The following is a 47,934-nucleotide window of genomic DNA, read 5'->3' as shown; positions in this document are numbered from 1 at the left end:
CTCTGCCCACGACTGTGGGCAGAGCACGACCGCGCTCAGGTGAACCGCTCCTGCAGGTGGACCGACACCTCCTGGCCCGCCGCGTCCTTGCCGATCGCCCGGCACAGCGCCTTGCGCAGCGGCAGCCAGTGCGGCCCCTCACCCGACGGCATGCAGGTGGCGGTGAACGGGTGGCCGTCGATCGTGCCGCCCACCTTGACCGCCTTGCGGGTGCCGAACAGCTCGGCCGAGCCGGGGACGGTGACGTAGGTGGGGAAGGCGCCGTCCTTCTCGATCGGCGCGGTGAACGTGGTCGCGAGGTCCTGGGGAGCCATGCCGGTCCAGACCTCCCCGGCACCCCGGACTCATCGGCGGGCCGACGATCGGGCCCGTGCCGCCTCGGCTCGTCGATGCCGCGGACGACCTGCGCCAGGCCGGCGGTGCCCAGCGGCACGGCGTCGAGCCACCCTGGGACCCGCACCTGCGCGCGGGGACGTGCCGTGCCGCCCGCGACACGGAGTCCACGACTCCCGTCCCACCCGGGAACCCCGTTGCCGCGCGGGCCGCCGCCCTGCGACCGTGGCCGGCACGGGGATCCGCTCCGCCCGACACCGGAGGCCGCCGTGACGCAGATCGACGAGGCCGTGACCGTCTACTACAAGCCGGGGTGCCCCTACAGCACCAAGCTGCGGGCGAAGATGGCCGCCACCCGCCTCCCCCACCGCGCGGTGCGGTTCACCGACGACCCGGAGGGCGCCGCCGCGGTCCGCGCGCACCACCCCGAGGGCTGGGAGGTCTCCCCCACCGTCGTCGTCGGCGGCCGGTACCTGACCAACCCGAGCCTGCGCGAGGTACGCGCGGCGATGTCCGGGCGCTGACGGCGGTCGCGGAGCACCGGGACCGTCCCCGGCCGCCGCTACGCTCCGCGCCACCCCGACCCGGAGGCGCTCGTGATCCGCACCTACCCGCACGGCGTGACCTGCTGGATCGACACCGAGCAGCCCGACCCGGCCGCCGCGGCCGCCTTCTACGGCGCCCTCTTCGGCTGGGAGTTCACCGACGCGGTGCCGCCCGGCGTGCCCGGCTCCTACCTCGTCGCGACGCTGGACGGGCAGGACGTCGCCGCCGTCGCGCCCGGCGACGGCCCACCGGCCTGGAACACCTACGTCGCGGTCGACGACGCCGACGCGACCGCCGCCGCGGTGCCCGGGCTGGGCGGCACGGTGCTCTCCGGCCCCGAGGACGCCGGGCCCGGCGGGCGGACGGCGACCTGCGTGGACCCGCAGGGGGCGGCGTTCCGGCTGTGGCAGCCCCGCCGGCGCCCGGGCGCCCAGCTCACCAACGTGCCGGGCACCTGGAACTTCTCCGACCTGCACACCTCCGACCGCGCGGCTGCGATGGCCTTCTACCGGCCGCTGTTCGGCTGGCGCGACGTCGACATGGCCCAGGACGCCGGCACGATGCTGCAGGTCCCCGGCTACGGCGACCACCTGGCCGCGACCGTCGACCCGGGCATCCACGAGCGGCAGGCGTCCGCGCCGCCCGGCTTCGCCGACGTCATCGGCGGCCTGCTGGTCACCGGCGACGAGCCGCCGCACTGGCACGTCGTGGTCACCGTCGCCGACCGGGACGCCTCCGCGGCCACCGCCGAGCGGCTCGGGGCCACCGTGCTGCGCACCGCCGAGGACACCTGGACCCGCACCGCCCTGCTGCGCGACCCGCAGGGCGCCGAGCTCACGGTCAGCCAGTTCACCCCGCCCGACGGCGACTGGTGAGCCCGCGGCCTCGCCGCGCGCATCGACCGGGACGCCCCCGGCCCGGCATGATCGGCGGGTCCCCCCGCTGACCTCCGAGAGGGGCACCGTGTCCGCACCACCCCGCACACCCACGGCGGTCCCGGCCTCCCGGCCGGCCCCGGGCGCGCTCGACGGCAGGGTCGCCGTCGTCACCGGCGCCAGCAGCGGCATCGGCGCCGCGACGGCGCGCTCGCTGGTGTCCGCCGGCTGCCGCGTCGCGCTCCTGGGCCGCCGCGGCGACCGCCTGCAGGCCGTCGCCGACAGCACCGCCGACCCCGCCCGGACGCTCACCGTCGCCGCCGACGTCTCCGACGGGCTCGACCTCGCCGACGCCCTCGACGCCCTGCACGACCGGTTCGGCCCCGCCGACCTGGTCGTGGCCGGCGCCGGCGTGCTCACCGGCGCGCCGTTCGAGGACGGCGTGCCCGCCGAGTGGATCGAGATGATCGACGTCAACCTCGGCGGCATCCTCCGCACCGCGCAGACCTTCGCCCGCGACCTGCTGGCCACCGCCGAGACCGGCCGCCCGGCCGACCTGTTCCTCATCGGCGCGCTCGCCGGCCAGGTGCGCTTCCCCGGCTACGCCGTCTACTCGGCGGTGGAGGCCGCGGTCGCCCAGCTGGCCCGGGCGCTGCGCGCCGAGTACGGCCGCCGCGGCGTGCGCGTGCACGTCGTCGCGCCCGGCCTCACCGACACCGACCTCGGCTCCGAGATCAGCCACGACGGCACCGCGCGCGGCTGGGCCGAGCACCGCGAGGTCGTCGTCCCGATGGACCCCGACGACGTCGCGCGCACCGTGCTGTTCGGCGCCGGCCTGCCGCCGCGGGTCAACGTCGCCGAGCTGCTCGTGCTGCCGACCCGCCAGGACCCCTACCTGCCCACCCGGCGCGGGACGGGGGTCCGGTGAGGGGCACCCCGCGGGGCGAGCTGGAGCGGCCCTCGGCGCTGGGGCGGGTGCTGCGGCTGGCCGACTCCGACGCCGCGGCGGCCGCCGTGCTGCTGGTCGCGACGCTGGTGGCGCTGGTGTGGGCCAACGTGCCGGGCTCCACCTACGAGGAGACCTGGCACACGCCGTTCGCCGTCAGCCTGGGCGACACGGTCCTCGAGATGGACCTGCGGCACTGGGTCAACGACGCGCTGATGGCGCTGTTCTTCTGCCTGATCAGCCTCGAGGTCAAGCGGGACCTGGTGCTCGGCGAGTTCCGCGACACCCGCCGCATCCGCATCCCGGTCGTCGCCGCGCTGGCCGGCCTGGTCGTGCCCGCCCTGGTCTTCCTCGCGGTGACCGGGCTCAGCGACCAGCCCGGCGAGGCGCGCGCCGCCTGGGGCGTGGTGATCTCCACCGACACCGCGTTCGTGCTCGGCCTGCTGGCGGTCGTCGGCCGGGCGGTGCCGGTCAACCTGCGCGCGTTCGTGCTCGCGCTGTCGGTGGTCGACGACGTCGGCGCGCTGGCCGTCATCGCCGTCGCCTACACCGAGGACCTCACGCTGCTGCCGCTGGCGGTGGCCGCCGTCGGGCTGGTCGCGGTGGTGTGGCTGCGGCGGATGCGGGTGTGGCGCGGCGGGGCGTACCTGCTGGTCGCGGTGCCGGTCTGGCTGGGCGTGCTGGCCTCCGGCGTGCACCCGACGGTGGCCGGCGTCGCGATCGGCCTGCTGCTTCCGGTGTACCCGCCCAGCGCGGACGAGGTCGACGCCGCGGAGGCCGCGGCCCGGGACTACGGGCGGACGCCGACCTCCAGCGGGGCGCACCGCGCGGTGCTGAGCCTGACCCGGTCGGTGTCGATCAACGAGCGCGGGCAGCGGCTGTTCCGGCCGTGGGTCAACCTCGCCGTCGTCCCGGTGTTCGCCCTGGCCAACGCCGGCGTCGTGCTCAGCGCCGAGACCCTGTCCGCCGCCGCGACCTCCGGTCTGACCTGGGCGATCGTGATCGGGCTCGTTGTCGGCAAGGTGGTCGGGGTGACCACCGCGTCGCTGGCCGCCGTCCGGCTCGGGATCGGCCGGCTGCCCTCGGGGTTGTTCCCGCGGCACGTGTTCGCCGCCGGCGTGCTCAGCGGGATCGGTTTCACCATCTCGCTGTTCATCATCGACCTGGCCCTCGACGACGAGGCGCTGGCCGCGCAGGCGCGGATCGGGGTGCTCGGCGCGTCGGTCCTCGCGGCGCTGCTGGCGCTGGCCGCGGTCGCCGTCGTCCGGGCGGTGGACCGGTCCCGGCTGCCCGGCCGGCAGCGGCTGGCCCGGCCGGTGAGCGCCACGCGCGACCACGTCCGCGGCCGGGTCGGCGCGCCGATGGAGCTCGTCGTCTACGCCTCGTTCGTGTTCACCAACGCCGGGCGCACCGCCGAGGTGGTCGACGAGCTGCGGCAGGTCCTCGGCGACGACCTGGTCTTCGTCTACCGCCACCTGCTCACCGACGACCCGGCCTCGGCCCGCGCCGCCGAGGCCGCCGAGGCCGCCGCCGCGCAGTCGCGGTTCTGGCCGATGCACGACGCGCTGGCCGCGCGGGCCGGGCGCCTCGACGACCGGGCGATCCGCCGCTGCGCCGTCGACGCCGGGCTGAACCTCGCCCGGGTCGACGACGCCGTGGCCTCCGGCGCGCACGCCGCGCGCGTCCGCGAGGACGACGACGACGCCCGCGCGATGGCCCTGGACGAGCCGCCGCGGTTCTTCGTCAACGGCCAGCTCTACGACGGCCCGCTCGACGTCGGGCCGATGCGGACCGCGCTGGAGCAGACCGCCGGGCGGTCGCGGGCGCGGGCGGCGGCCCCGGCGGACGCGCCGGCCGAGGACGCGCTCCCGGTGCGCTCGCCGGCGGTGCGCGAGACCGCCGACGCGGAGCCGGTGGCGTGACCGCGCCGGGAGGGGTGCGGCCGGTCGCCGGCCGCCGCGCGGTCGTCATCGGGCTGCCGCTGATCGCCGACGCGGTGGTCGCCGAGCTGACCGCTGCGGGGGCGGTGGTCGAGCAGGTCGGCTCCGCGCGCGACGTGCTCGACGCCGCCGACGGCGTGCGCGAGCGGCTGGGCGGCGTCGACCTGGTGGTGGCCGTGCTGGGCGGCGTCGGCGGCGGCCCGTTCGGGCTGTCGCCGGCCGAGCGGTGGGCGGAGATCATCGAGCAGGGCGCCGGTGACGCGGTGCTGGCCGCGCGCGCGTTCCTCGACGACCTGCTGACCGCGGCGGCCAACGACTCCGCGGCCGACCTGGTGCTGGTCGGGTCGGCGGCGGCGTCGGAGCTCGTGCCCGCGTTCGCCGTGCACGCCGCCACGGCCGCCGGCGCCGCCCAGCTCGCCCGCACGCTGCGGCTGGAGCTGGGCGGCACCCTGGTCCGGGTGCGGCACGTCGCCGTCGGCTGGGTGTCCCCGACCGCCGCGGCCGACGGCGGGAACGCGCTGCTCCCGGAGGACGTCGCGCAGACCGTGCTGTTCACCCTCACCCTGCCGCCGACGACGAACGTCGCCGAGGTGTCGCTGCTGGCCACCCGCAGCGGCTGAGCGATGAGTGCGGGGACCGGCGCCGGTCTCCCCTGCACCCACGGCAGGAGGAGGCGGACGGTGGACGAGCGGTTCAGGGCGACCCTGCGGAAGAGCCCGGCACCTGGCGGGTGGACGTACCCGGTGTGGCCGGAGTCGGTGCGGGTGCTCGGCACGCGCGGGCGGGTGGAGCAGGCCGGCGACGAGGTCGAGGTGCACCTGCTCGAGCGGATCGGGACCCGGTGAGCGGGGTGGCGCCGGGGCGGGTCGCGGCCGCGTCCGCGGCGGCGTTCGTGGCGAGCACGGCCTGGTACACGGCCTTCGGCGAGCGGCTGGCCCGCCTCGACGAGGTCTACGCGCAGCCCGGCCCGTCCCCGGCGGCCGTCGCCCCGGTGGAGCTGGTCCGCAGCGGGGTGGTCGCCGCCGCGGTGTCGGTGCTCGCCGACCGGCTGCCGGCCCGTGGTCCGCGCGCGGCGCTCAGGCTCGGCGCCGGGCTGTGGGCGGCGTTCCCGCTGGTGCTGCTCACCGGGTCGGTCGTCCACGAGCGGGTGCCCTGGCAGCAGGCCGCGATCCACGCCGGCGACTGGCTGGTCAAGCTGCTGCTCGTCTCCGCCGTCGTCGGCCGCGACGGCTGAGCGGTCAGCCGGCGGCGGCCCCCGCCCGGGAGCGGTCCCGCCACTCCCGCGGGCTGACGCCGTACCCCGCCCGGAACCGGCGGGCGAAGTAGGAGGCGTCGGTGAAGCCCCAGCGCCGGGCGACCGCGGCGATCGAGCGGTCGCCCGGCCGGGCCAGCTCGGCCCGGGCGCCCTCCAGCCGCTGCGCGATGACCTCCTGCTCGAGGCTGAATCCGGCCGCGGCGCAGATCCGGTACAGCTGCCGCACCGACACCGCGTGCGCCCGGGCGATGCGCTCGGCGTCCAGGTCCGGCTCGGTCAGGTGCCGGCGCACGTAGCCGCGCACCCGGGCCGGCAGGGTCTCGCCGAGCACGTCGTCGGCACCGCGGGCGCCGTCGGCGGCCGAGGCCAGCAGCGCGCGGGCCAGGTCGACGGTCGCCGACGCCAGCGAGTGCACCAGCGGCTCGGCGGCGAGCAGCGCGACGTCGCGGGTCAGCTGGGTGACGTGTGCGCGCACCAGGCCGTACAGCGGGCTGCGGGCGGCGACCGGCAGGGCCCGCCGGACGGTGTCGATCGGCAGGCCGAGGGAGGCGGCCGGGATGCGCAGCGCCCGGCACACGCCCCGCCCGGACCACGCGTACCGGTAGGCCGAGGACACCTCGCTGAACGACAGCTCGCCGGCGGCCACCAGCCGGCGGTGACCGAACTGCTCCTGGCGGGCGGTGCCGGTCTCCTGCACGGCGAGGGAGAGCACCGGCTCCGGGTCGGCACGCGCGTGGCGGGCGGTGCGCAGCAGGGTCACGTCGCCGGTCAGGTCCAGCCGCAGGACGGAGATCCCCGCCAGGTCCCAGCCGTCGAGCCGGGCCCGGGCCGGCGCCGAGGGGTCGGGGAAGCGGATCCGCGAGGACATCGTGGCCTCGAGCAGGTCGGCCACCCGCGCGGGACGGCGGTCGGCGGCGGCGAGGGCGTCGGTGTCGACGAGGGTGGCCACGGGGCCTCCAGGGTCGGCAGCGGATCGGGGGCGGGTCGGCGGCGTCGCCTCCGGGCCGATCCTGGCCGGGGACGCGAGGCGGCGGAAGGCCGTCGCCCCGGCGAGCCCGGCAGCCTGGGTCCGGTACCGGTCACGCAGGGCACAGCCCGGCCGCGGGAGCGCCCCTAGCGTCCGCGGCGTCCGCGGCCCGGCCGGGTGGCCGCGCCCCTCCCCCGGAGGCCCGCCGTGACCGCTGCCGCCCCCGTCCCCGTCGTCTTCGTGCACGGCCTGTGGCTGCACGCCACCAGCTGGACGCCCTGGGTGGAGCTGTTCGCCGCCCGCGGCTACGACCCGGTCGCGCCGGGCTGGCCGGGCGAGCCGGCGACCCCCGAGGAGGCGCGGGCGCGCCCCGAGGCGGTCGCCGGCCTGGGCATCGCCGACGTCACGCGGCACTACGCCGACGTCGTCGCGCGGCTGCCCGCGGCGCCGGTGGTGGTGGGCCACTCGTTCGGCGGGCTGGTCGCGCAGCAACTGCACGGGATGGGCCTGACCCGCGCCTGCGTGGCGCTGTCCCCCGCCCAGTTCCGCGGCAACCTCGCGCTGCCCCCGGCGCAGCTGCGCACCGCCTGGCCGGTGCTGTCCCGCCCCGGCCTGCGCACGCGCACCTGGGCGCACACGCGCGACAGCTTCGCCCGCGGCTTCGCCAACGGGGTGTCCCGCGCGGAGTCCGACCGGCTGTACGAGGCGTTCGCGATCCCGTCCCCCGCGCGGCCGCTGTTCCAGGCCGCGCTGGCCGCGTTCTCCCCGCGCAGCGAGGCCGCCGTCGTCACCCGCCGCGAGCGCGGGCCGGTGCTGCTCGTGGCCGCCGGGCTGGACCGCACGGTGCCGGCTGCGAGCACCCGCGCGGCGTACCGCATCCAGCGGCGGCACGGCACCGGCGTCACCGAGCTGGTCACCTTTCCCGACCGCGGCCACTCCCTCGGCGCCGACCCCGGGTGGGCGGAGGTGGCCGGCGTCGCCCTGGACTTCCTCGCCCGCCAGGGCGCCGGCGCGCCGTCCACGGAGCCGGTCGAGGGGGTGCACTGAGGTCCGGGCCGCCGCCCGGGCTCCTGTGATCGGCACGGGTGGCGCCGGGACGACCGGGGTAGGGCCGCCCGGACGGCAGCGCCGGGCCACCCGGCCCGGCCCCGAGAAGTGGGGAGGCGACCATGGCACTGCCCGAACGGGACTCAGTTGTCGACTGGGTCGGCAGGACGGTGGTCGACCGGCACGGCGCGGAGATCGGCACGGTGACACACCTGCTCGCCGACGAGGAGACCGGCCGGCCGGAGTGGCTGTACGCGGACATGGCCGGCGCGACGGTCGTCGTCCCGCTGTTCGACGCGACCGGCGAGGGCGACCGGGTGCAGGTGGTTGTCGACCGCGGGCTGGTCGACGGCGCACCGCGCTTCGGCGAGAGCCGCGAGCTGACCACCGAGCAGGAGGCCGCGCTCTACCGCCACTACGGCATCGAGGCGACCACCGAGACCTCCGAGACCCTGCTGCCGGCGCCCGACGCGGAGCCGCCGGCGACCACCGCCGTGGCGGTGTCCGGCGAGGAGGTGGCGCCCCTGCCCACCCCCGACGCCGACGAGGAGCTCCCGCCCCCGCCGCCGGTGGCCCAGCCCGGCGACCGCGACTTCGGCCGCGCCGACCAGCCGCAGGGCCGGTCGCCGGCCGCCCGCGCGGGCGGGGCCGCGGGCGGGCTCGCCGCGCTGCTGGCACTCGGCGGCCTGCTGTTCGCGGTGCTGCGGCGGCGCCGGCAGCCGGCCACGCCGGTGTCCCGCCGCGCGCGGCGCGGCGCGAAGGCCGCCAAGCGCACCGGCCAGAAGGCCGCGAAGCGCACCGGGCGGAAGGCCGCCCGGCAGGCGCGCGCGGTGCCGGCGGCCGGCCGGGCACGGGTGGAGCACCTCGTGGCGGCGGCCGCGCCGGTCGTCGCCGACGCCGCCTCGTCGGTGCGGGAGGCCGCCCGCGGCGGCGCGTCCGCGGCCGGGCCCGCCGTGGCCAACGCCGCGCACCTCGTGAGCGAGGCCGCCCGCGGTGTCGGCGAGGCCGCCCGCGGCGGCGCGTCCGCGGCCGGGCCGGTCCTGGCGACCGCCGCCCAGCGCGTCGGCGAGGTGACCCGGACCGGCGCCGCGGCGGCCGCTCCCCTGCTGGCCACCACGGGCCACGCGCTGCAGACCGGCGCCAGCGCCGGCGCAGAGGCCGCGAAGCAGGCCCTCGACGCCCTCCCGGAGCTCACCTCCACGGTGGTCTCCCGGGCCACCGAGGCCGGCGCCGAGATCGGGCAGGCCGCCCTCCGCGCGGCCGCACGGGTCAGCGGCGCGGTCGAGGCGGTGCCCGAGGAGGTCGCCGAGGTCGGCCACCGCATCCGCAAGCGCGGCCGGCGCGTCGCCCGGCTGACCTCGCTCGGCGCCGGCCTGGGCACCGGCTACGTCGTCGGCGCCCGCTACGGCGACTACGGGCAGCTCCAGCAGGCCGCCGCGCGCGTCACCGGCCGGGCCTGACCGTCGCACGGTGCCCCCGGGTGCAGGCTCCGTCCTGCACCCGGGGGCACCGCCTCGTTGTGCCGCGGATCACATGAGCCCTAGCCTCCGGGGCGGTCCCTGCTCGACTCCCCCGAGGTCAGGTGCACGATGAAGAAGCTCATCAACGACCCCGCCGACGTCGTCTCCGACGCCCTCCGCGGCATGGAGCTGGCACACCCGGACCTGCTCCGGGTCGACCACGAGAACCGGGTGGTGTTCCGCCGCGACGCGCCCGTGCAGGGCAAGGTCGGCATCGTCTCCGGCGGCGGCTCCGGCCACGAACCCATGCACGGTGGCTTCGTCGGCCGCGGCATGCTCGACGCCGCCTGCGCCGGGGAGGTGTTCACCTCGCCGGTGCCCGACCAGATGCAGGCGGCGACCGCAGGCGTCTACAGCGGCGCCGGCGTGCTGCACATCGTGAAGAACTACACCGGCGACGTCATGAACTTCGAGATGGCCGCCGAGCTGGTCGCCGCCGAGAGCGGCATCGAGGTGGCCACCGTCGTCGTCGACGACGACGTCGCCGTCACCGACAGCCTCTACACCGCCGGCCGCCGCGGCGTGGGCACCACGGTGCTGCTGGAGAAGATCGTCGGCGCCGCCGCCGAGGAGGGCCGGCCGCTGATCGAGGTGGCCGACCTGGCCAAGCGGGTCGACGACGCCGGCCGCAGCATGGGCATGGCGCTCACCTCCTGCACCGTGCCCGCCGCCGGGACGCCGACCTTCTCCCTCGGCGACGACGAGATGGAGATCGGCATCGGCATCCACGGCGAGCCCGGCCGGCGCCGCGAGAAGCTGGCCCCGGCCCGCGAGGTGGCCGCGATGCTGGTCGAGCCGATCCTCGGCGACCGCAGGTACACCGACGGCGTCATCTGCTTCGTCAACGGCATGGGCGGCACCCCGCTGATCGAGCTCTACGTCGTCTACGCCGAGGTGGCCGCGATCCTGGAGAAGGCGGGGATCGGGATCGCCCGGTCGCTGGTCGGGCCGTACATGACCAGCCTGGAGATGGCCGGCTGCTCGGTCACCCTCCTGCAGGCCGACGACGAGATGCTGCGGCTGTGGGACGCGCCGGTGGTCACCCCGGGCCTGCGGTGGGGGGCCTGAGCGTGGCGGTGGGCACGGAGGACCTCACCGCCTGGCTGCGCCGGTTCGCGGAGTCCGTGCACGAGCAGCGGGACCGGCTGACCGCGCTCGACGCCGCCATCGGCGACGCCGACCACGGCGCCAACATGGACCGCGGCATGACCGCCGTCGTCGCCACGCTGGACGAGGCCCCGCCGGCCGACGCCGCGGCAATGCTCAAGAAGACCGGCGCCACCCTGGTGAGCAAGGTCGGCGGGGCCAGCGGCCCGCTGTACGGGACGCTGTTCCTGCGGATGGCCGGCGCGGCCGGCGGCGGCGACCTCGACGACGCCGCGTTCGCCCGGGCGCTGCGGGCGGGCCTGGACGGCGTGGTCGCCCGGGGCAAGGCCGAGGCCGGCGACAAGACGATGGTCGACGCGCTGGGCCCGGCCTGCGACGCCCTCGACGCCGCGGTGGAGGCGGGCAAGCCGCTGGCCGACGCGCTCGCCGCGGCGGCGGACGCGGCGGCGCAGGGCCGGGACGCGACCGTGCCGATGGTCGCCCGCAAGGGCCGGGCCAGCTACCTCGGCGAGCGCAGCGCCGGGCACCAGGACCCGGGGGCGACGTCGACGGCGCTGCTGGTCGAGGCCGCCGCGGCGACCCTGGGACGGTCGTGAGCGTCGGCCTCGTCGTCGTCTCGCACAGCCGGGCGCTGGCCGACGCCGCCGTCGAGCTGGCGCGGCAGATGCTGCCCGGGCGGGAGCTGGCGATCGCCGTCGCCGCGGGCACCGAGGACGGCGGGCTCGGCACCGACGCCGCCGCGGTGGCCGACGCGATCGCGGAGGCCGACTCCGGCGACGGCGTCGTCGTGCTCATGGACCTCGGCAGCGCGGTGCTCTCGGCCGAGACCGCGCTGGAGTTCCTCGACGACGACGTCCGGTCGCGGGTGACCCTCTCCCCGGCGCCGCTGGTGGAGGGGCTGGTCGGCGCGGTCGTGCTGGCGTCGACCGGCGCCTCCCGCGAGCAGGTCGCCGCCGAGGCCGAGCGCGGGCTGGCGCCCAAGCAGGCGCACCTGGCGTGACGCCTGGGACACGCGGGACGGCGGCCTTCCCGCGGCGACGTGGTCGGCCGATGAGCCGGGCATGCGCGCCAGCCACGTCGCCACCGCACTCGCCGCCTTCACCGCCGGCCTGACCGCCGCGTCCGCGCTGCACCGCCGCGCCGGCCGCCCGGCCCCGGCTCCCGCCGCCGACACCGCCGTCGGCACCGCCGTCGAGCCGGCCGCGCCGGCCCCCACGCGGGACGCCGTCGTCCTGCCCTTCCCCCGCCCGGCACTGCCCGCCGAGCGGGTCGTCGAGGCGCCCGCCGCCCGGCCGGCCCGCTGCGGCGACACCGGCGGCGTGACGAGGGCCGGCGCGCCGTGCGCCGCCCGCGCCACCAGCGGCGGCCGCTGCCACCACCACCCGCTGGCGGCCTGATCCCGCCGCCTGCGGCTACACCCTGTCGTCGATCACGTTGACGTAGCCCTCCCGGCCGAGCACCCGGTAGCAGAGGTACCCGTTCGCGTTGCGGTCGAGGTCGGCGAAGGCGGCCTCGACGTCCGCCACGACCGCCCTCCGCGGCAGGTCGGGGTTCAGCTCCACCAGCACGGCGACCAGCTCCCGTTCGCCGGCCAGGTCGAGGCCGGCCGAGCAGGTGCCCGGCTGCGGGGGCGCGGCCACGGCCGGACCGGCGAGGGCGGCGACGGCGAGCACGCCGGCGGTGACGACGGCAGCGCGGATGGACGTGCGCACGAGGACCTCCGTGGTGTCGCCCGGATCGTGCGTGTGACCCGGGTCACTCCTCCTGGGAGGCCGGACCGTAACGCCTGACGTGCAGGAACGGAGTGCTCGTCGTCGTCCCCCTGCGGTAGACAGCGCTCGTGGGCCGGGGTGCGGGAGCCGGGGTGCTGGACCGGCGCGCGCTCGGCCGCGCCACGCTCGCCCGGCAGTTGCTGCTGCGGCGGGACGGGCGCGGCGCCCTCGACGCGGTCGGCCACCTGGTCGGCCTGCAGGCGCAGGAGCCGCAGGAGCCGTTCGTCGGGCTGTGGTCGCGGTTGACGGCGTTCCGTCCGGACGGGCTCGACGGTCTGCTGGAGTCGCGCCGCGTCGTCCGCACGCTGCTCATGCGCCGGACGCTGCACCTGGTCACCGCGGGCGACTGCCTGCGCCTGCGGCCGGTGCACCAGGCGATGCTCGTCGCCCGGGCGCGCGGCACGCTGGGGCGCCGGCTGCCCGGCGTGGACCTCGGCGAGCTCGCCGCGGCCGGGGAGCCGCGGTTCGCCGAGGCGCCGCGACTGCTGTCCGAGGTGGGCCGGCTGGTCGGCGACCGCTGGCCGGACGCCACCGCCCGCGACCTCGGCGACGCGCTGTCCAGCCTGGTGCCGCTGGTGCAGGTCCCGCCGCGCGGGCTGTGGCGGCAGCGCGCCCCGGCCCGGAACACCACGGTGCGCGCCTGGCTGGGGCGCGCCCCGGAGGACGGGCCGCCCGACGCCGTCCTCGACGACCTGGTGCTGCGCTACCTGCGCGCGTACGGGCCGGCGGCGACCGCGGACCTGCGGTCCTGGTCCGGGCTGAGCGGCCTGCCCGCGGTGGTCGCCCGGCTCCGGCCGCGGCTGCGGACCTCCCGGGACGAGCGCGGCCGCGAGCTTCTCGACGTCCCCGACGGTGTCCTCCCCGACCGCGACGAGCCCGCGCCGGTGCGCTTCCTGCCCGCGTTCGACAACGCGGTCCTCGGCTACGACGACCGGTCCCGGGTGATCGCCGACGAGCACCGCGGCCTGAGCGTGGCCGGCGCCCGCGTCGTCCTCGTCGACGGCACCGTGGCCGCCACCTGGACGACCCGCGACCGGGACGACGGCGGTGTCGCGGTGACCGTGCAGCCGCTGCGGCGGCTCACCGCGGCCGAGCGGGACGAGGTCGAGGCCGAGGGCGCCGGCCTCGCCGCCTTCCTCGGCGACGGCGTGCCGGGACCGGTCGCGGTGACCGGCTGATCAGGCGGCCGGGTCCCGCAGCTCGCGCTCGAGCCCGTCGAGCACGAGGTCGAGGCCGTAGCCGAACTCCGCCCCGTAGTCGTAGCCGGGCCGCAGTACGTGCTCGGTGGTGAACTCCGCGAGGTGCGGGTAGCTCTCGGCGAACCGGACCATCAGCTCGGCCGCGAGCTCCGCGGTCTCGGCCGGCGTCTGGAACGGCAGCGCGCGCTCCTGCAGCGCGAAGCCGTACACGTAGCTGTCGATGGCCGAGTAGGCGTGCGCGGCCAGCACCACGGGGAAGCCGGCCGCGCGCAGGCAGCCGAGGACGGCGTCGTGGTGGGCGAGCGTCGCGTGCCCGGGCGAGCGCCGGGACTCCAGGAGCCCGACGGCCCACCGGTGCCGCGCCAGCGCCGCCCGCATGGCGTCGGCGCGCTCGCGCATCGCCGTCCGCCAGCCGGCCCCGGTGCCGGGCACCGGCACCTCGGCGAAGACCAGGTCGACCATGCCGTCGAGCAGGTCGTCCTTGCCGCTGACGTGGTGGTACAGCGACATCGCCTCCACCCCGAGGGCCTCCCCGAGCCGCCGCATGGTCAGCGCGCCGACGCCGTGCTCGTCGGCGAGCGCCACGGCGGCCTGCAGCACCCGGTCCCGGCTCAGCGCCTTCCCGTTCGAACGACGTCCCGGCACCTTGACGACCTTACGCCGTAAGGTGCAGCCTTACGGCGTAAGTCACTCCGTCGAGGAGGAGCCATGTCCGGACAGTCCGCCGTCGTCCCGTCCGTCATGACCGCGGTGGCGCAGCAGCGCTACGGGCGCGATCCCGAGGGCCTGCTCGCCGTCGGGGAGGCGGCCGTGCCGCGGCCCGGCGAGGGCGAGGTCCTCGTGCGCGTGCTCGCCTCCAGCGTCGACCGCGGCACCTGGCACCTCATGGCCGGCCTCCCCTACCCCATGCGGGCGGTGTCGGGCCTGCGCCGGCCGAAGGCGCCGAACCCGGGCCTGAACCTGGCCGGGGAGGTCGTCGCCACGGGCAGCGGGGTCGCCGGCCTCGCCCCCGGCGACCGGGTGTACGGGATCGGCCGGGCCACGTTCGCCGAGTACGCCGTGGCGCCCGCCCGGAAGCTCGCGCCGCTGCCGCCCGGCCTCACCCCCGAGCAGGCCGCCACCGTGCCGGTGTCCGGGCTCACCGCCCTGCAGGCGGTGCGCGACCACGGCCGCGTCGAGGCCGGGCAGCGGGTCCTGGTGCTGGGTGCCTCCGGCGGCGTGGGCGGCTTCGCCGTGCAGGTCGCCCGGGCCGCCGGCGCCGAGGTGACCGGGACGGCGAGCACCGCCAAGTGCGACCTCGTCCGCGGGCTGGGCGCGCACACCGTCGTCGACCACACCCGGCAGGACCCGCTGGACGGCGGCGTCCGCTACGACGTCGTCGTCGACACCGGCGGCAACCGCCCGCTCCGGGCGCTGCGCCGCGCGCTCACGCCGCACGGGCGGCTGGTGATCATGGGCGGGGAGAACGGCGGCCGGTGGCTCGGCGGGACGGACCGCCAGCTGCGTGCCCAGGCGCTCTCGCCGTTCGTCGGGCAGCACCTGGGCACGTTCGTCTCCCGGGAGGACGGTGACGGCCTCCGGGCCCTGTCGGCCCTGGTGGAGGCCGGCGCGCTTACCCCCGCCGTCGACCGGGTGTTCCCGCTGGTGGAGACGTCCGCCGCCGTCCGGCACCTCCTGGACGGCGGCGCGCGGGGCAAGGTCGGCATCCGCGTCACCGGCTGACCTCGCAGGCGGCGGCCGCCTCCGCGGCCGGGACCGCGCGCCGACCCCGGGTTGCCGGGGAGCGGGGACTGGGCCAGGGTCGCCTCGCGGTCCGGCCGGAGGAGGGTGCCCGTGGAAGCCGACGTGATCGTCGAGATCCCCAAGGGCTCGCGGAACAGGTACGAGTACGACCACCGGCTCGGCCGCATCCGGCTGCTGCGGATGCTGTTCACCGCCACCGGCTACCCCGGCGACTACGGGTTCGTCCCGGACACCCTCGCCGAGGACGGCGAGCCCATCGACGCCCTGCTGCTGCTCGGCGAGCCGACCTTCCCCGGCTGCCTCGTGCGCGCCCGGGTCATCGCCGTGTTCTGGGTGCACGACGAGCGCGGCCCGGACGCGAAGCTGCTGTGCGTGCCGGCGAGCGACCCGCGGATGGAGCACCTGCAGGAGCTCGAGGACGTCCCCATCCACCAGGTCGCGGAGATCTGGCACTTCTTCGAGATCTACGAGGCGCTGACGCCGGAGAAGTCGGCCGAGACCCGCGGGTGGGAGCGCCGGGCGCAGGCCGTCGCGGCGCTGGAGGACGCGCAGCGGCGGTTCGCCGAGCGGGCCGCCGGTGAGCCGGACGGATGACGGGGGCTTCCGCCGCGACCGCCCGGCCGCCAGGGTGACCGGGTGACCCGGGAGCTGCGGCTGACCACCACCCTCGCCCCGCGTGGCCCGGCGGCCGCCATCGTGCTGACCGACGAGCAGGCCGCCGGCCTGGGCGGGGGCGCCAAGGCGTTCCCCGTCCGGGTCACCGTCGGCGGGGTGACCGTGGAGGGGCGGGTCGCGCGGATGGGCGGCGAGAACCTCATCGGGCTGAGCAAGGAGCGCCGGGCCGCCCTCGGCGTGAGCACCGGCGACACCGTCGACGTCGTCGTCGCCCTCGACCGGGCCGAGCGCACCGTCGAGGTGCCGCCGGACCTGGCCGAGGCGCTGGCCGCGGCGGGCGTGCGGGAGGCCTTCGACCGGCTGTCCCACACGCACCGCAAGGAGCACGCGCGGTCGGTGGCCGACGCGAAGAAGCCCGAGACCCGCGCCCGCCGGGTGAGCGCCGTGGTGGCCGCCGTCTCCGCCTGAGGGCCCCGCACCCTTACGGACGATCTCGTCTCACGAAGGGCGGGCGGTCGCGCGCGCACGGTGACGGGCACACCCGTCCGGATCCGGGCGGTGGTCGGGTGCTCCCCGGACCGGCCCGCGCGCTCCCACACTGGGCGCGCGCCCTGCGTCGGGCACCTGCCGCACCGGCGGCAGTTCCTCAGAGCCGAGGTGCTCCCGATGACGCAACCCACCCCCTGCCCGATCCTCGACCTGAACCTCGGGCCGCTGGACCTGAACCTGCTGGGCCTGCACGTGCACCTCAACGAGGTGGTGCTGGACATCGAGGCCATCCCCGGCCCGGGCAACCTGCTGGGCAACCTGCTGTGCGCGATCGCCGGGCTGCTCGACGGCGTCGACCTCGGCGGCGTCCTGGGCAACCTGCTGCAGGAGCTCATCGACGCGCTCATCCGCCTGCTCGAGGGCATCGGCGGGGGTGGCGGCGGGGGCGGCGGCACCGCGCCGGTCGCGCGGCAGGCGGCGGCGTGACCGGCCCGCAGGACCCCGCGCCCGCGGCGGCCGCCGCGGAGGAGCTGGAGCGGCTCCAGGAGCTGCTCCGGCGGGCCGGCCGGGACCGGGCCGACCCCGGTGAGGTGGCCCGGGCGGTCGGGGCCTACTGGCGCGACCACGGCCCGGCGCTGCGGTCGGCGGCGGCCGCCCTCGGCGACTCCGCGCGCGGGCAGGTGCTGGCCGAGCTGTACCGCATGCGGGACGAGCTCGGCCGGCAGCTGCAGGGCCAGCGGGCGTCGGCGCACCGCCCACCGGAGCCGGGAACCGGGGACGAACCGGGCTGAGGGCGCTCAGAGCGAGAGGACCCGCCCGCGGCGCGGGTCGGCGTCGCCGTCCAGCAGCGCCGCCCACGCCCCGGTGACCGCGTCGGCGCCGGTGCGGTGCTCGACGGTCAGCAGCCCGGGCGCCCGGGTCGCGGCGAACTCCGGCCAGGCGGCACCGATCCGGCGGGCGGACGACGGGTCCAGGGCGGCCGCCGCGTCCGGCGCGGAGAACACCTCCGGCTCGGGCCCGGGCAGACCGCTGCTCGCGAAGGAGGCCCGCGGCCAGTGCGTCGCGCGGACCACGACCGAGGCGCGCAGGACGCCGGCAGTGGCGCGGTGCACCGCGGCGCGCAGGTCCGGGTCGCCGGCGAGGTCGACCAGCACGACGCCGCGGTCCGCCGGCAGGGCGCCGACCTCCTCGTAGGCCAGCACCCGGTCGTACAGGCCGAGCGCCGCCGTGGCCGCGGCGTGCCGGGACGACGTCAGCCCGACCAGCTCCGGCGGGTCCCCGTGCGCCCGGACCGCCGCCGCGGTGCACACGGCGGTGCGGCTGGACGCCGACGTCAGGACCACCACCCCGGCCCCGGCCCGGGCCACGCGGTCGGCGAGCAGCCATCCGGTCTGGAACAGCGGCCGCAGCACCGCCGCGACGTCGTCGTGCCCGGGGAGGAACCCGGCCTCGGGCACGGCGCGGGCGTAGCGGGTGTAGGCCCGGGCGAGGGAGGCGCGGGCGGCCGAGCGGTCGGCCAGGCCGCCCGGGCCCGCGGCCACCTCGAGGGTGACCCGGCTCGACATGGGCCAGAAGCCGAAGAAGCGGTCCCCCGCCGCGACGCCGTCGACACCGGAGGCCGTGACCCGGCCGAAGCCCCAGACCGGGACCCGGCCCCAGCCCTCCGGCGCCGGGAAGTGGTCCCAGTACCGCCAGGAGTCGCCCAGGACGGCGTAGGTGAGGTTGTTCGCGGTCAGCCCGAAGCGCTCGACGGCGAACTGCACCGCGCCCCGCGGCACCTCGGTCCGCGGCGGCTCCCCCGGGTCGCAGCGCACGGTCCGCAGGTCGTCGCGCCGGACGAGGACGTCGACCACGTCGTCCCTCCCCTCTCCGTGCCGGCCGGCGCCGGACTCCTCCGGCGCCGGCCGGGAGCTCTCACGCGCGGCGCGCGGTGAGCAGCAGGTACTCCCAGTCGAGGACGACGCCGTCGGTGCCGCGGTCGTACCGGGCGGCCAGCGCGGCGAGGTCGTGGTCGAGCGCGGCGACCCGCTCGGGGTCGTCGCCGACGTTGCGGTAGGTCGCGATCGTCGGCCCGTAGACCGCCTTCCACGAGTCCCGCCACGCCTCCGGCGACGGGTAGCCGCCGACCGTCACGGTCTGCCGGCGGGCGACGACGTCGGTGACGCGGTCGCCGAGCAGGTCGCGGACGTGCTGCTCGTCGCCCCACAACGGCGGCGGCTGCGCACCGGGCGGCGGCGGGGGCGCGTAGGGCCTCATGGTCCGGAACATCTCGCCGACGAAGCCCTCCGGCGTCCAGCTGACCAGCCCGATCCGCCCGCCGGGGCGGCACACCCGCACCAGCTCGTCGGCGGCCTGCCGGTGGTGCGGCGCGAACATCACGCCGACGCAGGACAGGACGACGTCGAAGCTCGCGTCCGGGTGGGGCAGCGCCTCGGCGTCGCCCTCCTCCCACGTCACCTCGGCGCCCTCGCGCGCGGCGAACGCCCGGCCGGCATCGAACAGCTCCGGCGTGAGGTCCGAGGCCACGACCTCGGCGCCGGCCAGCGCGGCGGGCACGGCGGCGTTGCCGCTGCCGGCCGCGACGTCCAGGACGCGGTCCCCCGGGCCCACGCCGGCCGCGGCGACCAGGACCCGGCCCAGCTCCGGGATGAGGTCCCGGGCCACGGAGGGGTAGTCGCCCAGCGCCCACATCGCCCGGTGCTTCGCCTTCAGCGCGCGGTCGGCGGTCGCGTCGATGGTGTCGGTCATCGGGAGTGCTCCTCGTCGTCGGTGCGGGGGTCCCCGCGGTGTGCCGACGACGCTGGTGCCGGCGGGTTGCAGACCGCGTGCACCGCGGATGCAGAGGTCATGCAGCGGTCATGCACCGGCGGCGACCCGGGCGAGCGCGGTGCGGGCCTGCGCGACCGCCGCCGCCTCGGCGGCGCGGGGGTCGCCGGCGGCCGCACCCTCGGCGGGCGGGCCGAGCGGGGAGGGCTTGCCCGCCGCCACCAGGCAGGCGTGCAGGGCCGCGGCGTCCGCCTCCGCGCCCACCCGCTGCAGCAGCCGGGCCACGTAGCGCAGGTCCAGCCACTGCTGCGTCGAGTCCCCGACCCGGTCCCAGTGGTCGATGACGGCGAGCAGTGCGCGGGCGGCCGCCGCCGGGTCGCCGTGCACCGCCCGGGTCGCGGCCGCCTCCATCAGCGCGATGCCGTGCCACCAGAAGTTGTGCACGGCGGCGGCCAGCGCGCCCGCCTCGTCGAACAGCGCCAGCGCCCGGCCGGGGTCGGACTTCTTGAGCACCAGGCCGAGGGCGTAGCGGCCCATCGACTGCGCCGTCGGGTTGGCGGTGGCCTCGGCGACGTCGAGGCTCTCGCGGGCGGCGGCCAGCCCCTCCTCCGGCCGGCGGCGCACCGCCTGGCACACGGCGACGTAGTACAGCGTCCACACCAGCCGGATCCGGTCGCCGTCGGCCCGGGCCCGCTCCGCCTCGGCCACGTAGTGCGCCAGCGCGGTCCCGGAGTCGCCCTCGTAGAGCGCGACGTCCGCGAGCACGTCGCCCGGGTGGGCGATGCGGGCGGTGCCGGGCAGCGGCGGCCGGCCCCGGGCCAGCTGTGCGGTGGCCCGGGCGTGCGCGAAGTCGCCGCGGTTCCACGCGCCGCGGGCGGCGGCGCCGACGGCGGCCGGGTACAGCGGGTGGCCGGGGTCCACGACGGGCAGCAGCTGCTCGGCCCAGGCGTAGGCCTCGTAGCCGACCCGCAGGTGCACCAGCTCGGGCACGGCCGCGACCAGCCGCACGGCCAGGTCCCACTCCCGGTCGGCGGCGGCGCGGGTGAACGCGGCGCGCAGGTCGTCGTAGACGCCGAGGGCCTCCTCCGCCCACGCCCGCTCGTCCGGTCCCTGCAGCCCCGCACCGGCCCGCTCGGCGTAGTCGACGTGGTGGGCGACGTGCCGCCGGGCCAGCTCCGCGGACTCGCCCGCCGCCTCGGCCTGCGACCGGCCGTAGGCCCGCAGGGTCTCCAGCAGCCCGTAGCGGCTGTGCACGCCGCTGCGCGCCACCACCATGGACCGGTCGACCAGCCGGGTCAGCCGGTCCAGGACGTCGTCCTCGGTGGCGGCGGGCTCGGCGACGGCGTGCACGGCGCGCAGGTCGGCCCCGCCCGCGAACACCGACATGCCGCGGAACAGCCGCTGCTCGTCCTCCGGCAGCAGCCGGTAGGACCACTCGATCGCGGCCACGAGGCTCTGGTGCCGCGGCACCGGCCCGCGCCCGCCGCCGAGCAGCGGCGCGTCCTCCAGCCGGGCGGCCACCTCGCCCGGGCTCATCACCCGCATGCGGGCCGCGGCCAGCTCGATGCCCAGCGGCAGGCCGTCGACGCGGCTGCAGATGGCGGCGACGGCGTCGGCGGCCGCTGGGTCCAGGCGGAAGTCCGGCGTCGCGGCTCGGGCGCGCTGGACGAACAGCGCGGTGGCGTCCGCGAGCGGCAGCGGCGGCACCGGCCACACCTGCTCGCCGTCGACGCCGAGCGGCTCCCGGCTGGTCGCCAGCACCACCACGCGCGGGCAGCGCTGCACGACCTCGGCAACGAGCGCCGCGGCGTGCGGCAGCACGTGCTCGCAGTTGTCGACGACGAGCAGCAGCGACCGCCCGCGCAGGTAGTCGAGCACGGTCTCCTCGACCGACAGCCCCGACCGCTGCCGGATGCGCAGCGCCGCGGCGACGGCGTCCCCGACCGGGCTGCCGTCGGGCAGGGCGGCGAGCTCGCACAGCCACACGCCGTCGTCGAACCGCGTCCGGTCCCGGGCGGCGACCTCCACCGCGAGCCGGGACTTGCCCGTCCCGCCGACGCCGGTCAACGTCACCAGCGGGCCGGCCCGCAGCGCGTCCAGCACCCGGGCGACCTCGGACTCCCGGCCGACGAAACCGCTGGCCCGGCGGGGCAGGTTGCCCGGCGGCGGCCGCGCGGCGAGCGCGGGGTCGTGCACGAGGATCCGCCGGTACAGCTCCCGGGCCGGCGCGGCCGGCTCCACCCCCAGCTCGTCGTCGAGGCGGGTGCGCAGGTCGTGGAAGGCGGCGAGCGCGTCGGCCTGGTGCCCGGTGGCGTAGCGCGCCCGCATCAGCGCCACCGCCGGCCGCTCCCACGTCGGGTGCCGGCGCACCAGCGCCTCCAGCTCGGGCACCGCCTCGGCGGCGCGGCCCAGCTCGACCAGCGCGTCGGCGCGGTCGGCGGCCGCGCCGACGCGCAGCTCGGTCAGCCGGGCGGCCTCCGCGGCGGCGAACTCGTCGTCGGCGAACTCGGCGAGCGCGTCGCCCCGCCACAGGGCCAGCGCGGCGTCGAGGTCGGCCAGCGCCCGGGCGTGATCGCCCGCCGCGGCGGCCGCCCGGGCGGTGCGGACCCGCTGCTCGAACTCGGCCGCGTCCAGCGTCGCGCCGTCGAGGTCGAGGCAGTAGCCGGGCGGGCGGTGCCGGAGCGGGGCGGCGTCGCCGAAGACGCCGCGCAGCCGGGAGACGTAGGCGCGCAGCGCGGTGACCGCGCCGTCGGGCGGCGCGTCGCCCCAGACCGCGGCGAGCAGCCGGTCGGCCGGCACCACCTCGCCGCGGGCGACCAGCAGCGCCGCGAGCAGGGTGCGCGGCTTGTGCCCGCCGACGGCGACCGGCCCCGAGCCGTCCTCGACCTGCAGCGGGCCCAGGACCCGGAAGTGCAGGTGCGTCGCACCGGTCATCGCTGCCTCGCCTGCAAGCGGACTGCAACGGGCGCGGCCGACCCTAGCGGCGGCCCCGGGAGCGCGACCAGACGCGGACCCGCTCCCGGCCTGCACGAGGAGGCAGCACCATGACCGCACCGACCCGGCGGCTCGCCGTCGGCGTGACCCCGATGGAGACCCGCCCCGACGTCGTCCTGCACCTCGCCGACCGCGCCGAGGAACTGGGCTACGAGGCGTTCCTGCTGGCCGAGGGATGGGCGCACGACGCGCCGGTCCTGCTCGCCGCGATCGCCACGCGGACCCGGCGGATCCGCCTCGGCACCGGCGTCCTCAACGTGTGGGGGCGAAGCCCCGCGCACCTGGCGATGCTCGCGTCGTCACTGGACACGCTGTCCGGCGGCCGGTTCGTCCTCGGCCTGGGCGCAGGCTCGCCGCAACTCGCCGAGGGCCTGCACGACGAGCCGTTCACCGCGCCGGTCGCCCGCCTCGGCGCGGTCACCCGGCAGGTGCGGGCGCTGCTGGCCGGCGAGCGGATGACGCCGTCGCGGCCGGGCGGGCAGCGGCCGCTGCGGCTGGCCGTGCCGCCGCGGCCGCACCTCCCGGTGCACCTGGCCGCGCTCGGGCCTGCCGCCGTGCGGCTGGCCGGCGAGGTGGCCGACGCCTGGTACCCGTTCCTGCTCCCCCGGTCCGGTCTCGCGGCGGGCCTCGCCCTGCTGCGGGAGGGCGCGGCGGGCGCGGGGCGTCCGGTGCCGCTGGTCAGCCCCGGCGTCCCGGTGGCGGTGGCCGACGACCCGGCGGTCGCGCGGACGACGGCGTCGTGGTGGCTGACCACCTACCTGACGGCGATGGGCCCGCTCTACCCGCGGACGATGCGCCGCGCCGGGCTCGGCGCCGCCGTCGACGCGGTGCTCGCCGCCGGGCCCGGCGAGGTGCCCGCGGGCGCGGAGGTGCTGGTCGACGAGCTGCTGCTGCACGGCGACGCCGGCACCGCGGCGGCGGCGCTCGACGCCTGGCGCGCGGCCGGCGCCGAGCTGCCCGTCGTCGTCCTGCCGCCGGGGCGGCCGGTGGCCGAGCTGGACGCCGCACTCGAGGCCCTCAGCCCGCAGCGGGTACCGCAGCTCGTGTGAGCGGCCCGCCGGAACGGGTTGGTCCGTCGCCTGCTGGGTAGCGGCGGCGGGAGCGACCGACCAGAGGGAGGACGGACATGGGCAAGCTGTCGTTGGGACTGGGTCTCGGGGTGGGCTTCGTGCTGGGCGCACGGGCCGGACGCGAGCGGTACGAGCAGATCGCGAAGACGGCGCGGGACCTGCTGGGCCGGCCGGAGGTGCAGCAGACGCTGGAGAGGGCCCGCGAGGCCGCGCCCGCCCCGCTGCAGGGGAGCATCGACAAGCTCACCGCGCAGGCGTCCGGGGGCGGCGGCACCGGCGGTGGCACGAGCGGCGGCACCGTCGACGCCGGGACGGTGGCCGCAGGCAGCAACGCCGACGCGGTGGTCCCCCCGACCCCGCCGACGGTCGCCGAGGCGTTCGTCCTCGAGGACGCCGACGTCGAGACGCCGACCACCCCTGCCGCGGACACGCGGACCACCGGCGGGACGGCCGGCCCCGTGCCGGACCCGCTGATCCCGCCCGCCAAGTCGGGCCAGTAGCCGCACGGCTGCTCGCCCCGTCTCCTCCGGGGTGTCACACGCGGGACGCGGCCGGTGTCTCCATGTCGACACACCGCACACCCTGGAGGAGACATGGCGAGCAGCACCCGGGTCCCCGCGACCGAGATCACCGGCCTGTACGGGGCCCTGCTGAAGACGATGAGCCGCCGGATGCTGGGCCAGGTGCCCGAGGGCGCCGGGGTCCTGTGGCACCACCCGGCGGTGCTCAAGGACTCCATGGCCTTCGGCCGCAAGGTCGACTCCTGGAACCGGCTGGACCCGCACCTCGCGACGTTCGCGGCCATGTCCGCGGCCGCCACGGTCGGCTGCGGCTTCTGCCTGGACCTGCACCACTTCCTCGCCCACGACCGCGGGCTCGACGAGGCGAAGGTGCGGGAGGTGCCGCGCTGGCGGGAGTCCGCCGTCTTCACCCCGCTGGAGCGGCGGGTCATGGAGTACGCCGAGGCGATGAGCCGGACGCCGCCGGCCGTGACCGACGAGCTGTCGGCCGCGCTGCTGGACGAGCTGGGACCGGCCGCGCTGGTGGAGCTGACCGCCAGGATCGCCTTCATGAACTCCAGCGCGCGCAGCAACGTGGCCCTCGGCATCCGGTCGCAGGAGTTCTCGGCGTCCTGCGGCCTGCCGCCGCTGGCGGCCCCGTCGGCGGCCGGCGTCGCCACGGCATGACCGAGGACCCGTTCGTCGCCCACCGCGGCCTGCTGTTCACCGTCGCCTACGAGATGCTCGGCTCCGCCGCCGACGCCGACGACGTGGTGCAGGAGACCTGGCTGCGGTGGGCGGAAGGGGACCGGGCGGCGGTGCGCGACCCGCGGGCCTACCTGGTGCGGATCGTCACCCGCCAGGCGCTGAACCGGCTGCGCACCGTGGCCCGCCGCCGCGAGGACTACGTCGGCGAGTGGCTGCCCGAGCCGCTGCTGACCAGCCCGGACGTCGCCGAGGACGTCGAGCTGGCGGAGAGCGTGTCCATCGCGATGCTCACCGTGCTGGAGACGCTGTCGCCGACCGAGCGCGCGGTCCTCGTGCTGCACGAGGTGTTCGACGTGCCCTACGACGAGATCGCCGAGGCGGTGGACAGGTCCGCCGCCGCGGTGCGGCAGATCGCGCACCGGGCGCGGGAGCACGTGGCCGCGCGCCGTCCGCGGACGACGGTCAGCCGCGCCGAGCAGCAGCGCGTCGTCGACCGGTTCCTCGCCGCGCTCACCGCCGGCGACCTGCAGGGCCTGATGGACGTGCTGGCGCCCGACGTCGTCGCGGTCGCCGACGGCGGGGGCCTGGCGCCGGCCGTGCTGCGCCCGATCGCGGGCCGGGAGCGGCTGGCCCGGGCGCTGTCCCGGTTCGCCGACCTGGTGCCCGACGTCGAGATCACCACGCCGCTGGTCAACGGCGCGGTCGCCCTGCGGATCGACCCCGGCGGCGAGTTCGACACGGCGATCACCGTCGTCGTCGAGGACGGGCGGATCAGCCGGATGTACGCGATGCGCAACCCGCACAAGCTCGGCCGCCTGGACGAGCCCGCCGACCTCCGGCGGTGACGGCGGGAGGCAGAAGGTCTCGTCGGGGTGGGTGCGCCGGACCGGGCCGCCGTCGGGCGCGGTGCCAGGATCGCGCCGAGGGCCAGGAGCACGATCGCCGTACCGAGTCGCATCACCGACCACCTCCCCTGCGGCCCCGGGGTGGCCTGCGCACCCGTCACCGGCGGCCGCGCACGACGGCGACCGTCGCCGCCACCGGCGAAGGTCCCACCGCCGGGGACCGCCCGCGACCCGAGGCGGGAGCGGGCCCGCCGGAGCCCGGCGCATCGTCCGCCCGGTGTGAGGCGGCCGCCCGCGCCGGCGGTCAGGCTGCTGCACCGGGCGGGACGATCCCGCCGGGAGGAGGTGGCGCCATGACCGGCGCCTTCCAGACGAGTCGCCCGGAGGCGAACTGGCAGGCCGAGGCGCACGTCGGCGCCTACGGCTACGACGAGCGGCCCACCGGCTGGGCGTCGTGGATTCTCTTCGCCGGGGTCCTGCTGGTGCTGACCGGCCTGTTCGCGGTGATGGAGGGCGTCACCGCGCTCGTCAGCGACGACTTCTACGTGGTGCGGGCCGAGGCGCTGTTCGTCGACGCTGACTACGCCGTCTGGGGCTGGGTGCACCTCGTCCTCGGGGTGGTCGGCATCCTCGTCGGCGCCGGCCTCATGCGGGGCAACCGCGTGGCGCGCGTCCTGGCGGTGGCGTTCGCCGGGCTCAGTGCGCTCGTGCACCTGTTGTTCCTGCCGGCCTACCCGTTCTGGTCGGTGCTGGTGATCGCGTTCGACGTCGTCGTGATCTACGCCGTCACCGTGCACGGGCGGGAGGTCACGGCGAGGCAGTGACGGCGACGGGCCGGACGGTCCGCGAGCGCCCGCAGTGCCGGCCCGTGCTCGCCGGGACGCGACCCGGCGCGGGCGCAGCGGGGACGGGGCCATCCCGAGCACGGCCCCGAGCGCGCCGACGGCCACGAGGAGCCGGCCGACCGGACTCTCCGCCGCGGCCTGCAGGCCACCCGAGGTGGCCCGCACCGTCCCCCTTGGTCGCCCGTGCCGGCCCTCGGCCTGTTCCCGAACGAGATGCCGACGTTGGGCAGCCCCCGGCGCCCCAGACAGAACGGGGCTCCGGGCGTACCGACCAGGAGCGGGTGCTCCCGTCCGGGACAGCGCAACTGCTGGGGAACAGGGGCGGCGTGGCACTCGGCGGTCGGGTCCTGGACTCCGTCGCGACCCCGAAGGGGATCCTGGCCGGCCCGACCGGTCGCGGCTGCCTCGTGGTGGCCGAGGACCGGGGCGTGTCCACCTCCGGTGGCGTGCCCTTCCACGGCAGCGTCGATGCCGATCCGCCCGAGATCCCCATCGGGGCGATCGCCGTGGGGCGCTGGAGCCACCCCGCCGTCACAGCGCCTTGACCGAGGAGACGACAGGAGGCGGCACCACGCTCGTGGTGCCGCCTCCTGCTGTCCCGGCCGGCACACCGGCAGCGGACCGGACGCCCCCCGATCGAGGGATCGGACGCATCCAAGATCAAGAACCACGAGGAACCGGTCGAGGCAGTTCCGCGGAACGAGTCCCAACACCTTCGACAAGGAGTCCTCTCGTGTTGGTTGTCCTGACAGTGGTGGTGCTGGTCGTCCTCGCAGTGGCGGCCTTCGTCGTCGTCCAGGCGAGCCGTTACGGCGGCCTCCGGGCCGCGTTCAGCGGAGACCTGAAGGAACAGCGGCAAGCCTTGGCCGCCGGCCGATCCCGGGTGAACGCGCTGCGCAAGCAGCGCGAGGCCGAGCTCCGCGACGCACGGCGTGGCGACGAGCAGGCCCGGGCGGCCTATGACCAGCGGGTCGCCGACCTGCAGCAGCGGGTGGCGGTGCTCGAGAACCCCGGCCTGGGCAGGAAGCTGACCGGCCTCAAGGACGTGAAGCTCCACGAGCACGCCGTCGAGGTCTCCCGGCACGTCGTACCCCTGTTCGGGGCCCGCGCGCACGTCGAGACCACCCCGGAGAGCGCGATCCTCTACGTCACCGCGGCCGACGGCTCGATGGCCCACCGCGCCTTCGACACGCGGCTGAAGGACGTCGGCGACCCGCGCGTCCGGGAGACCGGCGACCTCGTCCTGGTGGAGCAGAAGCGGCGCCAGGACTTCTCGGCCACGCAGATCCACGGGCTCGCGACCGCGATCAACAACGCCGTCGTGGCCGAGCACCGATTCGTCGAGCAGCTCCCCGCCATGCGGACCGCGGCGGCCGCCGATCTGGAGCAGGCGATCACCGACACCGGCGCCGTCGAGGCCGCAACCCAGCGACTCCGCGAGGTCGAGGCCGGCACGCCGACGGTGACCGAGCTCGCTGCGGCCCAGGAGGAGCTCGACCGACTCGAGGCCATGTGGCAGGGGGCGCTCTCGGAGACCGCGCCGCGGCCGCAGCCGGCCACGTCCTGACGCCCCGTCCGACCGACCGCGTCCACGACATGCTCCCCGTGCCGTGGACGCGGCCGGCCCCGTCAGACGCGCGCGAGGAGCGCGCCGTCCCGGAGGAGCCCCTCGTGCCCACCCCTCATCCGCTCACACCCCGCGGAGCCCTGGTCGCTCTCACGCTCGCCGCGTGCACGTCGGTGAGCGCCTGCGCCGGCCCGTCTGCCGACACGGCCTCGGACGCCGCATCGGCGACCACCACCAGCACCTCGTCCCCCGCGACCGGGTCGCCCACCGCCGCGACGGCCACGCCGAGCCGGGCGGCGTTCCCGGCGGACACGGACTGGAAGGCGCTCAGCTACCCGGCCGCTGGGTGCATGACGCGGGCTGAGTACACCACCGGCGGCCTCGGTCCCGAGGGCTGGGATGCTGCAACGGTGGCGCCCCAGGCCGGTGACCTCACCGGGGACGGCGTCCCGGAGATGCTGGTCGCGCTCACCTGCCCGATGCCCAGCTCCGGGCACCAGGAGCAGGTGGTCGTCTTCACCGCGGGACCGGAGGGGCCCGCGGTCCTGGGCGTGCTGCGCGACGAGGTCTCGTTCGCGGACACCGCGCTGACCACGGGCGACCGGACCGTGACCCTGTCGGGCCCGACGTGGTCCGGGAACGACGCGACCTGCTGCCCCGGGCACTGGGCGACCGTCACCTACCGCTGGACCGGTGAGGGCTTCACCCTGGCCGGTCGCATGGAGGCGACGACGACCCAGCCCTTCGAACGCGGTGGACTGGCCGACGGGGACCACGTCGGAATCCTCACGGGCGTCGGCGAAGGCGAGGTTCTGGTGGACGTCGTCGAGTGGTTCGACGGTGCGACCGCCGAAGCCGCGTGCACCGAGGACGGTCTCGAGCCCTCGCAGACACCGCACTGCCATGATTACCACTACCGGAACCAGAACGACCTCATGCGACTCCTGCCGGTACGCGACGGCGCGGCGATCACCTACGTCGACTGGGCCACCATGCATCCGCAGACGGCCGCTGACCTGGCGTCCGTGGGAGGCAGCGTGGACCAGGACGTCTATCTCGGTGGCGCCTTCTTCCGCTTCACCGTCGAGGCTGGTCACGTGACGCGGATGGAGGAGAGGTTCGTGTCCTGACCCGGCGGCGGTGTCGTGTCCACCGCGGGCACAGGTCCCGGCCCTGTCCGGAACCGGATGGGGCCGGGACGTGCTCGACCCGCTGGATCGTCCGTGTGGGCCGGGCGCAGACCCGCCCACCGGATCGCTGGACAGCGCCAACGGCCTTGGTCACACGTTGAAGCGGAACTCCACGACGTCGCCGTCCTGCATCACGTAGTCCTTGCCCTCGATGCGCACCCAGCCGCGGGAGCGGGCCTCGGTCATGGAGCCGGCCTCCATCAGGTGGTCGTAGGAGACGACCTCCGCCTTGATGAAGCCGCGCTGGAAGTCGGTGTGGATGACGCCGGCGGCCTGCGGGGCGGTGGCGCCGACCGGGATCGTCCAGGCGCGCGCCTCCTTCGGGCCCGCGGTCAGGTAGGTCTGCAGGCCGAGGGTGCGGAAGCCGACCTTGGCCAGCTGGTCCAGGCCCGGCTCGCCCTGCCCGATCGACTCCAGCAGCTCGGCGGCCTCCTCGGCGGGCAGCTCGGCGAGCTCGGCCTCGGTCTTGGCGTCGAGCAGGATCGCCTCGGCCGGCGCGACCAGCGCCCGCAGCTCGGAGATCAGCTCCTCGTTGGCCAGCTCGTCGGCGTCGACGTTGAAGACGTACAGGAACGGCTTGGTCGTCAGCAGCGTCAGCTCGCGCAGCGGCACGGGGTCCACCCCGGCGGCGAACAGCGTCTTCCCGGTGTTGAGCACCTCGACGGCGGACTGCGCCGCCGCCAGCAGCGCCGCCCGCTCCTTGTCCTTGCGCGACTCCTTCTCCAGCCGCGGGACGGCCTTCTCCAGCGTCTGCAGGTCGGCGAGGACGAGCTCGGTGTTGATCGTCTCGATGTCGTCGGCCGGGTCGACCTTGCCCTCGACGTGCACGACGTCGGGGTCGCTGAACACGCGGATGACCTGGCAGATCGCGTCGCTCTCGCGGATGTTGGCGAGGAACTTGTTGCCCAGCCCCTGCCCCTCGCTGGCGCCGCGCACGATGCCGGCGATGTCCACGAACGACACCGTCGCCGGGACGACCTTCTGCGAGTCGAACAGCTCGCCCAGCTTCCCCAGCCGCTCGTCGGGCACGCCGACGACGCCGACGTTCGGCTCGATGGTGGCGAAGGGGTAGTTGGCCGCCAGGACGTCGTTCTTGGTCAGCGCGTTGAACAGCGTCGACTTGCCGACGTTGGGCAGCCCGACGATCCCGATGGTGAGACTCACGGGAGTCCAGCCTACGGGTCCGCCCCGAGCGCGGACGACGAGCGGCGGGTCCCTGCCGGCTCCGGCGGAACACGTGCGACGCTCGTCACACCACCGAGACCAGGAGGTCCCGTGACCCTGACGACGACGTCGCGCCACGCCACCGCCACCGGCCCGCTGCCCGCGCACACCCGCGTGGCGATCGTGGGCAGCGGCTTCTCCGGCATCGGCACCGCCGTCGCCCTGCAACGCGCCGGCGTCGACGACTTCGTCGTCCTCGAGCGCGCCGACAGCCTGGGCGGCACCTGGCGCGACAACGAGTACCCGGGCGCCGCCTGCGACGTCCCCAGCCACCTCTACTCGTTCTCGTTCGCGCCCAAGCAGGACTGGTCGCACGTCTACTCGCGGCAGCCGGAGATCCGCGCCTACCTGGAGGACGTCGCCGCCCGGTACGGCGTCCTGCCGCACCTGCACTGCGGCACCGACGTCGTCTCCGGCCGGTGGGACGACGACGCGCTGGTCTGGCACCTGGAGACCTCGCGCGGCCGCCTCACCGCCGACGTCGTGGTGAGCGGCGCCGGCGGCCTGGTCGAGCCGCACCTGCCCGACGTGCCGGGCATCGGCACGTTCGCCGGCCCGTCGTTCCACTCCGCCCGCTGGGACCACTCGGTCGACCTGGCCGGCAAGCGGGTCGCCGTCGTGGGCACCGGCGCCTCGGCCGCGCAGTTCGTGCCGGAGCTGCAGAAGACGGCCGCGAAGGTGGTCGTGTTCCAGCGGACGCCGCCGTGGGTGGTGCCGCGGCAGGACCGCGCCTACACCGAGCGCGAGCACCGGCGCTGGGCGCGCGTCCCGGCGCTGCTCCGGCTGGCCCGCGGCGGGCAGTACCTGGCGCGGGAGGCCCGGCTCGGCGTGTGGACCGGCGGCGGCCGGCTGCGCGGCTTCGTCACCAGGCAGGCGCTCGCGTTCCTCGAGCAGCAGGTGCCCGACCCGGAGCTGCGCGCCAAGCTCACCCCGGACTACGCCATCGGCTGCAAGCGGGTGATCGTCAGCGACGACTACCTGCGGTCGCTCACCGAGCCGAACGTCGAGGTGGTCGCCTCGCCGGTGGCCGAGGTCCGCCCGCACGCGGTGGTCGACGCCGACGGCACCGAGCACGAGGTCGACGTCGTCGTCTACGGCACCGGCTTCCGCGCCATGGACATCCCGCTCGGGCACCGGCTGGTCGGCCGCGAGGGGCGCACCCTGCGCGAGGAGTGGGACCGCGACGGCGTCCGCGCGCACCGCGGCACCACCGTCGCCGGGTTCCCCAACCTGTTCCTGCTGCTCGGGCCGAACACCGCGCTCGGCCACACGTCCGTCGTCCTGATGATCGAGGCGCAGATCGGCTACGTCGTCGCGGCGCTGGAGCGGATGCGGGAGACCGGCGCCGGCGCGCTGGAGGTGCGCCGCTCCGTGCAGGACGCCTACGACGCCCGGCTGCAGGCCGAGCTCACCGACACCGTGTGGAACGCCGGCGGCTGCCGCTCCTGGTACCGCGACGAGCAGGGCCGGAACTTCACCCTGTGGCCGACGCACACGTACACGTACATGCGGGAGATGCAGCGGTTCGACGCCGACGCGTACGAGCTCCGCGCAGCACCCCGCGTCCCCGTCCCCGCCTGACCCCGTCCCCCGCCTGACCCGGAGCCCCCGACCCCCATGCGCACCTCCACCGCCGCCGCCGGTCTCGCCGTCCTCGCCGCCGGGGCCGTCGTCGCCCGCCGCCGCGCCGCCCGTCCCGCCGGCGCCCCGGCACCCGCCCCCGCGCCGGCTCCCCCGCCGCGCGGACGCGTCCGGACCGTGACCGCCGAGGACGGCGTCGACCTGCACGTCGAGGAGTTCGGCGCCGAGCGGCCGACGGCGACCGTGGTCCTCGCGCACGGCTACGTGCAGTCCTCGCGGCTGTGGGCCGGGCAGGTCCGCGACCTGCTGGAGGCCCGCCCCGACCTGCGGGTGGTCACCTACGACCACCGCGGGCACGGCGCCTCCGGCCCGACGCCGCGGGACCGCGCGACCATCGAGCAGCTCGGCCGCGACCTGGGCCGGGTGCTCGACGAGGTCGCCCCGGACGGGCCGGTCGTGCTCGGCGGCCACTCGATGGGCGGCATGACGCTGATGGCGCTGGCCGAGCAGCGGCCCGAGCTGTTCGGCGACCGCGTCGCCGGCGTCGCGTTCGTGGGCACCAGCTCCGGCGGGCTGGACGCGGTGACCTACGGGCTGCCGGGGCCGGTGGCGAAGGTCGTCAAGCGGGCGCTGCCGGTGCTCAACGAGCGGGCGGTCCGGGCCGAGCAGGCGGGGAAGCCGCGCGCGGTCGGGAAGGCCGACATGTGGCTGGTCTTCAGCGCCGCGGCCGACCCGGCGGACCTGCAGGCGGCGATGGAGGTGCACCGCGCCTGCTCGGCCGAGACGGTGGCCGCCTTCCTGCCCACGTTCTCCGACCACGACCGCGCCGCGGCGCTCGAGGCGCTGGCGGACGTCCCGACGCTGGTCGTCGTCGGCGACGCCGACCGGCTGTGCCCCGTCGAGCACAGCCGGACGCTGGCGGCGGCGCTGCCCACCGCCGAGCTCGCCGTCTACCCGGGCGCGGGGCACATGGTGCAGCTGGAGCGCCGTCCCGAGGTCAGCCGCCGGCTGCTCGCGCTGGTCGACCGGGCCCTCGCCGCGGCCGCCGCGCCCGTGGTCGAGGAGCGGAGCGCCTGAGGAGGGCTCAGCGCGACCGGTCGTAGCCGAAGAAGCCGCGCTTCTTGATCAGCTCGGCCACCTCGGGCGGCACCATCGCCTCCCAGCCGGTGTCCTCGGTCGGGATCCGCCGGAGCACGTCCCGGCTGAGGATCGGCAGGTGGTCGGGCTTGTGGTCCAGGCCGACGAAGCTGCCGCGGCGGTTGAGGTAGTCGAACAGCGGGCGCAGCTGGTCGGCCACCTCGAGGGTGTCGACGGTGACCACCTGGCCGTCGCGCAGCATCGGGTAGACGAACAGCCGCAGGTCGTTCTTGAACAGCCGGCCGAAGCTCTCGAGGATCCCACCGGGCAGCCCGGCGTGCCGGTCCTCGTCGAACAGCTCGAGGAGGCTCGGCAGTCCCATGACCATGCCGATCCGGCCGTCGGTGCGCCAGGCGAGGTAGGCGGCGAGCCGGTGGTGGGCCAGGTAGTCCGAGATCAGCACCGGCAGGCCACAGGCGGCCAGCAGGTCGGCGCGGGCGAGGAAGTCCCGCCGGTCGACGACGTCCCCGCCGGCGCGCAGGTTGGCCATGGTGAGCTCGGCGAGGACGAGCACCTCGCGCTCGGCGACCGCCGGGTCCCGCTCGAACGCGGTGCGGGCCGCCTCGAGCATGTCGAGGTTGACCACCGTCGGCGGGCGGAAGCTGCCCCGCTCGACCAGGATCGCCTTCTTGCGCAGCGCCTCGCTGGGCTGCAGGACCTTCCGGTCGGGGCCGAACATGGCCGCGCCGGAGAGCCCGACCTGCACGAGCTTGAGCGCCATCACCCGGTTGTCGACCATCCGGAACTCGATGCCGCTCATCTCCAGCAGGTCGATCTCGATCCGGCCGGTGGTCAGCCGGTCGAGCAGGCTCTCCACCAGGCGGTCGGGCTCGTGGTGCTGGAAGAAGGCGGCGTGCAGCAGGTTCACGCCGACGATGCCCAGCGCCTCCTGCTGCTGCGGCGCCTCGTCGTCGAGCATCCGCACGTGGACGACGACCTGGCTGGGTTCGTCGCGCGGGTGGGCCTGGAACTTCACGCCCATCCAGCCGTGGCACTCGTTGCCGCCGCGGTAGCTGCGCGCGACGACGGTGTCGGCGAAGGCGAAGAACGACGTGTCGTCGCCCCGCTGGTCGCCGAGCCGGTCGACGTTGAGCTGGAACTCGCGGTCCAGCATCGCCTGCAGGCGGCCCTTGGAGACGTAGCGGTCGGCCTTGCCGTAGACGGCGTCGCTGACCGCCATGTCATAGGCCGACATCGACTTGGCCACCGTGCCCGCCGCACCCCCGGCGCGGAAGAACCACCGGGCGACCTCCTGCCCGGCCCCGATCTCGGCGATCGTGCCGTACCAGCGCAGGTCCAGGTTGATCTGCAGGGCCTTCTGCAGGGTGTCGACACCGGCGTCCATGGGGCACCTCCGGGTGCGGTCCGGGTGCTGGGCGAGCGTAGCCACCTGTGACCCGCGTCACCTCTCTACCGACGCGCGACCTTCCCCGCTCGGGCGATCACGCCGCGGGGACGAGAAGCGGCGGCCGGGTGGCGATCTCCGATCCGTCGGGCCGGTAGGTGCGCCATCGGCCGTCCGGTTGCCGCTCGACGCGGAAGCCGTGGTGGGCCTCGGTGTGGTGGCGTTCGCACAGCAGCGCCGAGTTGTCGAGGCTGGTGTCGCCGCCGTCGATCCAGTGGATGAGGTGGTGGACGTCGCACCACCAGGTCGGCGCCCCGCAGCCGGCGAACACGCAGCCGCCGTCGCGGAGTTCGGCCGCCCGCCGGATGTGGCGGCTCATCAGCCGCTGCTCCCGGCCCAGGTCCAGCGGTGTCCCGGCGGGGCCGAACACCACCCGGGAGATCGTGCCGTCGCAGGCCAGCCAGCGGGCGCGGGCGGCGGAGATGGTGGCGCCGGAGCCCAGCCGCCCGGCGTTCGGGCTGCCGTGCGGGTCGACCAGGTCGTCCAGGTCGACCCGCACGGCGATCTGCGGCCTGTGGCCGCGCAGGATCGGCAGGGTCCCGGTGGCGAGGGCGTTGTCGGCCACCTGCACCAGCGCGTCGCCGAGGCGCTGGGCGCGGGTGCGGTCGTCGCCGGCGGGGCGGTCGGCCTGCACGTGCGCCTCGAGTGCGGTCTGCAGCTTCTCCCCGCCGACCGGGTCCAGGTGGCCGCGGATGCTCAGTGACCCGTCGGCGTGCCTGGCCAGCGTCAGCGACCGGCCCTGGGTGGGGTCCGGTTCCGGCCCGTCGGGATCCAGATCGGTGCAGTAGTGCTGCACCACCTGCACCAGGTCGGCGTGCGGACGCTCGACCGCGACGCCGGTGAGCACCGCATCGATCACGGCCAGGTCCACCCCGACGGCCGCAGCCGCGGCCAGTCGTTCGGGAGTCACGGCGCGGGCGGCCACCGCGACCTGCTCGGCGGACACCAGCCCGGCGTCGTGCGCCTCGGCGAGTGCCGGCAGGTGCTCCAGCGCCCGGCCGTTGCGCACCAGCCGCGACGCCTCCGCCGTGGACAGCCGGCAGTGCCCGCGCAGCCAGGAGGCCATCGACTTGAGTCCGTCCCGCTCGGGCGCCTGCTGGTTCTCCGCATCACGCACGAGGCGGGTCAGCCGGGCGTCGATCCGGTTGCGCTCGGCGACCAGCGCGGCGACGTCGTCGAGGACGTCCCCACTCCCCGAGGCACCCGAACACATGATCGAAGTCTAGCCGATCCGGTGGCCTCTTGCAGCATGAATCCGCAGGTCAGGAGCCTGTCCACAGATCCACGCCGGCTGACACTCGCCCCGAGCGGGATCACAAGCCGGGCCCTTCCCGCCGGTCACGTCCTACTTCTCACACCCGGTCGGGGACCCCGCCTGGACGCGACTCGGCCGCGGACGCCCGGCCGGCCACCCGCCGGAGCCCGGGCGTCAACGCGAGGGACACGGCCAGCGACGCCGCCACGAACACCGCCATCGCGGCCCCCGGCGGGACGGCGTCGCCCAGCGCCCCGGCCAGCACCGCGAACACCCCCTGCCCGGTCATCCGCGTCGCGGACTCGACGCCGAGCACCTGACCGCGCAGGCCGGGCGGCGTCAGCGCGACCAGCCACTCCTGCTGCGCGAGCGACGCGGCGTAGCCGGCCGAGGCGACAGCCACCAGGACGATCGCGACCGGCACGGACGGCCCGAGCGCGAAGGCGAGGAACGGCGCGGCCAGCAGCAGCCGCAGGGCGGTGTTCGACCGCCGCCGGCCCGCCGGGGTCAGGAACCGCCCGACCACCAGGTCGCCGGCCATCATCCCGACGGCGCCGGCGGCCAGCAGCCAGCCGCCCCGCTCCCCCGCGTACGGCACGAACAACGCCTCGCAGCCGACCACCAGCCCGTTCGGGACGCACAGCGCCACGAGCAGCGTGCGCGTGTCCCGCCGCGACAACAGCAGGCGGTTGCCGCGCAGCGTCTCGGCCAGGCCGGCCCGCCCGCGCCGGCGCGGCGGCCGCTCGGCCAGCCCGAACCGGAGCACCGGCACGGCGGCGGCGGACACGGCCGCAGCCAGCACGAACACCTGCGTCGTCGTCAGAGCGGTGAGCAGCAGGCCGCCGGCCGCGAAGCCGACCACCTGGAAGGCGCCGCCCGCCACGTTCATCGTCGACCGGGCCAGCGGGAACGCCCCGGCGGGCACCAGCTCCGAGAGCAGCCCCCAGCGCGCCCCCGACCCGACCGAGACCACGTACGCCGTGGCGACGACGAGCAGCAGCCGCGCCGCGGGGTCGAGTCCGGGGAGCGTCTGCAGGGCCAGCGCCGTGGTGGACAGCACCCCGACCAGTACCAGCGTGCGCCGCGGCGGGCCGGCGTCCGCGGCGGACATGAGCGTCGTCGCGCCGAGCGCCTGCGCGACCGACGGGCCGAACATCGCCACCGCGGTGAGCAGCGCCGAGCCGGTCTGCCGGTGCACCAGCGCGGCCAGGGCCAGCGACGACGTCGTCGCGGCCGTCGTCGCCAGCGCGGCACCGGTCCACAGCGCCCGGAACTCGGCGTGGGCGAACAGCGTCCGGTAGGTGAGCACCCCAGGACCGTGCGGCGCGGACCGCGGCCGTCCCACACTTTCGCCTACGGTCGAAAGGTGGGTGAGTTCATCGTCGACGCCGACGTCATGGCGCGCGCCCGCTTCGGCACCTCGCAGCTCACCGAGACCCTCGCCGGGCTGCGGCTGCTGCTCGCCGAGCAGGTCCCGCCGTGGCACCGGCCCTGGCGCGACGCCCACGCCGCCGCGCTGCGCGAGCGCCTCGACGCCGACCCGGTCGGCGCCGCCCTGCTCCGCGCCGCCTTCGGCGCCACCTGGACCGCCGACTTCCTCACCGTGCCGCCCGCCGCGCCCGACCTCGCGCTGGACGAGGAGCTGGCGTACCTCGAGTCCCTCGACGACGATGCCGTCCGCGCCGACCTGGAGGTGGCCACCGGACCGGTGCCGCCGGAGCTGCAGGGCAGCGGCCTCGCCCGCACCGCCGCCGGCCTGCTGCGCTGGACGTGGGAGCACACGATCCGCGACGACTGGCCGCGGCGGCTGCGGGTGCTGCGCGCCGACGTCGTCGCGCGGACCGCCCGGCTGAGCCGGGAGGGCTGGTCGGGTGCGCTCGACGGCATCGCGCCCGGGGTCCGCTGGCTCCGCGACGGCCGGCTGCAGGTGAACGCGCACCCGTACCCGCCACGCGACGTCCGCGGCCGCGACCTGCTGTTCATCGCCGCGCACAGCCGCGGCAGCTGGGTGAGCTGGCGGCTGCCGGACACCTACGCCGTCGTCTACCCGGTCACCGGCACGCTGGCGACGGGCCCCGCTCCGCTGCCCGAGCCACTGGTCCGCCTGCTCGGCCGCACCCGCGCGCGGGTCCTCACGGCCCTGGACGCGCCGCGGAGCACCAGCGCGCTGGTCGCCGGGACGGGCCTGCCGCTGGGCAGCGTCGGCGGGCACCTGCGGGTGCTGCTCGACGCCGGCCTGCTCGAGCGCCGCCGGTCGGGCCGCGAGGTCCTCTACTGGCGCAGCGACGCCGGCCAGGCCCTCCTCGACGCCGCCGGCTGACCGCTCCAGGGTCGCTGAGCAGTTGCACGGGATCGGCGCTCTCAGGGTTGCGCGAGCTGCCGACTGCTGCACCTTGCCGATCTCGGGTTGCACGTCGGCAAACGCCGCCAGATCGGCACGAACAACTCCTGGCAGAGGCAACTCCCCGGGCGCCGTGAGCCCTCACGGCGTCAGCGGCTCGTCCGCGGTCGGCGGCGTGTCGTCGTGGAGGAGGTGGGAACTCAGGTGCAGCCGGGTCAGAGCGCTGCGCAGCTGTGCTGACGCGCCGTGCACGGTGATCCGCCGGCCACGCCGCATCGCTCGGCGGTAGGCGTCACCGATGGCCCGCAGCGCGGCGTGGTCGGCGACCTCCATCGCGCTCACGTCGAGGGTCAGGATCGGCTGCTCGGTGCCCAGCAGAACCGAGACGGCGTCGCGCAGCAGTGGTGCAGTGCGGCCGTCCAGCCGCCCGGTCGCGGTCACGCGACCGGTCTGCAGGTCCAGGTGCACGTCGAGCGTCGACGAGCCGGCGGGACGCCTCGGCTCCTGCCGTTCGCGTGGTCGGGGGACCGTTGCCGGCCCCCTCGGCAACGCCGGGCCCGGATCCGGCGCGGGCCGCGGAGGTGGCGTCGCCTCCCGGTCCGCCGGTGGCGTCGCTGACGTCACGCTGACCTCCTCGCCCTCCCGGTCGGACGGCCGCGCCGGCCGAGGACGTCCGGCCACATGCTCGGGCTCCCGTGGCGGGGTGCGCCTCACCCGACGCGGAGGACCGCGCTGCGCTCACCTGCGGGATCCCGCGCGATCGAACAGAGGGTCGGTGGCGCTCCGGCCTGGTACACCTGCGGGACGCCGGCCGTTCACGTGGGATCAAGAGGGCGGTTCACGTGGAGATCCAGAGGAAGTACGCCGCGGACGAGTCGTTCGAGCTGCCGCCACTGACCCAACTGGTGACCGGATCCGCGGAAGGCCGCAGCGCGCCGGCCGACCCGGGACCCCCGGTTGCCGAGGGGGAGGCGGAGACCCAGCGGCTGAAGGCGGTCCAGTTCGACACCGCGGACCTCCGTCTGGCGGCGGCGGGGTGGACCCTGCGCCGGCGCACGGGCGGCGACGACGCCGGATGGCATCTCAAGGTCCCGGCGGGGACGGGGGCGCGCCCGGCGGTGCGCCTGCCGCTGGGCCGCGCCACCCAGACCGTGCCCGAAGAGGTGCAGAACACGGTTCGGGCCCACAGCAGGGGCGCCCCGCTGCAGCCGGTCGCCGAGATCGTCACCGACCGGACGGTGCGCCGGCTGGTCGATGCGACCGGCCAGGCGCTGGCGGAGATCGCCGACGACCGCGTCAGCGCGCGCAGGCTGCAGCCGACCGACGGCAGCGGGGACGCGGTCGACGCCGCGACGTCCTGGCGGGAGATCAGGGTGCAACTCGTCGGCGGCGGGACCGAGCTCCTCGACGCCGTCGACACCCACCTGCGGGCACGGGGACTGCGCGACGCCCCGAGCTCCTCGGCGCTCGTGCACGTGCTCGACGGGGACGCGCGCCTCCAGCCGGCCGAGCGGGAGGCGGCGGAGCTCACGACCTCGTCGGCCGCCGGGGAGGTCGTCCTCGCCTACGTCCGCGAGCAGGTGGAGCGGGTGCGGTCGCAGGACCTGCCGGTGCGCCTGGACGCCCCCGACGCCGTGCACAAGATGCGCGTGGCCACCCGGCGGTTGCGCAGCGCCCTGACCACGTTCAAGCCGCTGTTCGCCGGCGACGTGGTGCGCCCGCTGCGCGGGGAGCTCAAGTGGCTGGCCGGAGAGCTGGGCGCGGCCCGGGACGCCGAGGTGATGCGCGACCGCGTGCGCTCGGCGGTCGAGGCGGGAAACCCGCTCGGCGAGCCGGGTCCGGTCGCCGAGGACGCCGGAGCGCCGCTGGGCCGCGCCTACCGCAGCGCCCACGACCGGGTGCTCGCAGATCTGGACGGCGATCGCTACCACCGCCTCCTGACCGACCTCGACGACCTGGTCGCCTGCCCGCCGTTCACCGCGCGCGCCGGAGCGCCCGCCGGGGAGACGCTGCCGCGCTTGGTGGCCCGCAGCTACACCCGGGTCCGCCGCCTCGTCGAGGACGCATCCGCCCGGCCCGCCGGCGCCGAGCGGGAGGAGTTGCTGCACGACGCCCGCAAGGCCGCGAAGGCCGCCCGCTACGCCGGTGAGTCGGTCAGCCGGGTCTTCGGTGCCGACGCCACCGCGTTCGCGCGGGCGATGGAGGCGGTGCAGGAGGCGCTGGGGGAGCACCAGGACTCCGTCCTCACCCGGGAACGGCTGCGCGACCTGGCCGTGCACACCCCCAGCACCAGCACTGCCTTCCTCTACGGGCGCCTGCACGCACTCGAGGAGGCGCGATCAGCGCAGTCCCAGCAGCACTTCGACGACGCCTGGAAGGCGGCCGGCCGCAAATCCCTGCACCGCTGGCTGCGATGACTGTCCGGCTCCGGTCGGCTGCCACCCGACGTTCAGGCCCGGCAGGGCGGACCTCGCGCACGACGGGCGCATCCGGGCCAACGCGGCGGTCGCGCCGGAGGCGACCGCTCCGACCGATCGCCCGCCCGCTACAGCAGGCCCGGCGAGCCGCCTGGCCGACGTGCGCGCCGACGCAGGGCGGGCGTGGAGGAGGGCGGGGAACAGCTTGTTCCCCGCCCTCCGTCAGGTGTGCCTCGACGTCCGAGCGTGGAGGCGCCCCCGCAGCTCGTGGGTGCAGGTCCGGCCGGCGATGTCACGGCTTGAAGCCGCTGCCGAGGTGGGGCCGCCGCGGGCCTGCCGGGGGGGTTGTCAGATGCAACTGATGACGCGCGCAAGGATCGGCACGACGCAAGCAGTGACACCGGTGCAAGGGTTGGCGCGGTCGCAACACACGGGACGCCCAAGATCCCGTGCCGATCTCGTGCAACTGCTCAGCCGCCCCCCGCCGGTTCCGGCGTGGGCGGGGCCGGGGCGGGTAGGTCCCGGCCGGCCGCGTCGCTGTCACACCGGGTGACACGCCCGACGACGGCCAGGCAGGACGGGCGCGCGAAGGTGTACACGTGAGCGGAGAGGGCTGCGACGACGGCGGCGAGGAGCTGCGGCAGCGGGTCGGTGACGCCGAGGTGGTGCGCGCGGCCTTCGAGGAGATGCCGCTGCTGCTGGTCGGCATGCAGGGCCCGGATCAGACCTTCGTGGCGGCGAACGCCGTCTACCGGGAGTTCGTCGGGAAGCCGGCGTTCATCGGCATCCCGATCCGCGAGGCGATGCCCGAGCTGGCCGGGCAGCAGGTCTTCGAGATGTTCGACCGGGTCTACGCCACCGGGGAGCTCCAGACGGCCCGGGAGTGGCGGGTCCAGGTCGCCCGCGACGGGAGCGGCGCCGTCGAGGAGTCGTACGCCGACTTCACCTGCGTCCCGCGCCGGGCGGCCGACGGCACGGTCACCGGGCTGCTCGCCTTCGCCTTCGACGTCACGGACCGCGTCCGCGAGCGCCAGGCGGCGCAGGCGCAGGTCAGCGAGGCCGAGCGGCGGTACCGCGACGCCCGCGACGTCGTCACCGCGTTGCAGGAGGCGCTGCTGCCGACCGCGCTGCCGGTGCTGCCCGGCGCCCGCATCGCGGCGCGCTACCTGGTGGCCGCGCACGACCAGGTCGCCGGCGGTGACTGGTTCGACGCCATCCCGCGCGCCGACGGCAGCGTGGTCCTCGTCGTCGGCGACGTGGTCGGTCACGGCGTGGCGGCGTCGGCCGCGATGGGCCAGCTGCGGGCGGTGCTCGCCGACGCGCTGGCCACCGAGACCGACCCGCTGGCCGCGCTGACCCGGGCCGACGGGTTCGCCGCCCGCACCCCGCTCCTGCGCGCGACCACCCTGGCGCTGGTCCTCCTCGACCCGGCGACCGGCGCCCTGCGCTACGCCAGCTGCGGACAACCCCCGCCGCTGGTCGTCGGCGCCGACGGGACGACCCGGTTCCTCGCCGACACCGGCGCCGGCCCGCTCGGCACCGGCTCCACCCCAGTGCTCGCCGACGACACCCTCGCTCCCGGCGAGCTGGTCCTGCTCTACAGCGACGGGCTGATCGAGCGCCCGAACCGCGGCCTCGACGCCGGCATGGCCGAGCTGGCGACCGTCGCCGCCGACGCCGCCGCCAACCGCGTGCTGCCGCTGCACGCTGCTCCCGCGCCGGCCGAGCGGGTCTGCCAGCTCACCGTCGAGCTGCTGACCCGCACCGGCTACGCCGATGACGTCACCGTCCTGGCCGCCCACCGCCTGCCCGCCCCCGTCCGGCCCCTGGACCTGCAGGCGCCGACCACCCGGGCGGGCCTGCGGCGGCTGCGGGTCCACTTCGACGAGTGGCTCGACGCCCTCGACCCGGCCGAGAGCGACCGCGTGGCGCTGGAGCTGGCCGTGTGGGAGGCGGTCGCGAACGCCGTCGACCACGCCTACCCGCCCGGGCAGCCCGGGCCGGTCCGGCTGCAGACGGCGCTGAGCGGCGACGGCGTCCTCGAGTGCCGGGTCAGCGACCGGGGCACCTGGCGTCCGCCCGACCCGGCGGTCACCCACCGGGGGCGGGGACTGCTGCTCGCCGAGCGGCTCGTCGACCGCCTCGAGGTCCACCACCCCCCGCACGCCGACGCCCCCGACGGCACGGTGGTGGTGCTCCGGCAGCGGCTGCACCGGCCCGCCGTGCTCGGCCCCGGCACCGACGCGCCCCCGGCCGCGCCCGTCCCCCGGCCGGCGTTCGCCGTCGACGCCGAGCACACCGACGGCCACCCACGGCTGCGGGTCCGGGGGCCGGTCGACGTCGTCACCGCCGAGGAGTTCGCCCGGGCGCTGTCGGGGACCTCCCGCGGCGGGGTCCTCCCGCTGACCGTCGACCTCAGCGAGGTCACCCACCTGGCCAGCGCCGGCGTGCAGGTCCTGCACCGGATGCGCGACCAACTCGCCGCCCAGCAGCAACACCTGCACCTGCTGGCCCCGCCCGGCAGTCCCGCCCACGCGGTGCTCGAGCTGGTGCGCCTGTCCCGCGTGGGCAGCGACGACCTCGGCGACGACTGACCCGGACCACCGTGCGGGGGGGTCCCGGGTCAACGGGCGCCGGGGCCGCCTGTCGGCGCGCGGCGCCGGCGGGGACGGCCGCACGGTGGGTCCGCCGTCCACCGTCCGGTGGACGGCCGGGTCAGGGACGCGGAGCCAGGACCGGGCGGCCGGCCAGCGCGCTCACCACCTCGACGGCGTCGTCCCACCAGCGCTCGTAGTGGTACGGGTCGGCGTTGCGCTGGGTGCGGTGCGCGGCGATCGTCGGCGGCAGCGACTGCCAGTCGGGGACCTCCTGCAGCGCCAGGAAGAAGTTGGTGGCGCTGGTGGTCGGGTCCATCCGGTCCTCGTAGGAGCCCCAGGCGCCGTTGTCGCGCTGCTGGAACAGCCCCCGGGAGTCGGGCCCGGCGGCGTCGCCGCGGTCCAGCACCAGCAGCGAGGACTCCCCCATCGCCGTCATCACCCCGATGACCTGCGCGCAGGTGTCCAGGCCCTGCACCGCGGCCGCGTTCACGATCGCCGCGGCGTTGGCCAGCTGCTCCCCGCCGTACCCGGCGACCGGCCCGTCGGGCACGGCGGCCGGGTCGACCCGCACCCCGGGCTCGGCGGCCGCGCAGTCCGCCGACCGCGGCGCGGGCGTCGTCACCTGGCGCACCACGAGGAACGCCGCCAGCAGCACCAGGACGCCGACGACGAGGGCCGCCACCTGCCGCTGCCGGGGCGGGGCGGCCTCCGGCGTCTGCACACCCCGGCCAACGGACGGCGGGCCACAGAGATCCCCCGCGGCCCCACGGCCGCGTCCGGAAACCGCCAGTCCCCCGCTCCGACCGGTGCCATGCTCGGTGCCGTGCTCTCCCCCCTCGACGCCGAACGCTGCTACCGCGCGGTCGCCAGCCGCGACGCCCGGTTCGACGGCTGGTTCTTCACCGCGGTGCGCACCACCGGCATCTACTGCCGCCCCTCCTGCCCGGCGCGCACGCCCGCGGCCGCCAACGTCTCCTTCTTCGGCACCGCCGCCGGCGCCCAGGCCGCGGGCTACCGCGCCTGCCGCCGCTGCCGGCCCGACGCCGTCCCCGGCTCGCCCGAGTGGGACGTGCGCGCCGACGTCGTCGCCCGCGCCATGCGGCTGATCGCCGACGGCGAGGTGGAGCGCACCGGCGTGCCCGGGCTGGCCGCCCGGCTCGGCTACTCCGAGCGGCAGGTGCACCGCCTGCTGGTCGGCGAGCTCGGCGTCGGCCCGCTGGCGGTCGCCCGCGCCCAGCGCGCGCAGACCGCGCGGGTGCTGATCGAGACCACCGACCTGCCGATGGGCGACGTCGCCTTCGCCGCCGGGTTCGCCAGCATCCGCCAGTTCAACGACACCGTCCGCGAGGTCTTCGCCTGCTCCCCGACCGAGCTGCGCAGCCGCCGGCCGGGCACGGTCGGCGGGACGCCGGGCTGGCTGACCCTGCGGCTGGCCGCCCGCGCCCCGTTCGATGCCGCCGAGGTGCTGCACTTCCTCGGCGCGCACGCCGTCCCCGGCCTCGAGGAGTGGGACGGGACGACGTTCTCCCGCGTCCTCGACCTGCCCGCCGGTCCCGGCGTCGTCCGGCTGTCCCCCGCCGCCGACGGCGGCGCCGCGGTGACCGCCCGGCTGCTGCTGACCGACCTGCGCGACCTGCGCGCCGCCGTCCCCCGCTGCCGGCGGCTGCTCGACCTCGACGCCGACCCCGCCGCCGTCGACGAGGTCCTCGGCTCCGACCCGGCGCTGGCCCCGCTGGTCGCCGTCGCGCCCGGGCGCCGGGTGCCCGCCTCCCCCGACGCCCCGGAGGCGGCGGCCCGGGCGGTGCTCGGCCAGCAGGTGTCGGTGGCCGGCGCCCGCACGCTCACCGCGCGGGTGCTCACCCTGGCCGGGACGCCGCTGGCCGAGCCGGTCGGCACGCTCACGCACGCGTTCCCCCGCCCGGAGGCCCTGGCCGGAGCCGACCTGTCCGCCGTCGGCCTGACCGGCGTCCGCCGCCGCACGCTGGGCGGCCTGGCCGCCGCGCTCGCCGATGGGCGGGTGGTCCTCGACCCCGGCTGCGACCGGGAGGAGGCCGCCCGCGACCTGATCGCGCTGCCCGGCATCGGGCCGTGGACGGCGGCGCTGGTGGTGATGCGCGGCCTCGGCGACCCCGACGTGTGGCTGCCCGGTGACCTCGCGCTGCGCCGCGCCCTCGCCGCCCTCGGCAGCTCCGACGCCGAGGCCGCCGGCCGCTGGCGGCCGTGGCGCTCGTACGCCGCGATGCACCTCTGGGCGCTCGCGGCGCCCACACTGTTCACCCGCTCCCCCGCCGATCGGAGTGCGTCATGACCCCGTCCGCCCGCTACGCGACCGTGGCCACCCCGCCCGGTCCCTTCACCGTCGTCGTCACACCCGGGCCGGACGGCGGCGACGTCGTCCTGGCCGCCGGGTGGACCGGCGACGTCGCCGAGCTGCTGCCCGTCGTGCACCGCGCGCTGCGGCCCACCTGGGTCGAGCGGGTGGAGCACCTGCCGGTCCTCGACGTCGTGGAGGCGCACGCCGCCGGCGACGTCGGCGCGATCGACGCCGTCCCCGTGCGGCAGCGCTCCGGGCCGTTCCTCGAGGACGCCTGGGAGGTGCTGCGCACCGTGCCGCCGGGACAGCCGGACACCTACGCCGAGTTCGCCGCCCGCTGCGGCCGGCCCTCGGCGGTGCGGGCCGCGGCCAACGCGTGCGCCCGCAACGCCGCCGCGCTGTTCATCCCGTGCCACCGGGTGCTCGGCTCCGACGGCGGGCTGGGCGGCTTCCGCTGGGGCACGCCTGTCAAGCGCTGGCTGCTCGACCACGAGGCGGTGCACGCCCCGGTCCCGGTCGACGCCTGACGAAGGACCCCCTGCCCCCGCCGGGGGCAGGCTCGCGGCGGACCCTGCAGGGGGCCACACGGGTGAGACGGGGCCGCCTCCCGGGAGTTGTCGGTCGGGTGTTGCACCCTGCTGTCCGTGGACGCTGCCTCCCTCCTGCTCGGCCTGCTCCTCGGGGTGCTGCTGGGGGCGGCCGTGACCCTCGGGGTGGTCGCCCTCTTGGCCCGCCGCCGGCCGGCCGGGTCCGGGCTGGACCCGCTGCACGAGTCGCTGGACCACCTGCACCGGCTGCTCGCCGGCATGGAGCAGGCCCGGGCCACCGCGCACGGCGAGCTGCGCGAGCAGATGGGCACCGTCGGGCAGACCAGCGCGATGCTGCGGCAGGAGACCGCGGCGCTGGTCACCGCGCTGCGCACGCCGCACGTCCGCGGCCGCTGGGGCGAGATCCAGCTGCGCCGGGTGGTCGAGGTGGCCGGCCTGCTCGAGCACTGCGACTTCGTCGAGCAGCCGTCGTCGACCAACGACGAGGGCGCCGGCGTCCGGCCCGACCTGGTGGTCACCCTCGCCGACGGCCGGCAGGTCGTCGTCGACGCGAAGGTCCCCTTCACCGGCTACATCGAGGCCACCCAGGCGACTGAGGAGACGGTGCGGGTGCAGCGGGTCGCCGCGCACGCCCGGCAGCTGCGCGCGCACGTCGACGCCCTGTCCCAGCGCCGCTACCCCACCGCGTTCCGCCCGGCCGCGCCGTTCACCGTCCTGTTCGTGCCCTCCGACGGGTTCCTCATCTCCGCGCTGGAGGCCGAGCCGGGCCTGCTCGAGTACGGCTTCGGCCGCGACGTCGTCATCGCCACCCCGAGCACGCTGCTGGCGCTGCTGCGCACGGTGGCGCACTCCTGGCGGCAGGAGCGCCTGGCCCGCGACGCCGACCAGGTCATCGAGACCGGGCGCCGGCTGCACGCCCGGCTCACCACGCTCTCGGGCCACCTCACCCGGCTGGGCTCGGCGCTGGGCTCGACGCTGACCCGCTACAACGAGACGGTCGGCTCCTACGAGCGCTCGGTGCTCGCCGCCGCGCGCCGGTTCGAGGACCTCGGGGTCGGCGAGACGCCGGTGCCGACCCCGGCGGAGGTCGAGGCGGTGGTCCGGCAGCTGCGGCCGGCCGGTGAGGACCTGCCCCTCCCCGACGACGCCGACGAGGCCGCTCCCCCGCTGCGCTGGCGGCTGCCCGAGGGCCGCTGAGCGACGTCCCCGCCGGGTCGTCCCGCCCGGCCCGGGGGACACGTCCGCCACACCGGCCCCGCGGCTCATCGAGAGTTGCCAAATCGACAGGGCGACCTGTCGCGCGTCGAGCCCGGGAACTCCCCCTGCGGGCGTCCTCCCGTCGCTACCGTGAGGACCGACAGCGGCCCGGAGGGGCCAGGACGTCCGGACGGGGAGGTACGCCATGGCCTCGGCGAGCACTGCCGACACCTGGCGGGACAGCGGGGTGGGCGCGCAGCGGCCCTACGCCGGCCCGCGGGCGGGGCGTCCCGACGCCACCGGCCCGGACCGCTCGATGCGCATGGGCCTCCCGCCGGTGCCGCCGCCCCCGCCGCGCGGCCGCCCCGGCGACCGCGGCGCCGGCCGCGGCGCCGTCCCGGCGCGCCCGCCCGTCGAGGCCCGGCCCATGGCCCGCCCGCCGGTCGCGCGTCCCGCGCAGCAGCGCACCCCCCACCCGGGCGTCCAGCCGCTCGCCGAGCGTCCCGCCCCCGCGGCGCCGCCCCGCGCCCACGGCACCCGTGCCGCCGCGCGCGCGGCCGAGCGGGCCGCCGCGGAGCCGACCCAGGGGAGCCGGATGCGCGGCCTGCTCGTCGTCCTCGGCGTCTTCGTCATCACCCTCGCCGGGGGCGCCGTCGACTCGTTCCTCGGCACGGGCCTGGGCACGCTGACCCTCGTCACGCTGGTCGCGGCCGCCGCCGTCGGCACGCTGCTGGTGCGCCGCCGCGACCTGCTCTCGGTCGTCGTCGCGCCGCCGCTGGTGTTCGTGGCGGTCGCGCTGGTCAACATCGGCCTGGCGCCGTCGGCGACGTTCAGCCTGCCGACGCTCGCCACGGTGCTCGTCCGCGGCTTCCCGACGATGGCCGTCGCCACCGCCGTGGCGCTGGTCCTGGCGATCGTCCGCTGGGCCGCCCGGCGCTGAACCCCTGACGGAACCGGCGGGGGGGGGGGGGGGCGGCGGGGGGGGCGGGGGGGGGGGGGGCGGGGGGCGGGGGGGGGGGGGGGGGGGGGGGGGGGGGGGGCCCCGCCGCGCCCCCCCCCCCCCCCCCCCCCCCCCCCCC

At 76.9% G+C, this 47,934-nt stretch carries 49 protein-coding genes; 36 read left to right on the top strand and 13 right to left on the bottom strand.

Features of this window, described 5'->3' with window-relative positions; genetic code table 11:
* Positions 1 to 35: 35 nt before the first annotated feature.
* On the bottom strand, positions 36 to 314 hold the full coding sequence (locus ACI8AA_RS21165) for a DUF1905 domain-containing protein (protein ID WP_457046341.1): 279 nt from the start codon (positions 312 to 314) through the stop codon (positions 36 to 38).
* A gap of 288 nt (positions 315 to 602) precedes the next feature.
* On the opposite strand from ACI8AA_RS21165, the gene ACI8AA_RS21160 reads away from it, so the two are divergent.
* The 7 genes from ACI8AA_RS21160 to ACI8AA_RS21130 all read left to right on the top strand — a co-directional run bounded on the left by ACI8AA_RS21160 (position 603) and on the right by ACI8AA_RS21130 (position 5,874).
* On the top strand, positions 603 to 857 hold the full coding sequence (locus ACI8AA_RS21160) for a glutaredoxin family protein (RefSeq protein WP_457046340.1): 255 nt from the start codon (positions 603 to 605) through the stop codon (positions 855 to 857).
* Between the two features lie 72 nt (positions 858 to 929).
* The gene (locus ACI8AA_RS21155; RefSeq protein WP_457046339.1) at positions 930 to 1,754 is read left to right on the top strand and encodes a VOC family protein; all 825 of its coding nucleotides are present in this window, start codon (positions 930 to 932) and stop codon (positions 1,752 to 1,754) included.
* An 88-nt stretch (positions 1,755 to 1,842) separates the two neighbouring features.
* Positions 1,843 to 2,682, top strand: a complete 840-nt coding sequence (locus ACI8AA_RS21150; protein ID WP_457046338.1) for an SDR family oxidoreductase — start codon at positions 1,843 to 1,845, stop codon at positions 2,680 to 2,682.
* The gene (gene nhaA / locus ACI8AA_RS21145; RefSeq protein ID WP_457046337.1) at positions 2,679 to 4,622 is read left to right on the top strand and encodes a Na+/H+ antiporter NhaA; all 1,944 of its coding nucleotides are present in this window, start codon (positions 2,679 to 2,681) and stop codon (positions 4,620 to 4,622) included. The genes ACI8AA_RS21150 and nhaA overlap by 4 nt, the downstream gene beginning before the upstream one ends.
* Positions 4,619 to 5,260 carry an SDR family NAD(P)-dependent oxidoreductase gene (locus ACI8AA_RS21140; protein WP_457046336.1) on the top strand — a complete coding sequence of 214 codons (642 nt, stop codon included), beginning with the start codon at positions 4,619 to 4,621 and terminating at the stop codon, positions 5,258 to 5,260. The genes nhaA and ACI8AA_RS21140 overlap by 4 nt, the downstream gene beginning before the upstream one ends.
* Before the next feature lie 60 nt (positions 5,261 to 5,320).
* Positions 5,321 to 5,485, top strand: a complete 165-nt coding sequence (locus tag ACI8AA_RS21135; protein ID WP_457046335.1) for a hypothetical protein — start codon at positions 5,321 to 5,323, stop codon at positions 5,483 to 5,485.
* A complete protein-coding gene (locus ACI8AA_RS21130) occupies positions 5,482 to 5,874 on the top strand; it encodes a DUF1761 domain-containing protein (protein WP_457046334.1) in 393 nt (130 codons plus the stop codon). The genes ACI8AA_RS21135 and ACI8AA_RS21130 overlap by 4 nt, the downstream gene beginning before the upstream one ends.
* A gap of 4 nt (positions 5,875 to 5,878) precedes the next feature.
* Here ACI8AA_RS21130 and ACI8AA_RS21125 read toward each other — a convergent pair whose 3' ends face one another.
* On the bottom strand, positions 5,879 to 6,844 hold the full coding sequence (locus ACI8AA_RS21125; RefSeq protein ID WP_457046333.1) for a helix-turn-helix domain-containing protein: 966 nt from the start codon (positions 6,842 to 6,844) through the stop codon (positions 5,879 to 5,881).
* Positions 6,845 to 7,069: 225 nt separating this feature from the next.
* Between ACI8AA_RS21125 and ACI8AA_RS21120 the strand changes: the two genes are divergently transcribed.
* From ACI8AA_RS21120 to ACI8AA_RS21095, 6 genes are all read left to right on the top strand, one after another.
* The gene (locus ACI8AA_RS21120; RefSeq protein WP_457046332.1) at positions 7,070 to 7,909 is read left to right on the top strand and encodes an alpha/beta hydrolase; all 840 of its coding nucleotides are present in this window, start codon (positions 7,070 to 7,072) and stop codon (positions 7,907 to 7,909) included.
* 122 nt (positions 7,910 to 8,031) lie between these two features.
* Entirely contained in the window at positions 8,032 to 9,369 is a 1,338-nt protein-coding gene (locus ACI8AA_RS21115) for a PRC-barrel domain-containing protein (RefSeq protein ID WP_457046331.1), read from the top strand.
* Positions 9,370 to 9,498: 129 nt separating this feature from the next.
* On the top strand, positions 9,499 to 10,497 hold the full coding sequence (gene dhaK, locus ACI8AA_RS21110) for a dihydroxyacetone kinase subunit DhaK (protein ID WP_457046330.1): 999 nt from the start codon (positions 9,499 to 9,501) through the stop codon (positions 10,495 to 10,497).
* A 2-nt stretch (positions 10,498 to 10,499) separates the two neighbouring features.
* The gene (gene dhaL, locus ACI8AA_RS21105; RefSeq protein WP_457046329.1) at positions 10,500 to 11,132 is read left to right on the top strand and encodes a dihydroxyacetone kinase subunit DhaL; all 633 of its coding nucleotides are present in this window, start codon (positions 10,500 to 10,502) and stop codon (positions 11,130 to 11,132) included.
* Positions 11,129 to 11,536: a dihydroxyacetone kinase phosphoryl donor subunit DhaM gene (gene dhaM, locus ACI8AA_RS21100; RefSeq protein WP_457046328.1), complete on the top strand. Its 408-nt coding sequence runs from the start codon at positions 11,129 to 11,131 to the stop codon at positions 11,534 to 11,536. The genes dhaL and dhaM overlap by 4 nt, the downstream gene beginning before the upstream one ends.
* Before the next feature lie 61 nt (positions 11,537 to 11,597).
* Positions 11,598 to 11,933 carry a hypothetical protein gene (locus tag ACI8AA_RS21095; RefSeq protein WP_457046327.1) on the top strand — a complete coding sequence of 112 codons (336 nt, stop codon included), beginning with the start codon at positions 11,598 to 11,600 and terminating at the stop codon, positions 11,931 to 11,933.
* A 15-nt stretch (positions 11,934 to 11,948) separates the two neighbouring features.
* On the opposite strand, the gene ACI8AA_RS21090 is transcribed toward ACI8AA_RS21095, so the two are convergent.
* Positions 11,949 to 12,248 carry a hypothetical protein gene (locus ACI8AA_RS21090; RefSeq protein WP_457046326.1) on the bottom strand — a complete coding sequence of 100 codons (300 nt, stop codon included), beginning with the start codon at positions 12,246 to 12,248 and terminating at the stop codon, positions 11,949 to 11,951.
* 152 nt (positions 12,249 to 12,400) lie between these two features.
* Here ACI8AA_RS21090 and ACI8AA_RS21085 point away from each other — a divergent pair, with 152 nt between their 5' ends.
* Complete coding sequence (locus ACI8AA_RS21085; RefSeq protein ID WP_457046325.1) at positions 12,401 to 13,486, top strand: winged helix DNA-binding domain-containing protein; 1,086 nt, start codon at positions 12,401 to 12,403, stop codon at positions 13,484 to 13,486.
* Here the strand turns inward: ACI8AA_RS21085 and ACI8AA_RS21080 are convergent, their stop codons facing one another.
* Entirely contained in the window at positions 13,487 to 14,152 is a 666-nt protein-coding gene (locus ACI8AA_RS21080) for a TetR/AcrR family transcriptional regulator (protein ID WP_457046324.1), read from the bottom strand.
* Between the two features lie 63 nt (positions 14,153 to 14,215).
* On the opposite strand from ACI8AA_RS21080, the gene ACI8AA_RS21075 reads away from it, so the two are divergent.
* The 5 genes from ACI8AA_RS21075 (at position 14,216) to ACI8AA_RS21055 (ending at position 17,145) form a co-directional block, all read left to right on the top strand.
* Positions 14,216 to 15,229 (top strand): NAD(P)-dependent alcohol dehydrogenase, encoded by a 1,014-nt coding sequence (locus tag ACI8AA_RS21075; protein ID WP_457046323.1) that lies wholly within the window; start codon positions 14,216 to 14,218, stop codon positions 15,227 to 15,229.
* Between the two features lie 111 nt (positions 15,230 to 15,340).
* Entirely contained in the window at positions 15,341 to 15,844 is a 504-nt protein-coding gene (locus ACI8AA_RS21070) for an inorganic diphosphatase (RefSeq protein ID WP_456926350.1), read from the top strand.
* A gap of 42 nt (positions 15,845 to 15,886) precedes the next feature.
* Positions 15,887 to 16,333 carry a YdeI/OmpD-associated family protein gene (locus ACI8AA_RS21065; protein WP_457046322.1) on the top strand — a complete coding sequence of 149 codons (447 nt, stop codon included), beginning with the start codon at positions 15,887 to 15,889 and terminating at the stop codon, positions 16,331 to 16,333.
* Between the two features lie 198 nt (positions 16,334 to 16,531).
* Positions 16,532 to 16,840: a hypothetical protein gene (locus ACI8AA_RS21060; RefSeq protein ID WP_457046321.1), complete on the top strand. Its 309-nt coding sequence runs from the start codon at positions 16,532 to 16,534 to the stop codon at positions 16,838 to 16,840.
* Positions 16,837 to 17,145 (top strand): hypothetical protein, encoded by a 309-nt coding sequence (locus ACI8AA_RS21055; RefSeq protein ID WP_457046320.1) that lies wholly within the window; start codon positions 16,837 to 16,839, stop codon positions 17,143 to 17,145. The genes ACI8AA_RS21060 and ACI8AA_RS21055 overlap by 4 nt, the downstream gene beginning before the upstream one ends.
* 6 nt (positions 17,146 to 17,151) lie before the next feature.
* On the opposite strand, the gene ACI8AA_RS21050 is transcribed toward ACI8AA_RS21055, so the two are convergent.
* The 3 genes from ACI8AA_RS21050 to ACI8AA_RS21040 form a co-directional block, all read right to left on the bottom strand.
* Positions 17,152 to 18,207: a DUF2855 family protein gene (locus ACI8AA_RS21050; protein WP_457046319.1), complete on the bottom strand. Its 1,056-nt coding sequence runs from the start codon at positions 18,205 to 18,207 to the stop codon at positions 17,152 to 17,154.
* A gap of 61 nt (positions 18,208 to 18,268) precedes the next feature.
* Positions 18,269 to 19,102 (bottom strand): class I SAM-dependent methyltransferase, encoded by an 834-nt coding sequence (locus ACI8AA_RS21045; protein WP_457046318.1) that lies wholly within the window; start codon positions 19,100 to 19,102, stop codon positions 18,269 to 18,271.
* A gap of 108 nt (positions 19,103 to 19,210) precedes the next feature.
* Positions 19,211 to 22,054: an AfsR/SARP family transcriptional regulator gene (locus tag ACI8AA_RS21040; RefSeq protein ID WP_457046317.1), complete on the bottom strand. Its 2,844-nt coding sequence runs from the start codon at positions 22,052 to 22,054 to the stop codon at positions 19,211 to 19,213.
* 110 nt (positions 22,055 to 22,164) lie between these two features.
* Between ACI8AA_RS21040 and ACI8AA_RS21035 the strand changes: the two genes are divergently transcribed.
* The 8 genes from ACI8AA_RS21035 to ACI8AA_RS21000 all read left to right on the top strand — a co-directional run bounded on the left by ACI8AA_RS21035 (position 22,165) and on the right by ACI8AA_RS21000 (position 28,779).
* Positions 22,165 to 23,163, top strand: coding sequence for an LLM class flavin-dependent oxidoreductase (locus tag ACI8AA_RS21035; RefSeq protein WP_457046316.1), 999 nt, complete (start codon positions 22,165 to 22,167; stop codon positions 23,161 to 23,163).
* A gap of 77 nt (positions 23,164 to 23,240) precedes the next feature.
* Complete coding sequence (locus ACI8AA_RS21030) at positions 23,241 to 23,684, top strand: hypothetical protein (RefSeq protein WP_457046315.1); 444 nt, start codon at positions 23,241 to 23,243, stop codon at positions 23,682 to 23,684.
* A 93-nt stretch (positions 23,685 to 23,777) separates the two neighbouring features.
* Entirely contained in the window at positions 23,778 to 24,371 is a 594-nt protein-coding gene (locus tag ACI8AA_RS21025; protein ID WP_457046314.1) for a carboxymuconolactone decarboxylase family protein, read from the top strand.
* A complete protein-coding gene (locus ACI8AA_RS21020) occupies positions 24,368 to 25,237 on the top strand; it encodes an RNA polymerase sigma-70 factor (RefSeq protein ID WP_457046313.1) in 870 nt (289 codons plus the stop codon). Before ACI8AA_RS21025 ends, ACI8AA_RS21020 begins: the two co-directional genes overlap by 4 nt.
* Before the next feature lie 353 nt (positions 25,238 to 25,590).
* Entirely contained in the window at positions 25,591 to 26,061 is a 471-nt protein-coding gene (locus ACI8AA_RS21015; protein ID WP_457046312.1) for a DUF7144 family membrane protein, read from the top strand.
* 347 nt (positions 26,062 to 26,408) lie between these two features.
* Positions 26,409 to 26,627 (top strand): hypothetical protein, encoded by a 219-nt coding sequence (locus ACI8AA_RS21010; RefSeq protein ID WP_457046311.1) that lies wholly within the window; start codon positions 26,409 to 26,411, stop codon positions 26,625 to 26,627.
* A 188-nt stretch (positions 26,628 to 26,815) separates the two neighbouring features.
* Complete coding sequence (locus ACI8AA_RS21005; protein ID WP_457046310.1) at positions 26,816 to 27,649, top strand: hypothetical protein; 834 nt, start codon at positions 26,816 to 26,818, stop codon at positions 27,647 to 27,649.
* A gap of 455 nt (positions 27,650 to 28,104) precedes the next feature.
* Positions 28,105 to 28,779 (top strand): LppP/LprE family lipoprotein, encoded by a 675-nt coding sequence (locus tag ACI8AA_RS21000; RefSeq protein ID WP_457046309.1) that lies wholly within the window; start codon positions 28,105 to 28,107, stop codon positions 28,777 to 28,779.
* 150 nt (positions 28,780 to 28,929) lie between these two features.
* Here the strand turns inward: ACI8AA_RS21000 and ychF are convergent, their stop codons facing one another.
* The gene (gene ychF / locus ACI8AA_RS20995) at positions 28,930 to 30,003 is read right to left on the bottom strand and encodes a redox-regulated ATPase YchF (protein ID WP_457046308.1); all 1,074 of its coding nucleotides are present in this window, start codon (positions 30,001 to 30,003) and stop codon (positions 28,930 to 28,932) included.
* Positions 30,004 to 30,114: 111 nt separating this feature from the next.
* Here ychF and ACI8AA_RS20990 point away from each other — a divergent pair, with 111 nt between their 5' ends.
* Both ACI8AA_RS20990 and ACI8AA_RS20985 read left to right on the top strand, forming a co-directional pair.
* The gene (locus ACI8AA_RS20990) at positions 30,115 to 31,644 is read left to right on the top strand and encodes a flavin-containing monooxygenase (protein ID WP_457046307.1); all 1,530 of its coding nucleotides are present in this window, start codon (positions 30,115 to 30,117) and stop codon (positions 31,642 to 31,644) included.
* A 36-nt stretch (positions 31,645 to 31,680) separates the two neighbouring features.
* Positions 31,681 to 32,721 (top strand): alpha/beta fold hydrolase, encoded by a 1,041-nt coding sequence (locus tag ACI8AA_RS20985; protein ID WP_457046306.1) that lies wholly within the window; start codon positions 31,681 to 31,683, stop codon positions 32,719 to 32,721.
* A 7-nt stretch (positions 32,722 to 32,728) separates the two neighbouring features.
* Here the strand turns inward: ACI8AA_RS20985 and ACI8AA_RS20980 are convergent, their stop codons facing one another.
* From ACI8AA_RS20980 to ACI8AA_RS20970, 3 genes are all read right to left on the bottom strand, one after another.
* A complete protein-coding gene (locus tag ACI8AA_RS20980; protein WP_457046305.1) occupies positions 32,729 to 34,126 on the bottom strand; it encodes a TonB-dependent receptor in 1,398 nt (465 codons plus the stop codon).
* Between the two features lie 97 nt (positions 34,127 to 34,223).
* Positions 34,224 to 35,399, bottom strand: a complete 1,176-nt coding sequence (locus ACI8AA_RS20975; protein ID WP_457046304.1) for a DUF222 domain-containing protein — start codon at positions 35,397 to 35,399, stop codon at positions 34,224 to 34,226.
* 139 nt (positions 35,400 to 35,538) lie between these two features.
* Positions 35,539 to 36,750, bottom strand: a complete 1,212-nt coding sequence (locus ACI8AA_RS20970; RefSeq protein ID WP_457046303.1) for a hypothetical protein — start codon at positions 36,748 to 36,750, stop codon at positions 35,539 to 35,541.
* Positions 36,751 to 36,807: 57 nt separating this feature from the next.
* On the opposite strand from ACI8AA_RS20970, the gene ACI8AA_RS20965 reads away from it, so the two are divergent.
* Complete coding sequence (locus ACI8AA_RS20965) at positions 36,808 to 37,761, top strand: ArsR/SmtB family transcription factor (protein ID WP_457046302.1); 954 nt, start codon at positions 36,808 to 36,810, stop codon at positions 37,759 to 37,761.
* A 162-nt stretch (positions 37,762 to 37,923) separates the two neighbouring features.
* Here ACI8AA_RS20965 and ACI8AA_RS20960 read toward each other — a convergent pair whose 3' ends face one another.
* Positions 37,924 to 38,223, bottom strand: coding sequence for an STAS domain-containing protein (locus tag ACI8AA_RS20960; protein ID WP_457046301.1), 300 nt, complete (start codon positions 38,221 to 38,223; stop codon positions 37,924 to 37,926).
* A 401-nt stretch (positions 38,224 to 38,624) separates the two neighbouring features.
* Between ACI8AA_RS20960 and ACI8AA_RS20955 the strand changes: the two genes are divergently transcribed.
* Positions 38,625 to 40,199 carry a CYTH and CHAD domain-containing protein gene (locus tag ACI8AA_RS20955; RefSeq protein ID WP_457046300.1) on the top strand — a complete coding sequence of 525 codons (1,575 nt, stop codon included), beginning with the start codon at positions 38,625 to 38,627 and terminating at the stop codon, positions 40,197 to 40,199.
* A gap of 599 nt (positions 40,200 to 40,798) precedes the next feature.
* A complete protein-coding gene (locus ACI8AA_RS20950; protein WP_457046299.1) occupies positions 40,799 to 42,793 on the top strand; it encodes a SpoIIE family protein phosphatase in 1,995 nt (664 codons plus the stop codon).
* Positions 42,794 to 42,914: 121 nt separating this feature from the next.
* Here ACI8AA_RS20950 and ACI8AA_RS20945 read toward each other — a convergent pair whose 3' ends face one another.
* A complete protein-coding gene (locus ACI8AA_RS20945) occupies positions 42,915 to 43,517 on the bottom strand; it encodes a hypothetical protein (RefSeq protein WP_457046298.1) in 603 nt (200 codons plus the stop codon).
* A gap of 102 nt (positions 43,518 to 43,619) precedes the next feature.
* Here ACI8AA_RS20945 and ACI8AA_RS20940 point away from each other — a divergent pair, with 102 nt between their 5' ends.
* The 4 genes from ACI8AA_RS20940 (at position 43,620) to ACI8AA_RS20925 (ending at position 47,795) form a co-directional block, all read left to right on the top strand.
* Positions 43,620 to 45,104: an AlkA N-terminal domain-containing protein gene (locus tag ACI8AA_RS20940; RefSeq protein ID WP_457046297.1), complete on the top strand. Its 1,485-nt coding sequence runs from the start codon at positions 43,620 to 43,622 to the stop codon at positions 45,102 to 45,104.
* The gene (locus ACI8AA_RS20935; protein ID WP_457046296.1) at positions 45,101 to 45,637 is read left to right on the top strand and encodes a methylated-DNA--[protein]-cysteine S-methyltransferase; all 537 of its coding nucleotides are present in this window, start codon (positions 45,101 to 45,103) and stop codon (positions 45,635 to 45,637) included. Before ACI8AA_RS20940 ends, ACI8AA_RS20935 begins: the two co-directional genes overlap by 4 nt.
* 117 nt (positions 45,638 to 45,754) lie before the next feature.
* Positions 45,755 to 46,855, top strand: a complete 1,101-nt coding sequence (locus tag ACI8AA_RS20930; protein WP_457046295.1) for a DNA recombination protein RmuC — start codon at positions 45,755 to 45,757, stop codon at positions 46,853 to 46,855.
* 205 nt (positions 46,856 to 47,060) lie between these two features.
* Entirely contained in the window at positions 47,061 to 47,795 is a 735-nt protein-coding gene (locus tag ACI8AA_RS20925) for a DUF6542 domain-containing protein (RefSeq protein ID WP_457046294.1), read from the top strand.
* Positions 47,796 to 47,934 lie beyond the last annotated feature (139 nt).

It is taken from the genome of Geodermatophilus sp. SYSU D01180, from assembly GCF_054050415.1.
The sequence above is the reverse complement of the archived record's forward strand: the minus strand, read 5'-3'. Positions and strand labels throughout refer to the sequence as shown.

Bases quoted from the DNA above. Each gene is read 5' to 3' on its own strand.
- ACI8AA_RS20935 (WP_457046296.1), top strand. From the start codon at position 45,101: ATGACCCCGTCCGCCCGCTACGCGACCGTGGCCACCCCGCCCGGTCCC.
- ACI8AA_RS20975 (WP_457046304.1), bottom strand. From the start codon at position 35,399: ATGTGTTCGGGTGCCTCGGGGAGTGGGGACGTCCTCGACGACGTCGCC.
- dhaK (WP_457046330.1), top strand. From the start codon at position 9,499: ATGAAGAAGCTCATCAACGACCCCGCCGACGTCGTCTCCGACGCCCTC.
- ACI8AA_RS21000 (WP_457046309.1), top strand. From the start codon at position 28,105: ATGCTGGTCGCGCTCACCTGCCCGATGCCCAGCTCCGGGCACCAGGAG.
- ACI8AA_RS21075 (WP_457046323.1), top strand. From the start codon at position 14,216: ATGTCCGGACAGTCCGCCGTCGTCCCGTCCGTCATGACCGCGGTGGCG.
- ACI8AA_RS21020 (WP_457046313.1), top strand. From the start codon at position 24,368: ATGACCGAGGACCCGTTCGTCGCCCACCGCGGCCTGCTGTTCACCGTC.
- ACI8AA_RS20980 (WP_457046305.1), bottom strand. From the start codon at position 34,126: ATGGACGCCGGTGTCGACACCCTGCAGAAGGCCCTGCAGATCAACCTG.
- ACI8AA_RS21035 (WP_457046316.1), top strand. From the start codon at position 22,165: ATGACCGCACCGACCCGGCGGCTCGCCGTCGGCGTGACCCCGATGGAG.
- ACI8AA_RS21025 (WP_457046314.1), top strand. From the start codon at position 23,778: ATGGCGAGCAGCACCCGGGTCCCCGCGACCGAGATCACCGGCCTGTAC.
- ACI8AA_RS21095 (WP_457046327.1), top strand. From the start codon at position 11,598: ATGCGCGCCAGCCACGTCGCCACCGCACTCGCCGCCTTCACCGCCGGC.
- ACI8AA_RS21045 (WP_457046318.1), bottom strand. From the start codon at position 19,102: ATGACCGACACCATCGACGCGACCGCCGACCGCGCGCTGAAGGCGAAG.
- ACI8AA_RS21040 (WP_457046317.1), bottom strand. From the start codon at position 22,054: ATGACCGGTGCGACGCACCTGCACTTCCGGGTCCTGGGCCCGCTGCAG.
- ACI8AA_RS21115 (WP_457046331.1), top strand. From the start codon at position 8,032: ATGGCACTGCCCGAACGGGACTCAGTTGTCGACTGGGTCGGCAGGACG.
- ACI8AA_RS20985 (WP_457046306.1), top strand. From the start codon at position 31,681: ATGCGCACCTCCACCGCCGCCGCCGGTCTCGCCGTCCTCGCCGCCGGG.
- ACI8AA_RS20925 (WP_457046294.1), top strand. From the start codon at position 47,061: ATGGCCTCGGCGAGCACTGCCGACACCTGGCGGGACAGCGGGGTGGGC.
- ACI8AA_RS21165 (WP_457046341.1), bottom strand. From the start codon at position 314: ATGGCTCCCCAGGACCTCGCGACCACGTTCACCGCGCCGATCGAGAAG.
- ACI8AA_RS21030 (WP_457046315.1), top strand. From the start codon at position 23,241: ATGGGCAAGCTGTCGTTGGGACTGGGTCTCGGGGTGGGCTTCGTGCTG.
- ACI8AA_RS21060 (WP_457046321.1), top strand. From the start codon at position 16,532: ATGACGCAACCCACCCCCTGCCCGATCCTCGACCTGAACCTCGGGCCG.
- ACI8AA_RS21015 (WP_457046312.1), top strand. From the start codon at position 25,591: ATGACCGGCGCCTTCCAGACGAGTCGCCCGGAGGCGAACTGGCAGGCC.